General features: G+C 41.8%; 49 protein-coding genes and 1 riboswitch (1 of these 50 running past the window's edge). Of the genes, 21 read left to right on the top strand and 28 right to left on the bottom strand.

Annotated elements, in window-relative coordinates; all coding sequences use genetic code 11:
* Nucleotides 1–929, bottom strand: partial view of an APC family permease gene (locus LKE01_RS06350; RefSeq protein WP_056981318.1) — the 5' portion only. The gene continues 472 nt to the left of window position 1, outside the view; the window shows 929 of its 1401 coding nt (coding positions 1–929); it begins with the start codon at nt 927–929; its stop codon lies off the left edge, out of view.
* 205 nt (nt 930–1134) lie between these two features.
* Here LKE01_RS06350 and LKE01_RS06345 point away from each other — a divergent pair, with 205 nt between their 5' ends.
* Nucleotides 1135–1713: a TMEM175 family protein gene (locus tag LKE01_RS06345; RefSeq protein WP_054769142.1), complete on the top strand. Its 579-nt coding sequence runs from the start codon at nt 1135–1137 to the stop codon at nt 1711–1713.
* Nucleotides 1714–1762: 49 nt separating this feature from the next.
* On the opposite strand, the gene LKE01_RS06340 is transcribed toward LKE01_RS06345, so the two are convergent.
* Entirely contained in the window at nt 1763–2116 is a 354-nt protein-coding gene (locus tag LKE01_RS06340; protein WP_054769143.1) for an iron-sulfur cluster biosynthesis family protein, read from the bottom strand.
* A gap of 122 nt (nt 2117–2238) precedes the next feature.
* Here LKE01_RS06340 and LKE01_RS06335 point away from each other — a divergent pair, with 122 nt between their 5' ends.
* On the top strand, nt 2239–3189 hold the full coding sequence (locus LKE01_RS06335; protein WP_054769144.1) for an NADP-dependent oxidoreductase: 951 nt from the start codon (nt 2239–2241) through the stop codon (nt 3187–3189).
* Nucleotides 3190–3461: 272 nt separating this feature from the next.
* Here LKE01_RS06335 and LKE01_RS06330 read toward each other — a convergent pair whose 3' ends face one another.
* The 3 genes from LKE01_RS06330 to lplA form a co-directional block, all read right to left on the bottom strand.
* Nucleotides 3462–3932, bottom strand: coding sequence for a hypothetical protein (locus LKE01_RS06330; protein ID WP_054769145.1), 471 nt, complete (start codon nt 3930–3932; stop codon nt 3462–3464).
* A gap of 10 nt (nt 3933–3942) precedes the next feature.
* Nucleotides 3943–4380: a hypothetical protein gene (locus tag LKE01_RS06325; RefSeq protein WP_056981316.1), complete on the bottom strand. Its 438-nt coding sequence runs from the start codon at nt 4378–4380 to the stop codon at nt 3943–3945.
* A gap of 98 nt (nt 4381–4478) precedes the next feature.
* The gene (gene lplA, locus LKE01_RS06320) at nt 4479–5489 is read right to left on the bottom strand and encodes a lipoate--protein ligase (RefSeq protein ID WP_056981314.1); all 1011 of its coding nucleotides are present in this window, start codon (nt 5487–5489) and stop codon (nt 4479–4481) included.
* A gap of 175 nt (nt 5490–5664) precedes the next feature.
* Between lplA and LKE01_RS06315 the strand changes: the two genes are divergently transcribed.
* From LKE01_RS06315 to LKE01_RS06300, 4 genes are all read left to right on the top strand, one after another.
* Entirely contained in the window at nt 5665–6138 is a 474-nt protein-coding gene (locus LKE01_RS06315) for a universal stress protein (RefSeq protein WP_054769146.1), read from the top strand.
* 73 nt (nt 6139–6211) lie between these two features.
* Nucleotides 6212–7129 (top strand): RluA family pseudouridine synthase, encoded by a 918-nt coding sequence (locus LKE01_RS06310; protein ID WP_179286801.1) that lies wholly within the window; start codon nt 6212–6214, stop codon nt 7127–7129.
* Between the two features lie 35 nt (nt 7130–7164).
* On the top strand, nt 7165–8631 hold the full coding sequence (locus LKE01_RS06305) for an amidase (RefSeq protein ID WP_095344860.1): 1467 nt from the start codon (nt 7165–7167) through the stop codon (nt 8629–8631).
* 24 nt (nt 8632–8655) lie between these two features.
* Complete coding sequence (locus LKE01_RS06300) at nt 8656–11955, top strand: S8 family serine peptidase (protein WP_225364694.1); 3300 nt, start codon at nt 8656–8658, stop codon at nt 11953–11955.
* Nucleotides 11956–12040: 85 nt separating this feature from the next.
* Here the strand turns inward: LKE01_RS06300 and LKE01_RS06295 are convergent, their stop codons facing one another.
* The 3 genes from LKE01_RS06295 to LKE01_RS06285 all read right to left on the bottom strand — a co-directional run bounded on the left by LKE01_RS06295 (nt 12041) and on the right by LKE01_RS06285 (nt 15880).
* Nucleotides 12041–14428 (bottom strand): phosphoketolase family protein, encoded by a 2388-nt coding sequence (locus LKE01_RS06295; RefSeq protein ID WP_054769149.1) that lies wholly within the window; start codon nt 14426–14428, stop codon nt 12041–12043.
* 420 nt (nt 14429–14848) lie between these two features.
* A complete protein-coding gene (locus tag LKE01_RS06290; RefSeq protein ID WP_056981311.1) occupies nt 14849–15049 on the bottom strand; it encodes a hypothetical protein in 201 nt (66 codons plus the stop codon).
* Between the two features lie 99 nt (nt 15050–15148).
* Nucleotides 15149–15880 (bottom strand): GntR family transcriptional regulator, encoded by a 732-nt coding sequence (locus tag LKE01_RS06285; RefSeq protein WP_056981309.1) that lies wholly within the window; start codon nt 15878–15880, stop codon nt 15149–15151.
* Nucleotides 15881–15999: 119 nt separating this feature from the next.
* Between LKE01_RS06285 and ybaK the strand changes: the two genes are divergently transcribed.
* On the top strand, nt 16000–16500 hold the full coding sequence (gene ybaK, locus LKE01_RS06280) for a Cys-tRNA(Pro) deacylase (RefSeq protein ID WP_056981307.1): 501 nt from the start codon (nt 16000–16002) through the stop codon (nt 16498–16500).
* Nucleotides 16501–16504: 4 nt separating this feature from the next.
* Nucleotides 16505–17239: a hypothetical protein gene (locus LKE01_RS06275; RefSeq protein WP_056981305.1), complete on the top strand. Its 735-nt coding sequence runs from the start codon at nt 16505–16507 to the stop codon at nt 17237–17239.
* Here LKE01_RS06275 and LKE01_RS06270 read toward each other — a convergent pair.
* The 5 genes from LKE01_RS06270 to LKE01_RS06250 all read right to left on the bottom strand — a co-directional run bounded on the left by LKE01_RS06270 (nt 17232) and on the right by LKE01_RS06250 (nt 25306).
* Complete coding sequence (locus LKE01_RS06270) at nt 17232–17873, bottom strand: HD domain-containing protein (protein ID WP_054769151.1); 642 nt, start codon at nt 17871–17873, stop codon at nt 17232–17234. The two genes, LKE01_RS06275 and LKE01_RS06270, sit on opposite strands and share 8 nt — an antisense overlap.
* 187 nt (nt 17874–18060) lie before the next feature.
* The gene (locus tag LKE01_RS06265) at nt 18061–19107 is read right to left on the bottom strand and encodes a prenyltransferase/squalene oxidase repeat-containing protein (protein ID WP_056981303.1); all 1047 of its coding nucleotides are present in this window, start codon (nt 19105–19107) and stop codon (nt 18061–18063) included.
* A 31-nt stretch (nt 19108–19138) separates the two neighbouring features.
* The gene (locus LKE01_RS06260) at nt 19139–21451 is read right to left on the bottom strand and encodes a DUF5776 domain-containing protein (protein WP_056981302.1); all 2313 of its coding nucleotides are present in this window, start codon (nt 21449–21451) and stop codon (nt 19139–19141) included.
* 196 nt (nt 21452–21647) lie between these two features.
* Nucleotides 21648–21844: riboswitch (cobalamin riboswitch) on the bottom strand.
* A gap of 103 nt (nt 21845–21947) precedes the next feature.
* Nucleotides 21948–23936 carry a glycoside hydrolase family 127 protein gene (locus LKE01_RS06255; RefSeq protein WP_056981300.1) on the bottom strand — a complete coding sequence of 663 codons (1989 nt, stop codon included), beginning with the start codon at nt 23934–23936 and terminating at the stop codon, nt 21948–21950.
* A 182-nt stretch (nt 23937–24118) separates the two neighbouring features.
* Complete coding sequence (locus LKE01_RS06250) at nt 24119–25306, bottom strand: MFS transporter (protein ID WP_056981298.1); 1188 nt, start codon at nt 25304–25306, stop codon at nt 24119–24121.
* Nucleotides 25307–25480: 174 nt separating this feature from the next.
* Here LKE01_RS06250 and LKE01_RS06245 point away from each other — a divergent pair, with 174 nt between their 5' ends.
* The gene (locus tag LKE01_RS06245) at nt 25481–26380 is read left to right on the top strand and encodes an AraC family transcriptional regulator (RefSeq protein WP_054769156.1); all 900 of its coding nucleotides are present in this window, start codon (nt 25481–25483) and stop codon (nt 26378–26380) included.
* A gap of 308 nt (nt 26381–26688) precedes the next feature.
* Here LKE01_RS06245 and adhE read toward each other — a convergent pair whose 3' ends face one another.
* From adhE to LKE01_RS06230, 3 genes are all read right to left on the bottom strand, one after another.
* The gene (gene adhE / locus LKE01_RS06240) at nt 26689–29298 is read right to left on the bottom strand and encodes a bifunctional acetaldehyde-CoA/alcohol dehydrogenase (RefSeq protein ID WP_056981296.1); all 2610 of its coding nucleotides are present in this window, start codon (nt 29296–29298) and stop codon (nt 26689–26691) included.
* Nucleotides 29299–29538: 240 nt separating this feature from the next.
* The gene (locus LKE01_RS06235; protein ID WP_056981292.1) at nt 29539–30066 is read right to left on the bottom strand and encodes a DUF1836 domain-containing protein; all 528 of its coding nucleotides are present in this window, start codon (nt 30064–30066) and stop codon (nt 29539–29541) included.
* A 107-nt stretch (nt 30067–30173) separates the two neighbouring features.
* A complete protein-coding gene (locus LKE01_RS06230; protein ID WP_056981289.1) occupies nt 30174–32552 on the bottom strand; it encodes a cation-translocating P-type ATPase in 2379 nt (792 codons plus the stop codon).
* Between the two features lie 175 nt (nt 32553–32727).
* On the opposite strand from LKE01_RS06230, the gene LKE01_RS06225 reads away from it, so the two are divergent.
* Nucleotides 32728–33567, top strand: coding sequence for an aldo/keto reductase (locus tag LKE01_RS06225; protein WP_054769157.1), 840 nt, complete (start codon nt 32728–32730; stop codon nt 33565–33567).
* Between the two features lie 83 nt (nt 33568–33650).
* Nucleotides 33651–34583 (top strand): AEC family transporter, encoded by a 933-nt coding sequence (locus tag LKE01_RS06220; RefSeq protein WP_054769158.1) that lies wholly within the window; start codon nt 33651–33653, stop codon nt 34581–34583.
* A gap of 145 nt (nt 34584–34728) precedes the next feature.
* Here the strand turns inward: LKE01_RS06220 and LKE01_RS06215 are convergent, their stop codons facing one another.
* The gene (locus tag LKE01_RS06215; protein ID WP_056981287.1) at nt 34729–35094 is read right to left on the bottom strand and encodes a hypothetical protein; all 366 of its coding nucleotides are present in this window, start codon (nt 35092–35094) and stop codon (nt 34729–34731) included.
* A 186-nt stretch (nt 35095–35280) separates the two neighbouring features.
* Between LKE01_RS06215 and LKE01_RS06210 the strand changes: the two genes are divergently transcribed.
* From LKE01_RS06210 to nrdI, 3 genes are all read left to right on the top strand, one after another.
* Entirely contained in the window at nt 35281–36681 is a 1401-nt protein-coding gene (locus LKE01_RS06210) for a hemolysin family protein (protein ID WP_054769160.1), read from the top strand.
* 124 nt (nt 36682–36805) lie between these two features.
* Nucleotides 36806–39922: a YfhO family protein gene (locus LKE01_RS06205; protein WP_082619696.1), complete on the top strand. Its 3117-nt coding sequence runs from the start codon at nt 36806–36808 to the stop codon at nt 39920–39922.
* 80 nt (nt 39923–40002) lie between these two features.
* The gene (gene nrdI, locus LKE01_RS06200; protein WP_056981285.1) at nt 40003–40452 is read left to right on the top strand and encodes a class Ib ribonucleoside-diphosphate reductase assembly flavoprotein NrdI; all 450 of its coding nucleotides are present in this window, start codon (nt 40003–40005) and stop codon (nt 40450–40452) included.
* A 77-nt stretch (nt 40453–40529) separates the two neighbouring features.
* On the opposite strand, the gene LKE01_RS06195 is transcribed toward nrdI, so the two are convergent.
* The 3 genes from LKE01_RS06195 to LKE01_RS06185 all read right to left on the bottom strand — a co-directional run bounded on the left by LKE01_RS06195 (nt 40530) and on the right by LKE01_RS06185 (nt 43287).
* Complete coding sequence (locus tag LKE01_RS06195) at nt 40530–41708, bottom strand: MDR family MFS transporter (RefSeq protein WP_056981283.1); 1179 nt, start codon at nt 41706–41708, stop codon at nt 40530–40532.
* A gap of 103 nt (nt 41709–41811) precedes the next feature.
* Nucleotides 41812–42423 (bottom strand): sugar O-acetyltransferase, encoded by a 612-nt coding sequence (locus LKE01_RS06190; protein WP_054769161.1) that lies wholly within the window; start codon nt 42421–42423, stop codon nt 41812–41814.
* A 138-nt stretch (nt 42424–42561) separates the two neighbouring features.
* Nucleotides 42562–43287: an Ig-like domain-containing protein gene (locus LKE01_RS06185; protein WP_054769162.1), complete on the bottom strand. Its 726-nt coding sequence runs from the start codon at nt 43285–43287 to the stop codon at nt 42562–42564.
* A 279-nt stretch (nt 43288–43566) separates the two neighbouring features.
* Here LKE01_RS06185 and zwf point away from each other — a divergent pair, with 279 nt between their 5' ends.
* The gene (gene zwf, locus LKE01_RS06180; protein ID WP_054769163.1) at nt 43567–45045 is read left to right on the top strand and encodes a glucose-6-phosphate dehydrogenase; all 1479 of its coding nucleotides are present in this window, start codon (nt 43567–43569) and stop codon (nt 45043–45045) included.
* A 324-nt stretch (nt 45046–45369) separates the two neighbouring features.
* Nucleotides 45370–46803 (top strand): NADP-dependent phosphogluconate dehydrogenase, encoded by a 1434-nt coding sequence (gnd, locus tag LKE01_RS06175; protein WP_056981281.1) that lies wholly within the window; start codon nt 45370–45372, stop codon nt 46801–46803.
* 671 nt (nt 46804–47474) lie between these two features.
* Here gnd and LKE01_RS06170 read toward each other — a convergent pair.
* The 3 genes from LKE01_RS06170 to LKE01_RS06160 are packed head-to-tail and all read right to left on the bottom strand — an operon-like array spanning nt 47475 to nt 49575.
* Nucleotides 47475–47924, bottom strand: a complete 450-nt coding sequence (locus LKE01_RS06170) for an HIT family protein (RefSeq protein ID WP_054769164.1) — start codon at nt 47922–47924, stop codon at nt 47475–47477.
* Nucleotides 47925–47983: 59 nt separating this feature from the next.
* Nucleotides 47984–48880 (bottom strand): sensor histidine kinase, encoded by an 897-nt coding sequence (locus tag LKE01_RS06165; protein ID WP_056981280.1) that lies wholly within the window; start codon nt 48878–48880, stop codon nt 47984–47986.
* A 14-nt stretch (nt 48881–48894) separates the two neighbouring features.
* Complete coding sequence (locus LKE01_RS06160) at nt 48895–49575, bottom strand: response regulator transcription factor (RefSeq protein WP_056981278.1); 681 nt, start codon at nt 49573–49575, stop codon at nt 48895–48897.
* A 148-nt stretch (nt 49576–49723) separates the two neighbouring features.
* Between LKE01_RS06160 and LKE01_RS06155 the strand changes: the two genes are divergently transcribed.
* The 3 genes from LKE01_RS06155 to LKE01_RS06145 all read left to right on the top strand — a co-directional run bounded on the left by LKE01_RS06155 (nt 49724) and on the right by LKE01_RS06145 (nt 52251).
* Nucleotides 49724–50647 carry an ABC transporter ATP-binding protein gene (locus LKE01_RS06155; protein WP_056981276.1) on the top strand — a complete coding sequence of 308 codons (924 nt, stop codon included), beginning with the start codon at nt 49724–49726 and terminating at the stop codon, nt 50645–50647.
* Nucleotides 50647–51417 carry an ABC transporter permease gene (locus tag LKE01_RS06150; RefSeq protein WP_082619694.1) on the top strand — a complete coding sequence of 257 codons (771 nt, stop codon included), beginning with the start codon at nt 50647–50649 and terminating at the stop codon, nt 51415–51417. Before LKE01_RS06155 ends, LKE01_RS06150 begins: the two co-directional genes overlap by 1 nt.
* Nucleotides 51418–51480: 63 nt before the next feature.
* Nucleotides 51481–52251 (top strand): DUF2705 family protein, encoded by a 771-nt coding sequence (locus LKE01_RS06145; RefSeq protein WP_082619692.1) that lies wholly within the window; start codon nt 51481–51483, stop codon nt 52249–52251.
* An 88-nt stretch (nt 52252–52339) separates the two neighbouring features.
* Here LKE01_RS06145 and LKE01_RS06140 read toward each other — a convergent pair whose 3' ends face one another.
* The 4 genes from LKE01_RS06140 to LKE01_RS06125 form a co-directional block, all read right to left on the bottom strand.
* A complete protein-coding gene (locus LKE01_RS06140) occupies nt 52340–52645 on the bottom strand; it encodes a hypothetical protein (protein WP_054769167.1) in 306 nt (101 codons plus the stop codon).
* A 441-nt stretch (nt 52646–53086) separates the two neighbouring features.
* Nucleotides 53087–54325: an MFS transporter gene (locus LKE01_RS06135; RefSeq protein WP_056981273.1), complete on the bottom strand. Its 1239-nt coding sequence runs from the start codon at nt 54323–54325 to the stop codon at nt 53087–53089.
* 258 nt (nt 54326–54583) lie between these two features.
* A complete protein-coding gene (locus LKE01_RS06130) occupies nt 54584–55264 on the bottom strand; it encodes an NADPH-dependent F420 reductase (protein WP_054769169.1) in 681 nt (226 codons plus the stop codon).
* Nucleotides 55265–55266: 2 nt separating this feature from the next.
* The gene (locus LKE01_RS06125; protein ID WP_056981322.1) at nt 55267–56313 is read right to left on the bottom strand and encodes an LLM class flavin-dependent oxidoreductase; all 1047 of its coding nucleotides are present in this window, start codon (nt 56311–56313) and stop codon (nt 55267–55269) included.
* Nucleotides 56314–56483: 170 nt separating this feature from the next.
* Between LKE01_RS06125 and LKE01_RS06120 the strand changes: the two genes are divergently transcribed.
* Nucleotides 56484–56750 carry a type II toxin-antitoxin system prevent-host-death family antitoxin gene (locus LKE01_RS06120; protein WP_054769170.1) on the top strand — a complete coding sequence of 89 codons (267 nt, stop codon included), beginning with the start codon at nt 56484–56486 and terminating at the stop codon, nt 56748–56750.
* Nucleotides 56747–57094 (top strand): type II toxin-antitoxin system RelE/ParE family toxin, encoded by a 348-nt coding sequence (locus LKE01_RS12385; RefSeq protein WP_056981272.1) that lies wholly within the window; start codon nt 56747–56749, stop codon nt 57092–57094. The genes LKE01_RS06120 and LKE01_RS12385 overlap by 4 nt, the downstream gene beginning before the upstream one ends.
* Before the next feature lie 187 nt (nt 57095–57281).
* On the opposite strand, the gene LKE01_RS06110 is transcribed toward LKE01_RS12385, so the two are convergent.
* Nucleotides 57282–57584 (bottom strand): helix-turn-helix domain-containing protein, encoded by a 303-nt coding sequence (locus tag LKE01_RS06110; RefSeq protein ID WP_054769171.1) that lies wholly within the window; start codon nt 57582–57584, stop codon nt 57282–57284.
* Between the last annotated feature and the right edge of the window lie 87 nt (nt 57585–57671).

Genomic DNA, 57671 nt, shown 5'->3' with positions numbered 1-57671 from the left:
ATAATTCCGGCAACCCAGTTCAAATGAACGAATTGTAATGCAAAGGCAACTGGGTCGGAAACGTTTAATTTGGTATAAGAAACCATTCCTGTCAGCACAATTGAAACCCCAACATAGAGGATTGTCGCAACAATCAAAGTTCCGATAATTCCGATTGGCATGTTTCTCTTTGGGTTTTTAACTTCGGCAGCGGAACTGGAAACTGCATCAAATCCCAAGTAGGCAAAGAAGACGGCAGCTGCACCACCAAGAACACCACCATGAGAACTGTGCCAGCCAAACGGTAGGAATGGATGCCAGTTGGAAGGCTTGATGTAGAAGAGTCCGACAATGATAAATAAGAGGATAATGGCAATTTTAACAACCACGATAATGTTGTTTAGTCGAACGGATGAACGCATTCCCTGATTCAACATCCAAGAAATTAAGACCACAATAATAATTGCGATCAGATTTCCATACGTCCCCTGACTAGGCATAAACGGACCGGAGATCGCCTTTGGAAAGCCGATGTGGAATCCTGCCAGGAACGACTGGAAGTAGGCGCCCAACGCACTTGAAACCGCAGCGACGGCTAACACGTACTCAAGGATTAAGGCCCAGCCAAGAATCCAGCCGATAATTTCACCGAAGACCAAGTTTCCATATGAATACGCACTTCCGGCAACGGGTAATGCAGAAGCAAATTCGGCATAACACATTGCCGAAGTCGAACACACAATTGCGGCAACAATAAACGAAATGATGATACCAGGGCCGGCTTTGGTTGCAGCGACGGTCCCAGGGAGAATAAAAATACCAGTACCGATAACGGCACCAATACCGAGGGCAATTAAATCAAAAGCTGACATTGTTTTGATGAACTTCTTATCAGTTTCCAGATAACGGTCTAATTGCTCGCGGCGAAAAATTCTTGCTAATAATGACATATACGAGCCTCCACAAGTAAAATGAATGATTGATTAAAATACTTATTCTATTTTAACTTTCAAGACTGCATAAAGTCAATTTCAATCCGTTGATGTAACCGGTTTATTGAAAAATAGTTGTATATTTAGTCAAAGTCGCAAAAGAACCATTCATCCCCAAAGTATTGTATCCTTGTATAGAAGAAACTTTGAAGGGGTGAAGAATTTGAAAAAGAATCGGTTGGAGGCATTTACTGACGCCATTGTTCCTATCATCATGACCGTTTTGGTCTTGGAACTTAAACATCCCGAAGAATTAAGCTGGCACGGCCTTTGGGGGATTCATGAAGAATTAATGTCATACGCCATTTCATTTTTCCTGTTGGCAATTGTTTGGGGTAATCATCACCACATGTTTTTACTGGTTAAAACAATCGACGGCTTTGTCATTTGGTCCAACACGCTACTGCTATTTTTCCTATCATTTGTCCCATTTGCAACCGGCATTGTCGATTCGGATCCACACAGCCTATTTGGTTCGCAGCTTTATACCCTCTTGTTTATCGGCATCAATCTTTCGTGGAACCTTCTGCGGATCAGCTTGGTGCGGGCAAACAAATCGGTTAAAGCCGTTGTGGAATCACTGCACCGGGATCCCAAAAGTATTTATACGTTGGTAGCGTTCATTGCCGTCTTCTTCATATCATTTTACTGGCATGAATTTGGCATGATTGGCACATTCATCGTCATGCTGTTATGGGTAATGCCCTACCGAAAAATTGAGCATGCCGCAAAGAGAATTTAAGTTAAATAAAAATGTGTCCGGTCAAATGACCGGACACATTTTTTAGATTTTAAACGTTTTGTTTAGTAAGATCCTTCAGTTCAATATTACTATCCATAATACCGCTCTCACTGCTCAAAATAATCTGGTTGTTCTTGTAATCCAGCTTCATATCCTGATCAAGGTAAATCTTACTGTAGCCTTTGAAATACCAATCACCAAAATTTGAATCCAAGCTGGTATCATAATCAGGTGTTTGAGCGTCCTTGTCGACCGCGATGATATCATAACTGGTATCAAGTGAACAAACTCCAACTTTGGAGAATGGACCAACACCGTCGTCAAAGCTTAAAAGAAGCCGGCTGTTAACGGGGAAGTTTTTCTTGAGCTGTTTAACAGCTGCGTCTGTTATTGTTAGTTTCATATTCTCACCTCTTCTTGTCATATTAAACCTTTGACCAAAGATGTCAATTAAATTGTGTGCAATCTTTTATCTTCATTTTTAATAATGCCCATTTACAAGTATAATATGAACGAGGTGATCAAATGACAAAGTCCATGAAAGCCATCGTCATTAATGACTACGGTGATCGAAACGAATTAACTGAAACAGAAATGCCCATTCCTAAAATTAATGAAAATCAACTGCTTGTAAAAGTTGTCAGTATTGGTGTCAACCCAATTGACTGGAAAACCCGGAAAGGTTTGCGAAAAGAACGCTATCCGTTCAAATTCCCAATCATTTTAGGTCAAGAAATGGCCGGGGTGGTCTCACAAGTTGGTAACAATGTCGCCGGATTTAAAGTTGGTGACGCGGTTATCGGTTATGGAACCCCAAGTAATCGGGGAACCTATGCGGAATTTTACGCAATTGACGCCAGTCAGGTAGCCCACAAACCAATCACGGTCTCGTTTCAAGAAGCTGCGGGGCTTGGCTTAGCGGGAACAACCGCATGGGAGGCCCTATTTGACGCCGGTCACTTAAAGGTTGGCCAAACCGTTCTTATATTAGCTGGATCCGGTGGCGTTGGCTCAATGGCAATTCAACTTGCCAAACACATTGGTGCCCACGTCATCACAACAACCAGCGCAACGAATGACCCATATGTCAGAAAACTGGGTGCAGATAAAGTCATCGACTATAAAACCCAGGAGTTTGCCAAAGTCTCTCCCGAGGTTGATCTGGTCTTTGATACCCTGGGTGGTCAAAATCAACTGGATGCCTTTAAAGTTGTGAAGCCGGGTGGTCGCATTATCTCGATTGTCGAAACAACCGACCAAGCTGAGGGACTGAGCAAGAAATACAATGTCTTCTTTAAGAAGATCAATGCTCATCCAAACAGAGACGTGATCACAACTTTGAGCAATCAATTGGGCGCAGGTAAATTAAAGGTCCAAGTGGCCACTCAATTGAAATTCAACGCCGAAAATGTCCAGGAATTGCATAAGTTAAGTGAAACTGGTCATATTGTCGGTAAACTCATCTTAAATATCTAGTAATTCTCTAAATCACATCATAAAAAAAGAAGGTCAACTGAATTAATTCAGTTGACCTTCTTTATTACGGCACCTACTAAAAGTAGATGGACTTCTTGGATTCCACAATCCGCTAAAGTCAAACACCAGCAAATCTGTGCCTTAAATTGTGTCCCGCTCGAATTCACATTAATCGCTTGCGCGACAGCATAAATGCTGTGTGATTTCTCGACTCATCGCATAGCAGTATTATGCCATAGATTGACGTAAACATCAAGAGTTCTTTTATTAAGCTACTTGTCTTCCGGCTGTTTCTCGAGATTTTCTTTCACCATATCCAAATGCTCTGAAACCCAATTGTTCATTTTGTCCAGGTATTTGGATACATTGCCGATGTAGTCATCCGCACTGGCAACCTCATCAATTCGTAATCCAGATTTATTAACCCAGGGTGACACAATGACGATGTAGACGTTGACGGGTAGAGTTCCCTGATCCTGCATCATTTTGCTAATAATATTGGCATCTTTAAATGGTAAGTTGATTAAGTTGGTTTCCAATCTCAAAGCAACCTCTTCATCGGAAGCCTTGACCTCACCGTATGCCAATTTACCTAAATTCAATTGTTCTTCCACATAGTCATAGACTGGCTGCATAACTTTTGCGGGATCGGCTTCAATCTCACTCAATTTTTTGCTGAAGGACTTGCCTTCAATCTTTTCATTGACTACATCGTCAACAAAGCTCGCTGCATCTTTTTCCAAATTATTTCACCTATCTTCTTAATCCTTTTTGTTTGTTAATTCGTCGTTGAAATGTATCATGCTGCAAGGCTGCCCGCAATCGAAACGCCAGGATATACCAGTAAACATTTACCAGAATCCCAAATGCCGCCACTGCAGAGACAAACAGCTTAACCAGAATTTCGGCATCACTGTTCAAAAACATGGTCGAAATCATCCCCACAAAGCCAACCGTATAAACGGCAATCACGACCGCCAGCAGGTAATAGCTGCTCTTGACCCTTAGAAGTGCCAATATCAACGTTGCCGCGTAAAATGCAATTGCAATCCAGGTGACTTGCATTGCTTCACCGACTTTAGCCGGCGCATCAAGCTGCATGATCTTTAAAGTCATCAGCCAAGTGACTGCCAGAAAAACCAGCAGTGACATGACCGCCCAGAAAATTGTCTGCTTTTCTTCTTTTTTCATTTAACGTTTTACCCTCCAGAATTCCAACAAAAAAAGATAAATTCGATAATGGAATTTATCTTTTTATTCACAGTTTCAGTTTAACGTATTTAGCCGTTTTAGAAAAGCATATCAAAGAAATCGTCACGAGAAATTCCGGTGAAGTAATTGTTCAGATCAACGTCTTTCAAAGCATCCTCGAAGTCTTTGCGTTCAAATCGGACACCCTTCAATTTATCGGCAACTTCATTGGAATCCTTAGGGCCAAAGTAGTCACCAAAGAATTTAACGTTGGAAACCTTACCGTCATCGACTTGGAGACGGGCATCGATCGTACCGTTGGTGAAGTGTTGACGCTTCTTAACGGTGAATTCTGGTGAATTACCATATACCCAATCCCAGTTATTATAGTAGTCGTCAAAAATCTTGTCGATTCCCTTTTGATCGTCATCTGTTAAGTGATATTCTTTATCTTTAATGAGTGAAAGATCATCAACGTGGAATAATTCTTTCAACAAACGGTCACGGAATTCTGGAGTGGTTAAATTTTGATACTTAGGTGCCAAGTATGGCTTCAAGTTGGTAACCCGTGAGCTGACAGACTTGATTCCCTTTGACTTAATCTTGTCTTCAGGAACATCCAAAGCCTTTGGAATAACGGATAAATCAACATCCAACATCAAAGTTCCGTGTGAGAAGGTCTTTCCGCCTTTGGAGTACATGGCGTTTCCTGAGAACTTCTTGCCATCAACCAAAATATCATTTCGGCCACTGACTTCTGCAGTTTTGGCACCCATATCATGAAGTGCGTCAACAATTGGTTGAACAAATGACTTAAAGTCACCAAACTCTTCACTGTCACTATCCACCACAAAGCTGAAGCATAAGTTGCCCAGGTCTTGGTAAACAGCGCCACCACCGGAGAGCCGACGGGTGACAACAATTCCGTGCTCATCAACATACTTTTTGTTGATCTCTTCAAGGGTGTTTTGATTACCGCCAACAATGATACATGGTCCTTCAATATAGAATAACAACAGTGGTTCATCAAATTTAATTTCATTCATCAAATACTGTTCGGTAGCCAGATTACGTCTGATATCATTGGATTTCATGACATAATAATACATATATAAAAGCCCCTTTTCAGATTATAGTTAATATACTTGAACAATTTGATATTAGCACCATACGAAAGCGATTACAATCACAAGCAATCTTTTGTGAAAGTTTTATTTGATTACATCTAATGCCTCAAAATGGTATAGTTTAGGTATGGTAAAAAACGATTACGGGGTGATTGTAATGGAACAAAAATATCAAAACGTGTTAGTACCAGTTGATGGTTCAGGCGTTACCAATAAGGTATTGGAGCGGGCAATTGACGTTGCCAAAGTAAACGATGCGCATTTGGACATTTTAAATATTTTAGAAGTTAACCAATTTAACCAAACATACGGAAGTGCTGTAAGCGGCGACGTTGTGTTCAAGCTGACTGAAAACACTGAAAAGAAACTTGAAGGATTAAAACAAGAAGCACTTGATGCCGGTGTCAAAGACGTCAATATTCATATTCGTTTTGGAAATCCAAAGCCAATTATTGCTAGAGAATTTCCCAAGGATCACCACAGCGATGTGATTGTCATTGGTGCCACTGGTTTAAGCGCCGTTGAACGATTAATCATCGGTTCCGTTACGAGTTATGTAACCAGAACCGCATCGTGTGATGTGTTGATTGTCCGACCAGATAAAAAAGCTGGAAAGAATCAAACCAAATAATACTTAATGATTGAGCCGTGGCAATAAACATTCTGTCACGGCTCTTTTTTATCTCGAATATGAGGAATTGAACATGATGAATAAATATTGGATATTCAACGAAACCGTTCCTGAATCCATGAACGGCGAATCATTAAAAACGCTGTTAAGTCAATATTGGGAACTTCCAAAACACCTGGTATACAGCATCCGCCATGGCGAAAGAGTATTGGTTGATGGAAAATACCGACCGGTCAACTTCCCGGTTAAAACTGGTGAAAAAGTTCAGCTGACTTTCTTACCAAGCGATTTTGTTTCGCCATTCCCAGATGTCGCAGCGGATTCAGCTGCAACTGTCAACATATTGTATGAGGATTCGAATTTGGCCGTTATCAATAAACGGCGTGGCGACAAGACCCACCCTAATCAACCGGGTGAAGTTGGCGCAACAATCAACCATTTGGCAGCTTATCTGGAAACTGAAAACACCCTTCCCTATATGATTCACCGGCTGGATCAGGAAACAAGCGGGGCAATGATCTTTGCCAAGAATCCGGCGGTGGTGCCCATCCTGGTTCACGACATTGCCAGCAAACAGATTACCCGCAGATATTTAGCATGGGTTCAAGGAACCGGCCTTTCTCAAACCGGCACAATCAATCTGCCAATTGGCAGGGACCCGGAAGATAAACGGAAGCGCAAGGTTAACGGAATGGGCGCCGTTCCTGCAATTACCTATTATGAGGTCATTAAAGAAGTCGGAAACGCCTCACTTCTTTCCATTAAATTAGGGAGCGGACGAACCCATCAAATTCGGGTTCACTTTGCAGCCGTCGGCCACCCTTTAATTGGAGACCCGTTGTATAATTCTAGTAATGAGAGCGATTACTTGCTGCTTCACTCATGGAAGGTCGGCTTGGCTTTGCCCTTTTCAAGGAAGCAAAAGATTGTTACCGCGCCAATTCCAGCCCACTTTATTGAATTTCAGAAAAGACTGGAAAAACGCCATTAGAATTTGCATGCAAGCCATGCACTAAGGAGTTTGCAATGTCAGAAAAGTTATTAGCATCACATTCTGCAACGGAATTATCGAAAATGATCCGTGAAAATCAAATTGATCGAGTGGATTTGGTCCATGAACTGATTGATACCGTCAACGCAAACAATGATCAATTGAATGCTGTTACAAGTTTATGGCCGGAACGCGCTCTAAAAATGGCAAAGGAATTTCATGATACCGGTCAGGCATTCGCTGGAATTCCAATCCTATTAAAAGGGTTGGGCCAATCCTTTAGAGGTCAGCTTGATACTGGCAGCTCGGAGTTGCTGAAAGATAACGTTGCCCCTACTACCAACAACTTCGTGCAGGGATTACTTGCTGCCGGGCTGATTCCAGTCGGCGAAACCAATGCCCCTGAATTTGGCTTCAAAAACATTACCGATTCCAAGCTTTATGGGAATGCTCACAATCCGTGGAATACTGATTTTCAACCTGGTGGATCTTCAGGAGGGTCAGCTGCAGCGGTTGGGGCCGACTGGCTGCCAATTGCGGCTGGAAATGACGGTGGCGGTTCAATTCGAATCCCTTCATCATTTTCAGGCACTATCGGCTTAAAGCCCACTCGTGGACGAGTCCCAACCGGCCCGGGTGAATGGCGAGGTTGGCAGGGTGCCTCCATCAACTTTGCCATTACCCGCTCAATTACTGATACCGCAAATCTGTTAGATGCCCTGACAACCGTTCAAATGGCCGCCCCATTTCAAGTACCGTTACCTGATCAGCCATTTGCAGAGGCTCTTAACCAGCTGCCCAAGGATATTCACATTGCCTATTCAACCACTTCACCAGTTGGGACCCCGGTTTCCGATGAGGCAGTCGAAGCCGTGGAAAATGCCGTCCGGTTTCTCAAGGATGCCGGATATGACGTTATCCCAGCTGATGCCCCCATCGACGGAGTTGGCTTGATGCAGACGTACTATGTCATGAACGCCGGTGAAACCGCCACGATGTTTTCCAACATGCATTTAGATGACAAGATCATCAAGGAACATGTTGAACCGTTAACCTGGGCGTTAAATGTGACGGGTCGTTCGGTTTCAGCAGTTCAGTACAGCAAAGCCCTGACTTTCTGGGACAATATCAGTAGCGATATGGATGATTTCCAGCAGGAATTTGATTTGTATTTGACTCCAACGACTGCTCATCAAGCACCTAGAATTGATCGAGATTTGGTTTCTGAAGCCAACATGAAAAAAATGCAAAATATCGAACAATACGATTCTCAAGAGCAGCTTCAAATCATTTGGGATCAGTGGCTTCCTGCATTGACCCTTTCACCATTTACACAACTCGCAAACATTAGCGGCCAACCGGCAATCAGTCTGCCGACATATGTTGGTAAGAACGGGCTGCCTTTGGGAATCCAGTTTATCGCCCGGAAAGGCCGGGAAAACTTGCTGCTTCAAATTGGGAAATTGTTTGAAGATCAGCAACAGTTCAAATTGTTAAATTAGTTTTGATTTAAGGGGAGGACGATCATGAAGTTACGAAAGAATAATCCAACTTTTAAAAAGTTCACAGTGACGATGGCTGTGCTCACGCTGTCAACACTGGCAGGCTTGAGTACCTTGAATGGCGGCCAACCAACCACCATTCAAGCTGCTCAGACAAAGATATCTGCTTCCAAAGATACCAACGAACAGATTAAACCCAGCAAAGATCCTGCCGATGAGCCTTCACTCGTCAAAGGAAACGTTAAGGGTCTTTGGTCCCAAGGCTATTCTGGCCAGGGAATGGTTATTGCAATTATTGATACTGGAATTGTGAGTCATCGTGACTTTCGATTGTCAGATAACAGTACCGCCAAAATTTCAAAAAGTGACGCAGAGAAATTCATTTCTCAAAGAGGCTACGGAAAGTACGTCAGTCCTAAAATTCCGTTTGCGTACAATTACGTAAACAATTACGACACTGACGTCATGTCAAACGACATGGCCGGATATCATGGCTTATCAACTGCAGGATACACAGCTGCCAATGGTTCAAAAAATAATAAAGATAAGAAGTACGTTTTGGGAATGGCGCCTCAAGCTCAGCTGCTGAATATGAAAGTCTTTGGTGGCTTTTCAGACGAATTTCCAAACGACGTTTCCCGGGCAATTTATGACGCTGTTGCATTAGGCGCCAACGTTATCAACATGTCATTCGGCCAGGGAGTTCCCGCTCAATCCCTGACCAACCAGGAGCAGGCTGCTGTTAAGTATGCCACTGATCATGGTGTGTTTGTTTCAATTGCAAGCGGTAATTATGCTCATTCCGGTTCATTAAACACAGACATCAACGCCGCTTCAGATTCACGGACGACCGTCTTTGATCCTGCCAACTCCGGGACGGTTTCCAATCCAGCAGCTGCCCCAAGCGGCATGGCAGTTGGATCAGAAAATACGCTGTTAGGTGACAAGTTAGCAATGGAAACCATGTCAGCATGGGGGCCAACGCCTGAATACTTTATGAAGCCCGACATTACAGCACCCGGCAATTTGGTTGCATCCACTGCCCCACATAATGGGTATGCAATTGAATCTGGGACATCGATGGCTTCACCATTTATCGCCGGATCAGCGGCAATTGTCATGCAGAAGATAATGAAAGATCAACCCAATCTGAAAGGCTCGGATTTGGTCAATGCCGTCAAAATTGCTTTAATGAATTCGGCTCAGCCAATGCAGGATACATTATTCAAAGGCCACGTTGTTTCACCAAGAGTTCAAGGCGCCGGCCAAGTAAATGTTACCAACGCAGGTAATTTGAAATCATCCGTTACGGATGCTGCCACGGGAACTGCATCGGCTGCTCTCCATCAGATTGGTCAATCAAGCAAATTTGCGTTAAACGTCACCAATCATAGCAACACCCAGGAAACCTATACCCTGAACACTTCCAACGGTCCATGGACGGAATCCCGAAAGATGGATAAAAAGTATGGAACCGGAACGGTATATGATACCCGGATACCTGGTGCAACACTCACGCCAGATCAATCGCAGATAACCGTTGATCCAGGTAAAACCGTCAAAGTTGGCTTCACACTGGACCTCGGTAACCAGGCAAAACAAAATAGTATCGCTGAAGGCTATATCAGCCTAACAAATTCAGACGCCACTCAAAACTTGTCTGTTCCATACATGGGCTACTACGGTGACCCAACTGACGAACAAGTTCTCGATAAACCTGCCAACCAAAAGGGCAGCATCTTTGGTGGTGGATACTTGCTGGATCGTCAAAACACCATGTTGGGAATTAGCGATCGAACTTCCCTGTCCGGATATGTCAATAAAAAAGGAACCTATGGTGATTCCCAGATAGCTTGGGGAAATTTGCCACCTAAAATCCAAAATGATAAGGTTGCGTTCTCACCAAATGGTGATGGCAGCCAAGATGCTGTTTATCCATTGGCGTACACCAAGCAGAGCCTTGCAAACGCCCAAATCAGAATTTTAAATTCAGCTGGCAAAGTCGTTCGAGTGGTTGATTCTGAAACCAACATTGATAAATCATTCTCCGAAATTTATGGTGCCCAAATTGATGATATGACCATGGCTGTTTCCATGAGACTTCACCCATTTGCATTTACGTGGGACGGAAAGCTTTACGATCAGTCCACTGGGAAGATGAAAGCAGCACCAGATGGCCAATATCAATACCAGATTGTTGCGACAAATTACAATGACGGCAACAAGAAAGTCCAGACGATGAACTTGCCGGTTAGAGTCGATAATGCCGCTCCAACAATCAATCATGCAACGTATAAGAATGGTAAGTTGGCTGTCAGCTACAACGATGTTGGTGCCGGGTTTACCAAGATGTCTGCCATGGCTACCAAAGTAGGTAAAAAGGCATTTGGTGTCAGTCTCGGAAACGATGGCAATAATAACAAAGGTAACATTAAATACAACTTTACCAAAGCCCAACAAAAGTTGGCGCTGAAGTCAAAGAAAATCAAGCTCACGATTTGGGATGTGGCCGGTAATAAAGTTACCAAGACAATTAAACTCAACAAAGCCAAGGTTCATAGTCTTCCAAGCAACGCCAGCCAAATCAAGTGGAAGCTTCAAACCACACAGCTGCCAAAGCTGGATAACCATGTCATGAACACAGTTACAACCCGTTTTTACCCATCAAAGGGAATTTCCTTCTCAGGCTTAAATGACAATAATATCACGTTGATTAACGCGAACAGTAAGGTCTACAATGCCAATACGCATACGTTAACGATCCAAGGGAAAGTCAAGAATCCTAAAGATAAATTGATTATTCTGAAGAGCGTGAATAAGAACAGCAAGGATAACAAAGTCAAGATCGATAAGTCCGGTAACTTTAAATACACCATCCAAGTAGCACCGGTTGGTCAACGGGGAATCGGATACTTCTTAACCACTCCTGGCAAGAAGAAGTCCACCACTCAAAGTGGAACCCTCGAAGTTATTACTGATACCGTTGCACCATCGCTTGACCTTTCATCAAGCCTGACTGGAAATCAAACTAGTCACAATCAGTATTCAGTCAGCACAAACGATGATACGATTCACATTAAAGGCAGTGTAAATGATAATGTTAGTGGTGTTCGTTTAACCATTAATGGTAACAACATTTACCATCAACAAAATGATGCCGGTTTTACGAACTTAACCAACCCTGGTGAAGATCCAAATCCTTATCCAATTCACCAATTTGATGAAACATATCAATTGAACAATGGCGAAAATATCTTCACAATTTCAGCAGTTGATCAAGTTGGTAATACGGTTACTAAAGTCATTCATGTAACTCGCAACTAATTGAATATAAACAAAAAAAGAACCTCGAAATCTAAATTAGATTTCGAGGTTCTTTAGTTTTAGTAATTAATTATTAGCAATTAAATTACTTCTTGAGGCCTTCCCACTTCCAGTTAACAACTTCTGGAAGATCAGTACCTTCTGAACGAATGTAAGCATTGTGCTTATCAATCGTATCATTCATACGTTGGATGAAGTAACTACCCTTAACTGAGTAAGCTGGAATATCTTGAACAGCTTCCTTAGCAAGATCGAAACGATCCAATTGGTTCAAGACACGCATGTCGAATGGTGTAGTGATATCACCATTTTCACGGTAGCCATGAACATGAAGGTTGTGGTTGTGACGGTCGAAGAAGATATCCTTGATAAGTCCTTCGAAGCCGTGGAATGCGAAGATAACAGGCTTGTCAGTAGTGAACAAGTTGTCAAAGTCTTCATCACTCAATCCACGAGGGTCAACCTTAGGTGAACGAAGCTTCAATAAATCAACAACGTTGATGTAACGAATCTTCATTTCTGGGAATTCCTTGTTCAAGATTGAGATAGCAGCCAATGCTTCCAAGTTAGGTTCTGAACCTGCGGCAGCAAAGACAACATCTGGTTCTTGACCTTGGTCAGTTGATGCCCAGTCGATGTAGCCAAGACCATTCTTAACGAGGTTTTGTGCTTCATCCATTGTGTACCATTGACGACGTGGGTGCTTTGAAGTAACGATCAAGTTGATCTTTTCGTAAGTTCTGAATGCAACATCACCAACAGCTAACAATTCGTTAGCATCAGCTGGAAGATACTCACGGATGAATTCAGGCTTCTTCTCAGCTAAGTGAGTTAACATACCTGGATCTTGGTGGGTATAACCATTGTGATCTTGCTGGAATACTGTTGAAGTATCAACAAAGTTCAATGAAGGATATTGCTTTCTCCAGTATTGTTCTGAAGCTTTACGCAACCACTTCATGTGTTGAGTCAACATTGAATCAACAACACGTCCGAATGCTTCGTAAGTAGCGAAGAATCCATGACGACCAGTCAATACATAACCTTCAAGCCAACCTTCTGCTTGGTGTTCTGAAAGTTGTGAGTCGATAACACGACCATGGTTTGAAAGATCTTCATCATATGGTTCGTGAATGTCTTCCATCCATTGACGCTTTGAATCGTCAAGTAAGCTGTAAAGACGGTTTGACTTAGTTTCATCAGGACCGAATCCACGGAAGTTAGTTGGGTTAAGTTCTGCAACTTTTTCCAACCAGTTTGACCATTCAATCATATCTTGCTTCTGAGTAATACCACGATCGAATTTAACTTCGAAGTCGCGAACATCAGGGAGCTTCAATGGTTCTGGCTTGATACCACCGTTAGTGATTGGGTTAACTGACATACGCTTGTCACCCTTAGGAGCAACGGCGCGAATTTCTGGTTTAATAGTACCATTTTCATCAAATAATTCTTCTGGCTTGTATGACTTCAACCAGTTAATAAGCAAGTCTTTGTGTTCCATTGAACCTGCAGCAACAGGAATTGGAACTTGGTGAGCACGGAATGAACCTTCGATTGGGTTACCATCAAGATCCTTCTTAGGACCAGTCCAGCCTTTAGGTGAACGAAGAATAATCATAGGCCAGTGTGGTAACTTAACGTTATCAGGTGTTTCGTTTTCACGAGCATTCTTTTGAATTGATTTAATTTCTTCAATAACATGGTCAAGAGTCTTGGCAAAGTCTGCTTCAACCTTGGCATGGTCTGTATCAGCGGTTGCTTCAACAAAGTATGGATCCCAGCCCATTCCTTTGAAGTAACTAGTTAAGTCTTCGTCACTCATACGTGAAAGGATAGTAGGGTTAGAAATCTTGAAACCATTCATGTTAATGATAGGAAGAACAGCACCATCAGTAATTGGGTTGATGAACTTGTCAGAGAACCATGAAGCAGCCAATGGGCCGGTTTCTGATTCACCATCACCAATTTCAACAGCAGCGATTACATCTGGGTTGTCTAAGATAGCACCGGTACCATGTGAAAGTGAGTATCCAAGTTCTCCACCTTCATGGATTGAACCTGGGGTTTCTGGTGCGGCATGAGAAGCAACTCCACCTGGGAATGAGAATTGCTTGAACAACTTAGCCATACCTTTTTCGTCTTGGCTGATATTTGGATAAATATCTGAATAACTGCCATCAAGGTATGAGTTGGAAACCATAACTTGGCCACCATGACCTGAACCTTCGATGTAGAACATGTTCAAATCGTATTTGTTAATAACACGGTTCAATTCTGCATAGATAAGGTTTTGAGAAACGATAGTTCCCCAGTGACCAATAGGCTTAACCTTTACATCTTTAGCTTCTAAAGGTCTCTTAAGCAATGGGTTGTCGCGCAAGAACAATTGACCTACTGAAAGGTAATTAGCGGCACGCCAGTACTTATCAACTAGTTCCAAATATTCTTTGGAATCGTAATCTACTGTCATTAATTAACACTCCTTCTTCGATTTAGCAACAAACTTCTGTATAGAATGTTCGTAAAAATTCACCAATATGAATTGATCAATTTACATCACTAATACTAAACGAAATTCTCAAAAAGTCAACCTTTTAAAAAATTGATACGGTCCAATATTTTGTGACTCAAAATCCTATACTTATAAGCTATTATGGACGATATCAAATCGTTAGTCCACCATTATCGTTGTTTTGTAACAAAATTTTCAGAAAATTTACACGGTTTCATTTTGAACAAATCCAAATGCAATTGTAATCGGTTTTTTTTAACTAACATCGTAAGCATGTACCCATTAAAAATCATCGGTGAAACAGCCGTTTACAAGGCTTTTCAGTCCACAAAAAATCGGAAATCGATTGTTAAAATCAATTTCCGATTTACATTTATTTTAATTTTTAGGTTTAAACCAATTCAAATGACTAATTAATTCGGTTCCCTGTGGGGTTGCAACCCAAATGGCAAACAAAATGAGAACTAATCCAATTGCTGCCAAAATCCATTTAACTGCTGCACGGTCTTTTTGCCGGAATCCATAAACAATCAATTCCAATCCTATAAAAGCCGTAATTATTGTGATCCAAAGACCCATCGTTTTTCTTCCCTTCATCAGGTTAGTTGATATTTCGCTGTTTCATTTATACACTGCTCACGTAAACACTGTCAACGTGTTCGTACCGCAACGCCGTGGCTATTTATCTTCGTCCAAGTTAACAAACGTGTTGTAGTTCAAATATTTATAATGAATCCGCATATTTGAGACTTCGAATGGGGTTCCGTCATCCAGGAAGAAGATACCTTCCATCACGCCGACCGGTTCCACCGGCTTCAAGCCAAGCAGTTCCTGATCCTCTTTGGTTGACGGATCGGCGGTGATTGTCATAAACGATTTGGTAACGGAAGTTCCGGTTGCATCCTCAAAGTAGTTGAAGATTGAGCCTTCCACCCGTTCACTGTTGAGTTCCGGTGCAACCCGGATTGGGATATAGCCTAATTCGATCATGAACGGCTTGTCGTCAAAAGAACGAAGTCTTTTAATTTCGTACACAAATTCACCCGGGTTTAGGAATAGTTCGGTTTGAAGCTCCTTACTTGCGGGGACAACTTTGAAGTCCAGCAACTTAATTTGGGGTGTTTGGCCATCACTCTTAAAGCTGTCGGTAACCCCCAGGTTGGACCCTTCGTATTGAAAAATTGTTTGATTCTTTTGGTAAAGCGGATTAATAAACGTTCCCGAACCACGTTTTTTGAAAATGATCCCCCGGTTTGCCAAAACATTCAAAGCGCGTTTAATTGAACTGCGGCTAACACCATAAGACTCGCTGAGGCTTCGTTCATCAGGCAGCTTCTTTGATGCAAACTCGTTTGCCTGAATACGATTCTTCAAGTCCTTCATGATATTGCGATATACTAAATCAGCCATTTGTGCTCCTTATTAAATCGTTAAATTGATCTGCTGAAATAAAGTATAACAGATTATCTTCTTTTGTTCAGACGGATTACCCACCCGATTGTGATAAAATATTCCTGAGGTGTTATGAAATGTCAAAGAAAAAGAAGAATAAGGTTCATAAAACTTTAGTTGAACAAATTTTAGATAAACACAAAATTCCGTTTGTCCAAATGGAATTTCCAACCCACAAGGAAGGCGACGTTGAACAAATCAGTGTCGACCATGTAGATACGCCCGAACATCAGATTTTCAAGACTTTGGTGTTCTCTGGTAAGAAGACCGGTCCGGTTGTCGGTGTTGTTCCGGTTGATGAACACTTGGACGAAAAAAAGCTCGCCAAAGTTTCCGGCAACAAAAAGGTCAACCTGGTGCCATTGAAGGATCTACTGAAAACCACTGGCTACCAACACGGTGCCAACACGCCGATTGGGATTTGGGAAAAGTTCCACTACCCAATTTACGTTGACCAGGAAGCCAAAGAAATGGGTGAAATCATCGTTTCATCTGGTCAAATTGGCCGCTCAGTCAAAGTTGACGCCCAACAAATGGTCGATCTCATTGGCGGAAAATTTGCCGACATAAAGGAATGACTTAATGCTTACAAATATTTTGACAAACATTGGATTGGTACTCGGACTCACGATCGGAGTGCCATTTCTTTTTATCTTTTTACTCTCATCAATCAACCATCGCACCAAGCAGCAGATTGCCAACCGTTTTGGAATTGGCGGTCAAATTGGCTTCGGCTTTCTGGGAATTATGATTCATGAAGCCAGTCATCTGCTGATGGCACTTGTGTTTGGCCACCATGTTGATCAATTCAGATTAGTGCGCATCCCCACCGCTGACAACGACACCCTGGGGTACGTTCACCACACCTGGAATAACCGCAACCTTTACCAAAATATGGGCAACCTCTTCATAGGTGTCGCCCCAATTTTTGGTTGCTGCCTGACAACTTTATTATTGGCCAAATTCACCATTCCTGAAGTTTACCAATCATTGATCATGTCCACCCACCAGTCATTTAGCCAAATGACCTTCATAATGCCAACGTTCAGCTGGCCTAAAATGCTGATTTTTCTGGTGGTTGCTGCCAATATTTGCATCGGCGGCTTTGACCTCAGTCAGGCTGATTTTGAAAATTCCAAACAAGGCTTCTGGCAGGCAGTGCTCTTTTTAGTCCTGCTAACGCTGGTTATCTCAGTCACACCATGGCAGGAAAGTCTGTTCAGCCTGCTGTATCACTTCACTGTTATCATCGTGGTTATCTCATTATTTAATTTGCTGATTTCATTGGTCATGAACCTGATATTTCGCTTTATTTAGTGCCATTCCATTCGTCAACAAATTCAGCCACAAAATCACGCATGACCTGTTGACGATGCTCGGCAATTTTCTTGGCAGTAGGCGTATTCATCTGATCCTTTAATTTGAACAGCTTTTCGTAAAAATGGTTGATAACCGTACCGTGTTTGCGATACTCAGCCTTATCCATCCCCGTCCGCGGCATAATCCGTGGATTATACATAATTTCGCCAAAGTGGCCTCCAAAGTAAAATGTGCGGGCAATTCCGATGGCGCCAATGGCATCCAATCGGTCGGCATCCTGAACGATTTGGCCTTCAAGCGACAATTTGTGATGGGTTTTTAGATTGGCGCTGTATGACATATTATCAATAATCTCAAACACTTTTTTAACAAAGTCCTGATCATACCCAACCCCGATTAATTCATCGGCAATGGCTTTTCGCTTAGCTTGCGGATTGGTGGTGACTTTGTCATCACTGACGTCATGAAGATATGCCGCAATAATGACTAAGCCTTCATCAGCATCTTCACCCTTTAAAATTAATTTGGCCAAGCTGACCACCCGCTCAATGTGGGTGTAGTCATGGCCGGTCGTTTCATAGCCGAGTTCTTTTTGAACGAACCCGCGAATTTGTCTCAATCTATTTATCATGTGGAACTCCTTTAACTTACTACAAATATTGTCAGGAAATGAATCCAACTATTAACAGTATATCTGTTCTCATTTGAAAAATCTTTAATCGGCCGTAGATAAAGACTATCAGAATCAAAGCCCCAGCTAAACGGAAAAACGTTTAACCGGGGCTTTAGTAATGCTATATCAAATCTCAATATTTCGTTTACTGGATTGCATACACGGATCGATTCTTCAAAGCAGCTTTATAAGCCGCAACAGCTAAGTTAACCTGGCCAACCCCGTAAAGTTGGCTGGTGGCTTTTTTGATGGATCCGGAATTATTAACATATCTCAGCATCGCATATAGCGGAGTGGCTTTCTGACCTGTCCGCATAGCGGTCGTGTTGACGTATTTTTTGGTGGCAGAATTGTTGGATAACGCAATGATCGCTTCAGCTGTTGAATTAGCGTTGGGCGTAGTCTTACCAGCATAGGTATAACCAAAGGCACCGTTCCCTTGCGCAAGTCTGTAAAGGAACTTTTGGCCCTTTTGAATACTTGATTCAACTGTTGAAGTGTTGGATTTGCCCCGATAAAGCCCCGTCAGCACCATACTGGTGACATCAGCATCTTTGGCACCTTGAGCATTATTGTAAGTCCAACCGTTATTTTTCAATTGCGATTTAACCAACCGGGCACTCAAGCTGGCCTTGCTAAACTTGGCACCGCTTGGTCGCTTAAATCGACTGCTCATGGAAACAGCAATTAAGGTCTCGGCTTGGGAACTGGCCGTCTGCTTTGAGATGCTTGTCCGATAAAGCCGGGAAACAAGATTTGTCCCCTTCTTGTGATGATAAAGTTTGAAATTAGTGGCATTCATCCCCATTGCCTGAACGGCCATGACCGCATTGGCCAAGCTGGCGGCAGGCGTGCTGCTTTTAACAACCAGATTTTTGCGTAACAAATTCTTTTCGTGACTTGTAAATTTGTAGTGGTTGCCTCTTAATCCAAGTAGAAAGTCGGAATAGCCGGATGCTGCTCCGGTGTCCGGATATAATTTACGGCTAAAAATCGCACTGGTTTTGCCGGATAAGCCCGTCTTATTTTCTTTCAACATCTTTTTGGCATAACGATACGTCAGTGCGGTACGCCGGTGGATCGTAGAAGTGGCCGCTTTATGGACGGAAGCGTCAGCCGCGCTTGTTGTAAATGTGACAGTTGCCAGAATTGCTGCAGTCGATAACAGTATGTGTTTTAATAATTTGTTCATCATATATCCTTTCTTGACGAGAATCGAAATGCTACTTGTTATAATTCATCGAAATCTTGTCGCCATCCTTCACGACATATACGCCCATTGAGCTGTTGGGCTCACTGCCGTTAACGGAATACAGCCAACCCGTCATGGTTCCGGCAGGGCCAGCGTTATAGCCATTGATACCTTTAACATAGGCGGAAATTCCTGAGCCACTGATTGTGACTGCCAGATTGTTCTTGGCTGCCAATGCTTTCAATGCATCCAGAGCAGTCGCACCTTTGGTAAGGGTGACACTCCCGCTGGCAAGCACGGATCCATTCGCATTAACACTAACGGTAACCGTTTCGTTGGTGGTATCAGTGTTTGAACCGGAATTGTCATTTGTTCCAGAACCATTTGTGGAATTGTTGGTAGAATTGCTTGTCGATGATCCATTTGTCGGTGTTGTTGGGACTGTTGGCGTTGTTGGAACGGTTGTTGATGTCGACGTCGACGTTGATGATGAGCTTGGTGTGGTTGGAGCTGGCGCCACTGTCGTTGAACTGTCAGTTGTTTGATGACTGGTCTTGGCAATTTTGGTTGCCATCACCAGTTTTTTGTTGCCTGAAACATAACGACCGTTAGTTAACAATAAACGGCTTGTGCGGCCGTAACCAACGACTTTTCGAACGGCCAGTGACCGATTCTTCTTAACATGGTGCTTTTTATTACTGAGATAGCGATTGCTATACTCATTAATCCCTTTGGAACTGATAACTTTGATTCGGGTAACTTTAGCAGAATAATAAGCATTTGCAAAATGCTTACGAGAAGCTAGCGTATAACCGGTCTTGCCGCTGTTAACATTTCTAACCTTATAAACGGGTCTTCCCTGGGTGTTGGTTGTTTGTCTGATTACCAGGAACATTGGGCGTTTAGTTCTGCTTTGCTTATGATAAATCTTGGCTAAATGATGCTTGGTAAAATGAGTGTTTCGATATAATTTAACGGTTGTTAATGCGTATACATATGAACCTTTGGTACTCTTGTGCTTTGTCGGAGTGGTTGGCTTAACAACTGGTTCAGCCGAACTGCTTGAAGCTGCTGACGAACTCGACGAACTTGATGAACTTGGCTGATTGATAATGGTGGTGTAATTGTTATTAATAACGGTGCCACTGGTTGAGCTGCTGTTGTCATTTGTATCAACGATTTTAATATTGTTAATTGAGGCAACTCCAACTGCCCGGTCGGCAATTGCCGCTTCACTGGTCGTGTCGCCGTTGATCTTGGTAATGTACGTTTCAAGCGTTTGGTTGATTGAATTGATTGCCGTTGTCTTGTCGGTTGTTGACGCCTTTGAGTCATTATTAATGGCCTGTCTTTGAGCGGCTGCTGCCGTATTTAACTTTGCCAGTTCACGGGCTCTGAAAGTTGGATTTTGGGCAAATGAGAAGATCCAACCCTGACCGCCATCTTTGGTAAATTTAGCCTGTTCTAAGGTGTAAGTAGCTTGTTGCAGCAGCATGGAGTTGCTGTCGGAAGAAACGTCCTTTTGATCCAGTAAGCGCTGAACAGGTGCTGTATAGCCGGACTGCCCGTTTAACGAGGTGTACACATCAACACCAGCTGCAGCTAGACCATTAGTCATGGTGATATTGTTATACTGGTCTTCCTTGTTGGCGGCATCACTGGTACCAAAGCCACCATCTTTCAAATAATAATGATTTTCAACTTCAGTCACCGCTTTTTGAATTGCAGCGGGAACTCCTGGTTGACCCATGTTCATCGAGAGTGCCAGAATAGCCCGGCCAGTAGGATCAACATCACCCCAGCTGGTCTTCCAAACACCTGTCTTGGAATCTTGGGCAGCCAGCAGGCGCTTCGTCAACGTGGCACGGGCAGTTTCACTTGCCTTACCATAATTGCCGGTGCTTAAACCTTCCAAGTCATTGATAATGGTGTACAAATCAACTTTATCGCTCTTAAGTGCGGGATCGTTAATAACTTGAGCGGCCAGATCCTTCTTTTCCACATTTGCTGGATCTTTGCCAAGTGCGCGAAGCCCAATCATGCCGGCAACGTTTGAGACACCAGCAAGGTCTTGATCCTTTCCGCTGATAAATCCGTTTGTGGTAATGATGGTATTGTAAGCATTTTGCGTCTCAGCATCAGTAATGCCATTATCGCTGGTTGCCAAAATTGCGGCATCCCAGGCATCAAGTGACGTCTTTTGGGAAGTCAGCTTAACTCCGGTCGTAATGGCTGAATCTACATCAGCAGCGGTGTCTGCTTTGACAAAATTACCACCGCCAACAAATAGCAGGAACATCCCTACTACCAGTGATATCCAATAAACAAGCTGTTTTTTCTTCATGTGTCTGCTCTCCTCCAAATAAATAGTGATGAAACCCTCAACAAAATAAACAATTGAACACAACAAAAAAGCCCAGCTAGTATTGCTAGCCAGGGCCGTTTCTTTAATCACTAACAACCTATATTCAGACATTGAATTTGAGCATACGAAATATCCGATAGATACGCTATTAATTGACAAAGCCGACCCTAAGAAGCTTTGCAATCGGCATAACAAACGTATCCTGACTTGATCTCGTCCTACAACTGTCCTCTTTCCAGGGTAACCCAGTGAGTTCTGACAGCTTCGTCAATCTTACAGTAGCGAAGGGGCTGTAAAGGATTTTCACCTTTTTCCGTTTTATTATGCTTCTTTACACTGAAAAGTATAGCATATCATCACCCATAGTTTATGGGCTTTTGGAAATTTGACTAAAATATCTCAACACAAAAATAACGGCGTGATTCCAAGGAGAACTCGGAATCACGCCGTTAAAGAAACGAGATTAAAGTTTTAGTTATTTGTGAAGCCAAACACTCATCTGGCCTTCGTCCCGGTTAGCCCATGAGTAATAAGGAATCAGGGTTAACTTGGTTGAAGCTCTTCTAGGAGCCTTATTGAACTGGTAAAGGCTGTCAGAGTCGTCTTCTGTTTCAACTTTGGTTGCATCGTTGGTTGTCAGGACACCGACACCATTCAATAAGTCATCTTGATATGCAAAGTCAAAGTGGGGAACCGTGTCGAGTTGGTAGTTCCAAAGATTGCCGGGGTTATCAACCTGTTCTGCACAGTATACGAGTGGGCCGCGTTGAACAGCAACATCATCCGCATTTGCCCGTACTTTAGAATTGGCATAAATCAAATTTGTCTTCATATCCAGGACAACTTCAATAGATGTTTTTTCGTCAGTGATCGGAACAATGACAATGCCATCTTTTCCGTCCGCGTCAATCACCTGATTGTTAACAGTTATCTTAAATGAATCTCTGCTCCAGTTGGGAATTCGAACTGCAAAATTAAAGTGAACATTTTCCGGATTGGTAATCTCAAATGTCGCGGTACCATCCCATGGTAAATTACTTTCTTGATCCACTTTGATTCCATCACTAAAGGTTGTTGAATTAGCAATATACTGATGGGCAAAGATAGTATTGTCCTTAACTTCGTAAAGATAACGATCCATAGAAGCAATCAATCGGGTAATGTTTGATGGGCAGCAAGCTGTTCCAAACCAAGCTTGACGGCGTGGCAGAACATGTTTCTTATCAGGATTCTTAGCAGATTCGCTTGGATTAACTTCCAACGGATTTACATAGAAATAATGGGTTCCATCTAAAGCCATTCCACTTAATGCGCCATTATAGATTTCTTTTTCGATTACATCCCCATACTCACCCTTAAAATCACCGGCAAGCATCTGACGAGCAAAGAAAGTCATCGCAACTGAAGCACAAGTTTCGCCGTAGTCGGTATCGGTTGGCAGGTCATAGTCAAAGGTGAAGGCCTCACCAGTGGATGTTTGGCCGACGTTACCAGTAATATACATTTGTTTTTTGACAATGTCATTCCAAATTCGTTGAGCCGCGTCTTTTAAGTCTTGGTCGCCAGTTACCCGGGCAAGGTGAGCCAAGCCGGTTGCCAAATAAACACAGCGGACAGCGTGACCGTGAGCATTGGTTTGTTCCGTTACAGGCTTATCTGCGTAGTAATATTCATTACCAATCGTATTGAGATCTGGCCAAAAGGCATTGTCCCAACCATCGGCTTCATTTTGCTTATCGAAGAAATCCGGATCCTGACCACGTTGACGAATGAAGTAATTTGTCAGATTCAAATATTCTTTCTTTCCAGTTACTTCGTAAAGTCGCATTAATGCCAATTCGATTTCAGGATGACCACCATAACCGTGGATCTTGTTGTCTTCAAGGCCAAAGTTGTCCTCTAAACAAGCCGCCATCTTTTCAGCGATATCAAGGGCCTTTTGATTGCCAGTTGCTTCAAAATAGGCAACCCCGGCTTCAATATAATGACCCATTGAATATAATTCGTGAGATTGTTGAAGTCGTTTAAACTTTCTTTCAGGAAACTTGATTTGGAAAATTGTTGAAAGATACCCATCCGGCTCTTGGGCCTTGGCGATCAAATCAACAACCGCATCGGTTTCAGCCTGTAAGTCCTTGTCTGGATGATACTGAAGTGTGTAAGCTGCTGCTTCCAGCCATTTATAGACGTCGGTATCTTGGAAGTTCATGCCGACATGTTTACCTTTGCTGATTCCTGCAGCAATCTTCAAGTTTTCAATGGCATGGCTTTGCAGGCCGTCTTGGTAAGCTTCCTTATCAGTAAATGCATCATCACCAATTGTCGTATCATTTTTGTCGCTGATTGTTTCGTATTGATATGGGACCACCACGTTAGCGACCAAATCGCGGTATCTCGTCCAAAAGTCAGACGTAATTTTTACTTTATTAATTGATAATTGAGTTGTTGCAGTTGGCTTTTTCATTTGAATTGTCCTTTCATATCCAAAAAGCAATATCCATAATATAGCTTATATTGTAAGCGAATTCAGATGGCAATTGGGGAACGTTTTCAATAAAAAAGTGACAGTTTTTTAGTCATTCACAATGGGCCCTCAAATTCTGGATAACCCCATGGCATCAACGCCTAGGCTCTAGATTTGTGAGCTTAGGCAACTTTATTTTTAACAGTTTTAATAAAATGATGGGTTATTTTGACCAAGTAAGTTACCAGTCCAAATGAGGCAACCGCAAACACTGCGGCACCGATTCCCAAAGCAGACAATCCACCAGTTGAAAGGATTGCTGATCCAACAGCTGACCCGACCGAAATCCCCAAATTTGAGAAAATCGAATTAAACGAGGACGCCAAGACCATCGACTGGGGATAATCGGACTCTGCAATCTGCATAAAATGAATCTGAATTGGCGCATTTAACAGATACATCGCCATTCCCATGATCAATAGGAGTGGAAATCCCAGGGTTTGAGAATGAATAAAAAACGGCATCATCAAAAACACCACTGACTGGACAATATAGACCCATGGCATCCGAGTCAGACTTCCGTGACTGGCAAGAAAGCCTGAAAATTGATTGCTGAATATTGACGCAACCCCATAAACGGCCAGCAGCAAGCCAAGAGAAGCAACGGAAAATTTCATCATCTCCGTTAAAATAGGTTGTAAGTACGTATAAACAACGTAGGTCCCAGCCAAATTGCACATGACCAGCGCAGAGCCAATGATGACCCGTCTGTCACGCACAATCGCCAACTGACCCATGAGTGAACTTTTTGTTTGCTTGATGTGCTTAGGCAAGAGCCAGACAACGGCCGCCAGGCAAGCAAGTCCAATAATCGTGATTAATAGGAAAGAATATCGCCAGTTCGTTGAATTGGCGATCAATGTTCCAACCGGAACCCCGACAACTGAGGCAATACTAAATCCGGAAAAGATCCAAGATACCAGCATTGGCCGCTTTTGAATTGAGACAATGACCGTTGCAAAAGACATTGCCAGTGAAATAATTGGCCCTGCAGTTAATGCCGTGATTACCCTGGAGGCAATCAACTGATTAAACGATGGTGCCAGGGCGGTGTAGGTATTGCCGGCAATAAAAATTCCCATCAATATGACGAGTACCTTGAACCGGTTAAATTGACTGATAATCGTATTCACAATTGGCGTGGAAAATGCGTATACCAACGCAAACAAGGTCACTAAAAATCCGGCTTGCGATGTTGACACATTAAAGCCACGGCTGACATCTGATAAAATTCCGACAATGATAAATTCATTGCACCCCAGAACAAAACCAATTAAAACTAAAACAATTGATTGCAATTTGGTCTTCATATTCGTTTTCCATCCTTGATTAAATTCATCCGCACCCCATTTATGCAGTCGCCTCGTTGACTGCAATATATCGAAAGAGCGCATAGCTTGACCTATGTATTTTAATCGTTTAATCTAAGTTTGAAAATACACATTTTTTAATAATTAGTCGCATTATTTAAGGGGCGAAGAATCATGAGTTATCTTGCATTGGATATTTCCAAACCAGCCTTTTTATTCTTCATTGGTGAATTTTCGTTTGACGGCCAATGGGAACATCCCGTCAATCAGCATCAAGCGGATTTTGAATTGATATTAGCGGAAAAAGGAACGCTATCCATTCTCGTCAACGACCGGCCGTTTATTCTTAAACCCGGTGACGTTATATTAGTACCACCCTATGCCAAAGTGACTGGCAATGGGAAGATGACCCAGCAGATTAATTTTTACTGGCTTCACTTCTATTGTGATTACAAAGTTGTTGATTCAATTGACGACGAATCAAAAGACCAACTGATTTTTTCAAGCAAGTTTCACGTTAGAGATATCAATGACATTCTGATTTTGCTGAGCGAACTCATGAATATGGAAATGGACAGAAAAACCAACGAGCTGCCATTAAACCTCTTAACAACAACTATCCTTGCACGACTGAACATTGAATGTTCACGCAGGGCAAAGAACACCCACTTATCCGCATTGGTAAGTCAGTCGATAGAATGGATTCGGGCTAATATAAGTACTGATTTGTCGATTAAAGATGTTGCGCAGCACTTTGAGGTCTCAAATGCCTATCTTACGCAACAATTTAAGCACGATTTAAATATCACACCACTCCAACACTTGTTGGGATTAAAGATTCAAGCCGCAAAGGTCTTGTTGGTGAAAACCAACCTGCCAATTTACGAGATTAGTGAGAACAGCTACTTTAGAAACGAGAAGAACTTTATCCGGGTTTTTAAAAAGCACACTGGGATCACACCATCCAATTATCGCAGGCACTTTGCCTATCATCACCAAAACAATCCATTTGTTGATCCCAGCATCCCGATTCCTCGGGAGATGCAGGAGAAATATCATATTCAATATAAGTAGTTGATAAATCGTTTGTGTAGAAAAGCCGTTAGCCACATTGTTTGTGGTTAACGGCTTTTGTCAGTTGATGATTGGATTTTCTGCTAAGATATTGCAGAAATTTGCTACATTAGATTGGATATTTTTGGCTCTTTTCTGGTTTAGTCGGCCTTTGAGGACAGCTCCGACGGCCGGTGGAACACCTGCCTAGTCCTGTGGGCGACGACCCTGGTCCCTACTACATAACTAAAAAAAGCCAGTGATGAGTAAATCACTCATCACTGACTTTTTCTAGTTATGCTCCGGGACCACCCAGGTCTCGTCGCTCACTACTTTTCTACATTCGTTCCTTCATAATCGTCAATCATAATTTGCTTCAGATCGGCAATCAAAGGTTCCTTAGGGTTGGCAGTTGTGCATTGGTCTTCGTATGCCAATACTGACAGACGATCAAGAGCTGCATCGAATTTGGCTTTGTCTACGCCCCAAGCCTTCAAGCTTAAGGTTACGCCTACTTCGTGGGCCAACTTGATGATTCTTTGAACCAATCCTTCGATTAATTCATCGTCGGTCTTGCCTTGGATACCAACGTAACGGGCAATTTCTGCGTAGTCTTTGTTGGCACGGAAGTACTCGTACTTAGGCCATGCGGCGATCTTTTCTGGTAATTTGGCATTGTAACGGATGACATGAGGCATGGTGATTGCAATTGCGATACCATGGGTCAAGCCAAACTCACCGCCAAGTTTATGGGCAACTGAGTGGGTAATTCCAAGGAATGCGTTGGCAAATGCCATTCCGGCAAGAGTTGCGGCGTTATGCATTTCTTCCTTGGCGTGCATGTTTCCATTGTATGAATCTGCCAAGTTGTCAAATACCAACTTGATAGCTTGAAGTGACAATGGACGAGTGTAATCTGATGCCATTGTTGATACGAATGATTCGATACCATGGCATAACGTATCCAAACCTGAAGCAGCAATGTTACCCTTTGGTACAGTTTCAACAAATTGTGGGTCAACGATGGCAACATCTGGTGTCAATGCGTAATCAGCCAATGGGTACTTAACATGAGTCTTTGAATCAGTAATAACAGCGAATGGTGTAACTTCTGAACCAGTACCTGAAGTGGTTGGGATAGCGATCATTTGAGCCTTCTTAGGCTTCTGGAAGCGATAAGCACGCTTTCTGATATCCAAGAACTTCTGCTTTGCACCGAAGAAGCTGGTCTTAGGGTCTTCGTAGAATAACCACATGTTCTTAGCGGCATCCAATGGTGAACCACCACCAAGGGCAATGATTGTGTCAGGCTTAAATGCGTTCATTTGACGAACACCTTTTTCAACGGTGTCAGTTGTTGGATCTGGTTCAACACTTGAGAATAATGAATATTCGATTTCATTTGGACGACGTTTCAATTCATCAAGAACCTTGTCAACGTAGCCAAATTCAACCATTTCTGGACTGGTTACGATAAATACCTTATTGATTCCAGGCATATCCATCAGGTAACGAACTGAAGTCTTTTCAAAGTAAACACGAGGTAACTTAATCCATTGCATATTATTTCGTCTCTTTGCGATAGTTTTGATGTTCAAAAGGTCATAGTCGGTAACGTTATGAGAAATTGAGTTAGCTCCCCATGAACCGGTACCTAATGTTAATGATGGTGTCATTTCGTTATAAAGATTACCAAGACCTCCGAAACCACCTGGTGTGTTAACAAGCACACGGGCTGCCTTCATCTGTTCACCGAACTTGAGGGCCAAGTCGTCATCCAAAGTTTGAATGCCGGCAGTGTGTCCCATTCCACCGAAGTGAAGTAATTCGTCACAGAGCTTAAATCCTTCTTCATGGTTCTTAGCTTTGTAAATTGAAATAACTGGGCTCAACTTTTCAGCTGATAATGGGTATTTAGGACCAACGCCGTTAATTTCAGCAGCTAAAACTTTGGTATTGTCGGGAACTTTGATTCCAGCCAACTTAGCAATAACCTTGGCTGATTTTCCGGCAATCGGGCCTTTAACGGCACAAGTCTTAGGGTTGAACATTGCTTCAGCCAACTTGGCTTGGTCTTTCTTTTCTACAAAGAAGACACCGTTCTTAACTAATTGTTTCTTAACTTCAGCGTAAATATCAGTATCAATAACTGCACTGTTTTCAGTGGCACAAATCATACCATTATCAAAGGTCTTTGAGAGAACCAAATCATTTACGGCACGAAGAATGTTAGCAGTCTTTTCGATATAAACAGGGCCGTTACCAGGTCCAACACCTAAAGCAGGCTTTCCAGTTGAGTAAGCTGCTTTAACCATGCCTGGGCCACCAGTAGCAAGTGTACTTGCAACGCCTGGGTTGTTGATCAACTTATCAGTTGCTTCAATACTTGGCTCTTCAATCCACTGGATACATCCTTCAGGAGCACCAGCAGCAATGGCAGCATCACGAACAACTTTGGCAGCTGCAATTGATGACTTCAAAGCTTGTGGATGGAAACTAAAGATAATTGGGTTTCGAGTCTTCATTGAAATGATGGACTTGAACAATGTTGTTGAAGTTGGGTTGGTAACTGGTGTAATTCCAGCAAGGACACCCAGAGGTTCAGCAACCGTAATCAATTGGCGTTCCTTATCATCTTTGATAACACCAACAGTCTTGTGGTCGCGAATACTGTGCCAAATTTCTTCAGTAGCGTACATATTCTTGATAGCTTTATCTTCAGCAACACCACGGCCAGTTTCTTCATAAGCCATGATTGCAAGATCCATATGTTTGTCTTGGCCGGCCATTACCATTTGGTGAGTAATGTGGTCAACTTTTTCTTGGTCAAATGAATCCATAATTTCAAGAGCTTTTTGTGCTTTTGAAACTAAACCGTTAATGACAGTATCGACATCAGTCTTTGCTGCTTTTGTTTCTTTTGCTTTATTATCAATCATTGATTTTCCTCCAATGAATCGTTTGTAGGTTGTTTGAAATATGTTATCTTTTTCACAAGACTTATAATATCACGTATTGAAAAAATGTAAACACTTTTGTTCAAAAAATCACAATTTATTTTTTGTAAGTGCTTCCAAGCTGATATAACAGCAAACAAAATAAAAAGGACTTGTTAACCAAGTCCTTTTTCTATGAAAGCGGTTCCATTATTTATATGTGAACATATTCACGACTTCTAATTATTTGGTTACTTTCGTCAATGGCTTCTGAATAATCGATAAAAGCTTTTCAGATTGAATTCTGTCAATAATGACATTAACTGCAACCTGCATTAATTTATCATTGAGATTTTTTTCTTCCAGTGCCCGGCTGTTGCGGCTGTCCATGTTCTTAAATGAAAATAGCAGTCGTTTAATGAACGTGTCATATGCCTGTTGTGGGTAAATATTGGCAGTCACCTGATCGATACCGTGCCGAATAGTCTCTAAGGAGAATGCCGGCTTCAACAAACTGATTAGGATGACATCGGCAACCTGCATGGTCTGATACTTTTTCTTAACCGGCGCCATAATTGCCTTGTTTTTAACGTAATTGTTGATCATTGCCGGAGTGACTTTGTCGATTCCGATTGGCCCCAAGGTTTCATTTACCAGTGCGACAAGTTGATCCATATATAATTCAAATTTTGGCAAATCGGCCCAGAGTGGCAGTTCTACCAATTTCAGCTTTTGTTCCCACTGTTCATATTGTTCTTCGTTGTATGACATGATATCACTCCTTCGTGTTTATTATACCACGTTATCTAGTTGTGGACACTAGCTAACGTCGAATATAAAAATAACGGCTTGGAAAGATTCCAGCCGTTGTACAAGCACTATTGATTGTTATTCCGTTTCTGCATCCGCTTCTTCTCCCGCTTATCAAGCACGTTTGCAATCACGCCCTGCATGAACATGTAAAGTGGGTAAGCTGTTGCGATCAATGGGACAGCATACAGCCAAATGTCTTTATTGAAGAAGGAGACAAGTGAAAAGATATTGTTGAAGAAAATGATGATCGACAGGAATGCCACTAATACCAATATATCCAAGCCAATCTTTAGCCGGTTAAGCGGTCTTGAAACCATGACCAATGCCAGCCAACAAATCGCCCCTGTCAAAAGCACACATAGCGTTGACGTAAATTCATATTTCAGGCCAAAGAACAGGCCGATCACTTCAATCAGCATGATATAACCAACGATACAAACGGCCGCAGGGGTTGAAATAATCAAGACCTGCTTCATGAACTGATTGGTGATTTTATTGAAGTTGGGTTCCAGCGCCAGGAAGAACGATGGAATTCCAACCATTAATGAAGTAATCGGTGTTAACTGAATCGGTTCAAACGGATACCCCATGGCAAAGAAGACAAAGATAAACGACAAAGCAACCGAGTACATCGTCTTAATCAAGTACATTGAAGCAACCCGCTCGATGTTGTTGATAACCCGGCGACCTTCTTTTAACACATCAATCATCGCGTCAAAGTTGGAATTGATCAGCACAAAGTCTGCGATACTCTTAGTACTTTCACTGCCGGAAGCCATGGCAATTCCACAGTCGGCTTGACGCAACGCAAGCAGGTCATTGACACCGTCTCCGGTCATGGCAACAGTATGCTTGCGATCTTGAAGTCCGGCAATTAAGCGTTTCTTCTGATCCGGCGTTACCCGGCCAAAAACCGTATTGTCAGCTGCAAGTTTGCCGAAGTCATCGTCATCTTTAACCGTTGTCATATCAACATTGTTTTCTGCATTTTGAATTCCGGCATGCTTGGCAATTGTCGAGACCGTTGTCGGATCATCCCCGGAAATAACCTTAATTGTCACATCTTGATTTCTAAAATATTGAAATGTGTTCTTGGCATTTGGCCTGATCACATCTGAGATCAATACCAGACCAATCAGCTTGGGATCTTTAAGCGGATCACGGGGATCAAGGTTGTCCACTTGGGCAACTGCCAATACCCGATAGCCCTTCTTCGCGTTCTGAGTAATTTTAGCTTGAACCGGCTTTTCGATATGTTTGAAAATAAATTGTGGTGCCCCAAAAACGTAATCGTGGCCGTCACTAAAACCGACCCCACTCCACTTTCTATCAGAAGAGAATGGAATGATCTTTTCGGTTTTAAGTTCGGGATCATCAATCGCATTTTTGATTGCGTTGGCTGTTTCATTGCCATCCCCGGTTCCATAAGTGATACCGGCAACGACTTTTTCAACTTCGGCAGCTGGCACATTTTTCATCATTGGAATTGCTTCAACAAATTTCAAATTGCCGCTGGTAATCGTTCCGGTCTTATCCAGACAAATGACATCAACTCTGGCCAATGTTTCAATTGCCGGCAAATCCCGCACCAGCGTCTGCTTGCGGGCCAAATGCATGGCCGACACTGCCAGTGTCATCGACGTCAGCAAAACCAATCCTTCTGGAATCATCCCGATCATTGCGGCAGAAGAGCCCAAAATTGCCCGATTGATTCCAGTTCCGCCATAGACTTTGGCAGCAAATAAAATAATGCCCAGCGGAATAATGACATAGGTCAGCGACTTGATAATCCGATTGATGGTGTTCAGCAAAATGCTGGATGTATCTTCACCCTGCTTGGCTTCACTGGATAAATGATTAACGAATGTATCCGCGCCGACTTTGGTAACCCGCATTTTACCCGAACCGCCAATAAGATATGTACCTGAAGTGAGCTTGTCACCGATATTTTTCGAGATAGTCTCCGACTCACCGGTAATGGGTGATTCGTCAACTTCAATTCCCCTGGACCTGACAGTGACACCATCGACTGGAATCTGGTCCCCTCGCCCAAGCTGAATAATATCGCCTAAGACAATATCTTCAGAGCGAATCTGCATGTCCTGACCGTTTCGCAGGACATTGATCTTTCCCTCGGCCAGCAGAACCATTTTGTCGACTTGCCGTTTTGAACGGATTTCTTGAATGATTCCGATTGCGGTGTTAAAGATTGCAATTCCTAAAAACAACAGGTTTTTGTAACTGCCGGTATAAAAGATCAGCGCACCCAAAACCACGTTAATCAAGTTAAACAGTGTAAACGTGTTATCCCGGAAAATATCCGAGGTGCTTCGAGTCAGAGACTCTTCTCCGGTATTTTGATTACCATTATGAATTTGCTGCTGAACCTGTGCATCACTTAATCCAACATCTGGATCAGTTTGTGGAATGTTGACGTCTGCCATTCTCTAACACCTCGCTTTAACATAATTGTACAAAATAAACGGAAAAAATCACATTTATTTGAAATCTTTCACCCAAGTTTATAGGATTCTTAGTGATTTTGAATGAAACCATCGTCAATCATTGGCTGGCGGGTATGCTAAAATAAATTTAATTAACTCGCAAGGGGGAACTAATATGTTTCAACCAGATAAAAGTACCTATAAATTAGCCGACGGGCATGAAATGCCTCAGCTCGGATTTGGAACTTACAAAATCGACAATCCCGACTTAATGAATCAGACCATTGCCACAGCATATGACAGTGGTTACCGGATGTTTGATACTGCTCAGCTCTATCGAAACGAAAAAATGCTGGGAGATGCCATTAAGCAGGTCGCCCGAAGAGAAGATGTCTTTATCATCGATAAGGTCACCGAAATGAATCAGGGCCACGACTTAACAATCAACAGCACCGACTTTTCCCTTCAGCAATTGGGAACCGATTACGTTGATTTACTGCTCATTCATTGGCCGGTTGCCGATCACTTCTTTGAAACATGGTCAGCAATGGAAGAGTTAAAAGAACAGGGGAAAGCCAAATCAATTGGTGTCAGCAACTTTACCCGGTCCCAGCTTGAATTACTCAAAACCCAGGCAGACGAAATGCCGGTCGTCAATCAGATTGAAACCCATCCTTATTTGACGCAGCAGCCGATGATCGACTTCGATAAGAAGATGTCGATTGTCACTCAAGCGTGGAGTCCACTTGGCAGAGGGATTGTCTTGGACAACCCAATGCTCGCCAAAATGGCCAAACACCATGGCAAGACGCCCGCCCAAATCATTTTGCGTTGGGACTTGCAAAGAGGCGTCTCCATCATTCCAAAATCCAAGACACCGGAACGAATCAAGGAAAACACCGAACTGGACTTTGAATTAAGCGACGATGAGATGAGCATGATCGACGTCATGAACAAGAACCAGCGAACTGGAAACGAACCGGAACTCGTATATGAATTAGGAAAACAGTATTAGGACAGGACGATGGTTTGCCCAAACACAGGCAAATTATCATGACTCACTAAGCTAAAATCACAAATTGAATTGGAAGTGACAGCATGGCCCTTGGTCAACTAACGAATCAGATTATATTAATGTTTGTCTTAATGTTAATCGGTGTTTTAATCAACAAAGTTGGGTTCATGCACACCCAAACTTCAAATGACTTAACCAATATTCTTCTATATATTGTTTCGCCATGTTTGATTATCGGTGCATTTGAGCAAAACTACTCCGCCAGCCGGATGAAACAACTGATGCTGGTCTGTGTCGGCATCTTTTTGTTCTACATAGTTGAAATGATCATCGCCAAATTTTCGTTTGGCAGAATCAGTAACATCAACCTCCAGCGGATCACCAAATACGGCAGTATCTATTCCAACGCTGGATTCATGGGAATTCCACTAACCAGTGCCCTGTTTGGCAATGCCGGCGTTTTCTTTGCCGTTGCATCCCTTGCCGGCTTTAACATCTTCAGCTGGACCCACGGTGTTTCATTATTTAAAACATCCAATAAGGGAACCGACCACTGGCAGAATTTCCGGGAAATCATCATCAATCCAAACATCATTGCCATTTTTGTCGGCCTGATCATTTTCCTGGCATCCTTTAAAATGCCGGTCCCCGCTGACCGGGTCATTCACTACGTCAGCTCAATCAACACGCCGCTTTCAATGATCGTGATCGGTAACAGCCTGGGAAATATCAAAATTTCCCGACAATTAATTGATTGGCATCTATGGTTGGCAATTTTTCTTAGAAACCTGCTGTTTCCAATTCTGGCAATGTTCATTCTTCAGGCGCTTTCGGTTTCCGGAGTTGCGCTGGCGACAACCGTCTTAATGGCAGCCTGCCCAACCGCCGGACTTGTCGTTTTGTTTACCCTGCAGGCTTATGGCGATGCCAGCCCGGCAGTGGCTTTAATGAGCTTATCGACTATTTTAAGTTTAGCGACAATTCCAATTGTGTTTGCTTTAATGGCCGCATTTTAAATTCAAATTTGTTTGAAATAAAAAAGCAGGACAGGTAACCGGTTCCCAATTAATGGGAACCGTTATCTGTCCTGCCTTTTTGTATGGTAAAGCTCGCAATCTTAACTGGATTGTTAAATTTACCAAGCAAGGTTAATTTAAAAGATTAACGAACGATCTTTTTGTTCAAGACTTCGGCCAACTTCTTCAAAGCATCGTCACGGGTCTTGATAACATCCATGTTCCAAATGATTGTGTCGATTTCTCCACCGGCATAGTCAAACTTTTCGTAATAGATGTATGGATCCTTGTCGCTGTCTTTGAATACGTCATCGATTTTGGCAGCGAATCCCTTTGACCAGTCATCGTCGTCCATTTCAGGAATATCCTTTTTAGTGACATATCCTTTTTCGTTAATCAGATCAACTGCTTTTTTAATTTGATCGTCGGTGTATTTGAGGTCTTTATCATTATCTCGTTCTTCGGCATCGGCTTTCTTTTCAGCAGCACTTTCTCTTACTTTTTCAGCCATGATAACATCCCCTTTATTTTGATCTACCTTAATGCTAGCACTGATTCGGAATAAAAGTTAAGAAAAACATCCATTAATAGTCAATAAAATCTCAAATCACTTAAAAAATACCCGGTTGGAGCGTATAATGAAAAGTAATCTGTATATTGCAGATTACTGTTGTTGTTACTGTACACATTTTGCGAAATGAGGAATCGAATTTTGGACGATAGCCAGATACTGACTAATCTAATTATTGTCATAGTTACATTTTTCTTTGCTGCCTTCTTTGTGGCAAGTGAGTTTGCTTTGGTGCAGACCCGTCCGAGTGCATTGGACGAGCGCAAAAAGAAGCTTATTGAGACAAAAGGCAAGCAGGCAAAGGGCATTAAAAAGCTTAATCGCCAGCTTCACATGGTTACCAATCTAAATGAATATCTTTCAACAACCCAAGTTGGTGTCAGCTTGGCAGGTATCATCTTAGGTTATTTGGGTGAATCATTTGTTGTTACAATTCTGGTTGACATTATGGAAATCCATAACTCACCAATCGATCCAACGGCTGCTCATGCCGTTGGTGCTGTTGTCGGTATTATCCTATTGACTTATTTGGAAGTGGTTTTAACAGAAATCGTTCCAAAGAACATCAGTATCGATATGCCAATGCAGGTACTTTCCTTTATCAGTACACCGTTGCATTACTTCCACGTCATCTTTTACCCATTCGTTTGGCTGCTCAATATTTCTGCCAATGGAATCGTCAAGATGATGGGCTTGAAGGTTGCCAATGAAAACGATGAGTCATTCTCTCAAGCGGAAATCTTGAGTCTTTCCAGAAACGCCGTTAAGAGCGGTGCTTTGGAACAGAATGATTATTTGTACATGCAGCGTGCCTTCCAGCTTAACGATAAAGTTGCCAAAGATATCATGATTGACCGAACTCAGTTGATTGTGATCGATATCAAGACAACCGTTAAGCAAGCCGTTCAGGTTTATTTGCAAAAGAAGTTCAGCCGGATTCCGGTTGTTGCCAACGGTGATAAAGATAAGATCCTGGGTTATGTATATAACTACGATTTGATTCGCCAATCCCAAGTTGATCCAACTATTAAGATCGACCGTTTACTCAGAGATATTTCAACAACCCCTGAGATGACGCCGATTACCGATGTTCTCCACCAGATGATCAAGAAACGAACACCAATTGTTGTGGTTGTCGATGAATATGGTGGAACGTCAGGAATCATTACTGATAAAGATATTTACGAAGAGTTGTTCGGAACTGTTCGAGATGAAATCGATCCATCCATTACCGACTACATTTTCAAGCAGCCTAATGGTAGTTACCAGGTTAACGGAAAGTTGACCACGCATGACTTTGAGCGTTACTTCGATGCTGACTTCCCTGAATTTACTAATTCAGATGCCGTAACTTTGGCAGGGTATTTCTTGGATAATTACCCTGATATTAAAGCCGGCGATGTCATTGCGTTTGAGAACTTCGACTTCAAGATTATTGATTATGAAAACTCATTTATCAATTGGTTCGAAGTTACCAAGCACAAGCCAAGAACCGATGGCGACACCGATGATAACGAAAAAGATTAATTTTTGAAACTTCAATAAGACTGTGACAAGACATTTGTTTTGCGAGCAGTCTTTTTACATATAGCAACGATTTAAGAAAGTGTCGCGTTTTGACACAAACAATTTCCTAAGGGGGAGCTAATAAGTGAAAAAGCTATGGCAAAAAACACCAGCTTGGATCACATACACGGTACTGTTTACCGCTTTGATCTGTGTTTTAGTCGGCTGCTTGTACTTAACAGGTAGATCAATGATTTGGGAACTGGATGGGATGGCACAACATTATCCGATCCTGCTTCAGCTCCGGCACATGATTATTTCATTCCTGCACAACCCTAGTGGTGGCTTCACTCACTGGGCATGGAATATCAGTTTGGGCTCGGATCAACTGACCAACCTTTCATATTACGTCATTGGTGATGCCTTTAATTACCTGATCGTCTTATTTCCAAAGAATCAAATGGAGAATGCCTTCGCTTTTCTTGTATTCCTGCGAATGTACGTCTCTGGTCTAAGCTTCATGCTGTATTCTTCATCATATAAATTTAAAAAGAGCAGCCGGATTATCGGTTCGTTGGCATATGCTTTTAATGGCTATGCTTTAGCAACCGCTTTGCATCACCCATTCTTCATCCTGCCGTTAATTTTCTTTCCACTTCTGTGCTACGGAATTGACCGGGTTCTCCACAACAAGTCTTGGCTGCCGCTCATGTTTGCCGTATTTCTGGTATTTTTAAGCAACTTCTACTTTGCCTGGATTCTTGGATTCGGCTCAATTGCCTATGTCATTATCAGAATGCTCAGTTTGAGAAAATGGCGTGACTTTAAGCCTCTAAAATCTTTTGGCAAATTAGGTCTTTCAGCGGTGATTGGTCTTGGAATGGCAGCGGTTGTCTTCATTCCAACCATCATTCTAGCAATGGGATCAACCCGGCTGAATGATAACTTTGCCAATGGCATGCTTTTCTTCCCACCGCAATATTACCTGGATATTCCAAGTGCCATTCTGCCAACCGGCCGGGCAATGAACTTCTGGCTGGTGATCGGAATCTCCGGCTTGTCCTACCTTGGCATGGTCTACATGTTGAGGCACTTTAAACATTACCTATGGGAGAACGTGGCACTCATTACCATGTTCATTGGAATCATGATTCCGGCTGTTGGCGCCATCATGAACGCCATCACAACACCTTCAAACCGTTGGGTGTTCCTCGTTAACATCTTATTTGCATTTGGCACAATGGTCTTTGTCGATCATATTGGTACCTTTACCAAAAAAGATATTGCCTGGTTTAGTGGTGCTTCAATTGGACTAATCGTGCTTGTTTGGGCCCTGGGCGGCTTCTGGATGAATCTCCAGCCCCATGACTTTGTGGTTTATGGCTTCTTGCTGCTGACGGTCATCGTGATCCTGTGCAGCTTGATTTTCAACTGGAAACAGTCGACCAAAGTTGTTTTGATTTCCACCGTCTTTCTGTTGAATATATCCGCAAATATCATTGGGATTTATAGTCCCCATTCCAGTAAATTAGGGCTCCAGCAGTTGAACCGCGGCTTGGCTACCCGCTTTAGCAACGACTACTTCAGCGGTGCCCAAAAGTATTTGGAAAAGATGCCCGGATTCTTCAGAGTATCGATGAATCCGCATTACCACTACAATACGCACATTCAAAATTTAGCCAACTATTCAAATACCAATACCGACTTTCCAATCAACAGTGGTCTTAACGACACAGCTGTTTACCTAACCCTTCAAAACGGTTATCTTGGCAAGTTCTCTCAATCCGTCGGCAACAGCCAGTTCTCAATGAACACGCCAATTGCTCAGGGTGACTATCGAACTTCCTTCAATAACCTGTTGGGTGTCAAATACGTATTTGCCAAGGCCAACACCAAGAAGGCGCCGGTTGTTCCTTATGGATATAAGCCGGTACGCGACAAGAATGGCCAAGTCAAAGTATTCCCTGCCAAAGCCAGGACAAACGCTGTCCAGGCCATTGAGAACATGCATGGAACAACCATTTACAAGTCAAACAACGCCCTGCCGCTTATTTATACCCAATTCAAGACCGTTTCACCGTCTGCATATAACAAGATGAGTGAGGTCGATCGTGAACGGGTCATGACTCAAGGAGCAGTCGTTGACAACTCTAAAGACAATACCCATCCGCTTAAATATCATTCACCTAAGAAGAACATCGACTACACCGTTAAAATGGACACTTCAAAGATTGTCTATAATGGCCGTCAATTAACCAAATATCGACTGGGAATCATCAACAAAGCCAACTCTGACAAGTTGGTCGACCAGCCGCATGAACAAGTCAGCCTCGGTGCCAATTTGGAGAAGACCAAAGACCTTCTGGCAACCAATCGATCCATCATTGAATCAAACCATTATCAAAACATCAATGGTCTTAAAGAAATGACTTCAGACGTTGTCGGCAATCCGATTAATTACCTTCTGAAAGTTAAAAAGCCGAAGACCACCAAGAATGCGGAATTATTCCTGGTACTCAAAGGCATCAAGCAGACCGACGGCACACCAGCCGAGCACAGACAATGGATGGCTAACAAATTCCTGCTTGATAATAAGCTGTATTCCAAGATGGGTAAAATGGATGAATATCGTCACAGCATATTGAAGCCAACGTTTGGCGGTTATCTGTTCAACGCGACTGCCAAAGGCTTCAAAAATGGCTACAATCAATACGATAACAATAACCTTTCCAATTACCGTCAAATCAGCAACATCGTGTTGAATTTGGGTTATTCAACCCACCAGCGAAAGAACATTTTGCTGAAGTTCAACCAGGTTAAAAACATCAAATTCAAATCAGCTAAGCTGGTCGCGGTACCGTTTAACAAGTCATATGGCAAGCAAATGCAAAAGCTCAAGCAAACCAAGCCTGCCAACTTGAAAGTCCATGAGAATCACGTAAGCGGCACAACCAACAATTCGAAGTCAGGCACAATGGTGACATCAATTCCTTACTCAACCGGATGGAAGTTGACCATCGACGGTAAGCCTGTGAAGACCTTTGTCGTCAACAAGGGATTTGTTGGAGCCAATCTTCCAGCAGGTACTCATCGAATTAAGCTGGACTACACAACACCGGGAATTAAAGTCGGTAAGCTGTTGTCAGGCATCAGCTGGTTGGCATTTATCATCTTATTGATAGTTGGAATTGTTGGGAGATTCATCCCTAAGAAATCACCAAGAAAACATGCCCCAAAGCACACTAAGAATTCATCGGATTAAGCTTGCCAACGCCAATCGCAATCGGTAAGATAATGAGTAACAGATTCAAAATCATTATGAAATTTATGAGGAGGCCCACCTTGAGTCCAATAAAAATACTGTTCATTTCCATTGAAGGTAACACCCGTGCGTTTGTTAAAAACCTGGCCAGTTACGCTGCCGGAATGCATGATCAGGATGCTGACAATCCACTTGTTGAATCCAAAGAGATCAGCGAACAAACCGATTTCGCAGATGAAACCGACCCCTACTTTGCCTTTGTGCCAACCTACTTGGATGGTGGCAATGGGATCGATAATGGTGTCAAAGAATTGATGACTAACGCGCTTGGTGAATACATCGCCTACAATGACAATTCCAAGTTGTGCCACGGAATTGTTGGCAGCGGTAATAAGAATTTCAACGAGCAGTATTGCTTGACTGCAAAACGTTATGCATCCCAATTCAACGTTCCCTTTCTTGCCGATTATGAACTCAGAGGAACCGGCCGAGACGTTGAACGAATTTACAAACTGTTAGCAAAAAGTTAAGCCGTTAAATGACAAAGAGCAACTGACCAAATAATCTGGTCAGTTGCTCTTTTTGTTTTATTTATTTAATTCGTCAATCAGGAAGCCAAACTATTCCTGACCCTCAAGCGGTTGATGATCCACAAAGCAATCACACAAGCCAGAATCAGTCCCGCCGCAAATGAGAACAGCTCCCGGTATGATGCGTAATCAAGCACCATCCCACCGATCAGTGGTCCTAAAGCCCGGCCACAGGACATAAACAGGTTGTACAGCCCTTGAAATTTACCCCGCTGCTTGGGTGTCGACAAGCTGTCGATCCAAGCAGGAATTCCAGGAAAACCAATCATTTCGCCAATGGTTGTCATGATCATGACCAACACGAATGCGGTATAGTCACGGGCAAATATCAACCAAATGAATGAAGCAGCAAAAATAGCCACCCCGGTGTAGGTTTGCGTACTCAGCTTAAAGTGACTGCCAATCCGGTTAACAAACGGCTGGCCAATGACAATCATCAAGCCATTTAATGTCCACAGTAAACTGTAGTTTTCAAATGGAATATGGAGATTGGTCATATGAACCGGAATGACACTTTCCCATAATGCGTATGCCAGATAAACCGACAGCACAACACTACAGATTGCCAGGATAATGCCGCCAACCTTGGTTTCAACAGGTGCGCCCGGCTCAACCGGCTTGGTCGAAACTCGACGGTCCACATGAACGTTGAACTCTAAAATGGTGAGGAGTACCAAAGCCGCGTAGAAGGCCGAAGTCACGGTAAACACCAGTGTAATACCGTGCTTTAATAGGAATCCGACCATCAATGTTCCAATCACAATTCCAAGGTTCTGGCCAATATAGAGGATATTAAAGATCGCTCTGGTTGACCGGGTCTTGATACTTGCCGCGTATGAATTTAGCAGCGTCATACAGGCCCCGTCGCCGAACCCCACGGACAGCAGCATAATTCCAAACATCGGCCAGCCATGGAAAAAGACTAATGTAAAGATTGCCGAAGTGGAGATTAAAGAACTGATAATCGTTGCTTTATAAGGCGACCAGCGATCAAACAAATAGCCACCAAGGTAATTCCCCAACATCATAAAGCAGGACATGGCAAGTAAAACCAGTCCAGCCAGGGTCAATGATTTATGGAGGTAATTATGCAAATACACAGTTACCAATGGCCACATAAAAGAAGCCCCTGCGTTTAAAATCAAAGAATAAACAATAACAGAATTAAATCTAATTTCACTTCGCTGCTTTATCAATTAATCAGTCCCCTCAGCACTTTATTGTTGTTACTAAATCATGAATCATTTATCTCTATTTTCGCATATTACGGGCATAAACCATACGAAAACAAGATGATTATTAAAATAATTCTTTGTGTAATCGAATGTCGTCCCTATCGGTAATTTGCCGTAGGACGCGGCAGGGATTGCCGACAGCCAATGAATTTGCGGGAATGTCACGCGTCACAACGCTGCCAGCACCAATAACCGACCCATTGCCGATTGTTACCCCACCAATGACAGTCACGTTGCTGGCAAGCCAACAATTGTTTTCAATGGTGATTGGTTTGGTATATTCCTTACCCGGCAACGAATTATCCGCAACAAAGTTACGATCCTGGTAGCGAAGCGGATGCATGGGAGTGACCAAGGTAACGTTGGGTCCAAATAAGACGTTGTCACCAATCGTAATTTGGCCGCTGTCTAAAAAGGTAATGTTGGTATTGCCATAAAAGTGATCACCAATTTTAATATGAGTTCCATAATCAATAAAAATAGGACCCTGAAAATAAAGTTTATCAGAAGAATTGGGCAGCAACTGCTTTAACAGCCGTGCCCGCTTTTCTGTTTCATCATCAAAAGTGTCGTTGTAAAGCTTCGTTAAACGGTGAGCCAATCGCTGTCGTTCAACCAGCTTTGGGTCTCTTGGGTTAGTCAATTTACCAGAGAGCATTCTTTCTTCTTCGCTCATATAATTGCCTCCAGTTTCCGTGAACTTTATCGATACAGCCATCATATCATAAAAGCAGCGGGTGCTTCTCGACATTTGACCAACAAAAAAGGCTTGGAGATTAAATGACCTCCAAGCCTTTTTGAAATCTGATTTGAATTATTTTACCAAAGCAAACTTGTAGTAATGAAGTGGTGTATTAGCATACTGCACTTTAATCGCATGGTTGGCTTTGTTTACAATAATGAAGTGGGTGTTATCAGTAAATCTTAAGTAGAACTTGTGGTAAGTCTTGCTTCCACGTTCACGATAAGTGATTCCCCAGAACGTCTTTGAATAAGTTGTAACTTTGTAATTGGCGAAGTTGATCAACTTCTTCTGGAACTTACCATTCTTGTACAAGCCTTGATTCAAACCACCCTTTTGGCTGAAGTTGGTCACAACGCTGTAACCGTTGTTGTTACCTGATTGCCAACGGCCGGTAGGTTCAGAAATCTTGATCTTGCTGCTTGATGATTTTGAACTTGAGTTGGTTGTCGTATTAGTAGAACTCTTAGGTGTCTTAACAGTCATAATTCTGTAGAAATATGAAGTTGATGACTTACGGGCATAAACGTAAAGCTTTTGATTGGCTTTAACGTTGGTATGCAGTTCGGCACTGAATTTACCAGTTGTGCTGCTGGCAGTGGAGCGGGCAATTGTCGTCTTTTTAGTATTTCGAACGATAATTGAAACCCCTTTGGTAGCAGTTCCGGTAACAGCCTTTGAGGTACTGTAAATATTATTGACTTTGAGTGACGGAGAACTTGCAGAAGCGTTGACACTGAACCCAATTAAGAATGATGCAAGGACAGCGAAGAACGCGATAAATTTAAATTTCTTCATTTGATATTGCTCCCTAATCTTTATTTTGCAAGACTCATTATAAATGATAAGCGCCCAAAAGCCGTCAAAACAGTCTCCATTTATCCTTTTCTTAAGAAAGCCGTCACGAAATAGTCATATATTTTGACGTTATAATCATGAAAATGGTATGCTTGTAAATTTTATTCATTTACATCATGAATTCGCTTTCGTTGGGTTAATATGTGTTATATAATGTTGGGGAACTGGTATAGACATGTACCATATTACTTAGTTAATATTTTGATAGGAGTGAATATTTTGCCAACTGAAAGACGTTCTTTGATTATGCTCTTTGGAGCAACTGGTGACCTTGCCACTCGTAAACTTTATCCTGCAATGTTAAAGCTTTTCGAGAAAGGAAACATTCGTGATCACTTTGCTGTGATCGGGACTTCCCGTTACAAATTTGATGATGAAAAATATCGTGAGATGGTTGTAAAATCTGTTTCTAAAGAATCAACCAACAAAAAACAAATTGAGGACTTTGCAAGTCATTTCTACTTTGTTACCCATGATGTGACTAATTTACAACACTATTCTGCATTAAGAGATAAAGCAAATGAACTTGATAAGAAGTATCAATTAAATGGCAACCGTGTGTTCTACATTTCAATGGCACCTAATTTCTTTGGAACAGTTGCTAAAAACCTTAAGGCTCAACACCTTCTATCAGAAGGCAGTGGCTTTAACCGCTTGGTTATTGAAAAACCATTCGGCCGTGATTATGAATCCGCAAAACAATTAAACGATGACCTGAGTCATGCATTTGAAGAAAACCAAATCTTCAGAATTGACCACTACTTAGGTAAGGAAATGATCCAAAACATTGAAGCAATTCGTTTTGGAAACACCATTTTCGAAGCTCTTTGGAACAACCGTTACATCGACAACATTCAAGTTACCCTTGCCGAAAAGCTGGGTGTTGAAGAGCGTGCCGGATACTATGACAACTCAGGTGCCCTTCGTGACATGGTTCAAAACCATATCATGCAAATCGTCAGCTTGCTTGCCATGGAACAACCAGTTGCCTTCAAGGATACTGATATCCGTGCTGAAAAAGTTAAGGCACTGCGTAGTCTCCGTGTCTACAACGTTGCCGAAGCTTCAAGCAACTTCGTCCGTGGCCAATACGCAGCTGTTGGCAATGGCAAAGAATACCGTGAAGAAGACGGTGTTCCAAAGGATTCAAATACTGAAACCTTTGTTGCCGGTAAATTATTATTTGATAACTACCGTTGGTCAGGCACCCCGTTCTACATCAGAACCGGTAAGAAGCTTGCCGATAAGTTCACTCGTGTCGATGTTGTCTTCAAGAAGCCGTTGGTTGATATCTTCGCCTTCCCACAAAGTGGAAGCGCACCACTTAACGCCAACGTTTTGACCATCTTCATCGAGCCTAACCAAGGCTTCTCATTGATGGTTAACGCTAAGAACAGTGAACAAGGATTCCATACAGAACCCGTTCAACTGCAATACCTTGAAGATTCAAAGAGAACCAAGGAAACACCACAACCTTATGAACGTTTAATCCACGATGTTTTGAAGGGCGATGGGACAAACTTCGCCAGCTGGCCAGAAGTTGCCAATGCTTGGAAGTTTGTTGATCAAATCCGTCGTGTTTGGGATATTCAACAACCTATGTTCCCTAACTACATTCCAGGATCAATGGGTCCAGTTTCAGCCGATGAATTGCTTGCCCGTGACCACCGTGAATGGGTTTACAAATTAAACAAGTAATCTTAAATAATTGGGCAGGTAGAAAACAGCATTCGTTTTCTACCTGCTTTTTATTTTGAAATCATTTCGATGAAAATTTTTACCATTTATTTGAAAATGCAGGTATAAAATTTGATTTTGGAAAAATGATTTAATCCCTTTACTTGTTAAGGTGGTGTCATTTTGAATTCTGAAAGCGTTCACACGAAAATGACTTTTCATTTTCACAATCTTTCATTCAACAAATTCCCCTTGCTGTTCTAACAGGTTTTTGTTTCACTTTTAATTTGTGAGATGGTAAACTTAGTGTGTAGTAATTCTTATATAGAAAAGGATGGTTTTGAAATGGCTGAACAAAAGGCAAACATTGGTGTTGTTGGTATGGCTGTTATGGGTAAGAACTTAGCCCTTAACATCGAAAGCCGCGGTTACACTGTTGGAATCTTCAACAGAACCGGCTCCAAGACTGAAAAAGTTATGAAGGATCATGGAGACAAGAAACTTGTTCCAAGTTACAAGATCGAAGATTTTGTTAAATCACTTGAAACACCTCGTCGAATTATTTTGATGGTTAAGGCTGGAAAACCAACCGATGCCGTCATTGATGAATTACTTCCACTTCTCGATAAGGGCGATGTCCTTATTGATGGTGGTAACACAAACTTCCACGATACAATGGCTCGGAATGCCCGTCTTGATAAATCAGGAATCAACTTTATCGGAATGGGTGTTTCCGGTGGTGAACTTGGTGCCTTACAAGGTCCATCATTGATGCCAGGTGGCCAAAAAGAAGCATATGATTTAGTAGAACCAATTCTTAAGAAGATTGCCGCAAAGGCTCCTGCAGATGGCGAACCATGTGTTACCTACATTGGGCCTAATGGTGCCGGCCACTATGTCAAGATGGTTCACAACGGTATCGAATATGGTGATGAAGAGTTAATTGACGAAAGTTATAACATTTTAAGAAACCTTGCCGGTTACTCAGTTGATGAATTAGCTGACATCTTTAAAGACTGGAACAAAGGTGAACTTGACAGTTACCTGATTGAAATTACCGCTGACATTTTGACTCATAAAGATGATATTGGTGCTGACAAGAGCAAGCCAATCGTTGATATGATCCTCGACCGTGGTGCCAACAAAGGTACTGGTAAGTGGAGCTCACAAGATGCCCTTGAAGTTGGTATCGATCAATCAGTTATTACTGAAGCTGTTTACGCACGATTCATTTCAATGTTCAAGAAAGATCGTGTTGCAGCATCAAAGGTTCTTCCTAAGCCAGAAGGCAAAGTTGACTTTGATAAGAAAGAAATTGTTGAAAAGGTTCGTGAAGCCCTCTACTTTGGTAAAGTTATGAGTTACGCTCAAGGCTTTGACCAATTGAAAGCTGCTTCACAACAATACAAGTGGAACATCAAGTTAGGCGAAATGGCCAAGATTTGGAGAGCCGGATGCATTATTCGTGCCCGCTTCCTTCAAAACATTACCGACGCCTACGACAAGAACCCAGATTTGCAAAACCTGCTTCTTGACCCATACTTCACTGATATTGCAAAGAAGTATCAAGAATCAGCACGTGATGTCGTAGCATTGGCAACAAAGGCCGGTGTACCAGTACCATCATTGGCAGCCGCCGTATCATACTACGATTCATATCGTTCAGAAGTTGTTCCTGCAAACTTGTTGCAAGCACAACGTGACTACTTCGGTGCCCACACATACGAACGTGTCGACCGTCCAGGCAGCTTCCATTATACTTGGTATAAAGAACAGTAGTGAGCGACGAGGGCTGGGTGACGCGGTTTCTAAGGCAGAACTGATTAAAATCCCGGGTTTGGATTTAAATCAGTTTTGACTTAGAAGTTAGCGTCAGGCCCGTCGGAGCTGTCCTCAAAAGCAGCATGTTCCGGAATATAACTAAAAATGCCAATCAATTTTTTGAGCATTAATTGATAAAAGACCATAATCGCTGGTTTTGTGGTTATGGTCTTTTATCGGTTAAGCGGAGAAAGCTGGCTTAAATGGCACATTTCGGCTAGGAAATGGTCAAGCGACAAACTTATAATCCATATGTTTTGAGAATGAGGAACAGTAGTGAGCGACGAAACCCGGGGACAGGGTTGTCGCCAAGTAGGCTAGGCAGGCGTTCCGCCGGCCGTCGGAGCTGTCCTCAAAAGCAACATGTTCCGGAATATAATTAAAAATGCCAATCAATTTTTGAGCATTAATTGATAAAAGACCATAATCGCTGATTTTGCGGTTATGGTCTTTTATCGGTTAAGCGGAAGAATCAGATGGGTTGGAGCTGTCCTCAAAAGCAGCCGAATTTTTCAAAACCATAGAATATTTTAAAGAGGCTGACCAAAAGTCTAAACTTTTGTTTCAGCTTTTTTGCGTTTCCACATTATTTATGTGTGAACCTGCAACAATCGGCTCATCCCGGCTATTTATTTGTTGCTTAAAATGTCGGTTATCTTATTTCGCAATTCATCATCTCGCTGAGGATCGTACGCGTATGTATCATCATACCAATAATCCGGACTATACAACCAAACGGGCTTTTTCAGTCGTTCAGGTGCTTCTGTCTGATATCTCGGAAAAACATGGGCATGCAAAAAGTTGTCAGTATTGCCTAAAATATCGTAGTTAACTCGCAGAGCACCAGTGGCCTTAAGCACGGCATCCCCCAAAATACTCATGTCACGGAGAAAGACCGTTCTTTGCTCAATTGATAAATCATTTAAAGATGCCACTTGCCTTTTGGGCAACAATACTGAATATCCAGGTAAAAACTGGGTATCACCAAAAACTGCAAATCCGCCAGGAAGTTCGGCCATTACCATGGGATTAGTTCCGTTGATTGCTGATGCAATTCGATTTTCCCGCCAATTGTGCATATTTTATCTCCTGTCTGCTATAGCCGATCACTGCCAAATCTTGTACTTTCTTATCTTCATTAACTTTGCAACTCTTTATATCTGAATGTGAGCACAGCAACATATTGATCATCTTCAGAATTAACACTGAACTTGCCACCCAATGTCGTAACTAAAGATCGAACAATATCTAATCCTAACCCAACACTCTGATTAGTCCGGCTGGCATCAGCAGTTACAAACCGGTCCGTTAATTTACTATCCAATTTAAATACGGCTGGTGTTTGATTCTTAAAAACAATTTCAAAATGATTCTCATCCTTCTCCTGGAGTGAAATAGTCACCTGTTTATCAGCATATTTTAAGATGTTACTGATCAGGTTCTGAAAGACTCGTTCCAGCAAGGTTTTATCTGTTCGAATCGTGACGTTCGGTCGGATATCAATTGCCACCTGAAGCCCCTTGGCAGTGAGGTCATCATAGTAATCAAATAATTCTTTCTCCAAGGTTTCAGAAATATTCACTTCTGAAATGGATAACTGTGAATTCTTCTCTTGAAGCAAATTAAAATCCATTAGATAATGCAGATAATAATTAACTTCCATGAGATTGTTCTCAATTCGTTGATATTCCTTTTTGTTTTGATCGTCATGTCGTTGTTTATCCAGCAACTGTATATAGCCAATTGCCACAGTTAATGGCGTTCTGATATCATGAGTGAGGTTGGTCAGCATTTGCTTAATTTGCTTTTCCTGGTCAATCTGCTTGATACGCGCAGTTCTGGTCTTATTAAGGCTATAGTTAACGGCTTGGGCCAGTTTACTGAAAAGTGGCCAACCGGTATTGGTTGTCACCTCTGCATTGGTATCATGGGAATTAATATACCTCAGTTCCCGATTAATTCGCCGAATTTCCACAACCATCAGACCGATGATGCCGATCAGGATTATACATATTATCATCAAAAATAGCGTCATCTCATCACTCCTGACTAAACAAAGCGCACACCAATTCCCCAAATTGAAATAATATATTTGTTACCGGTTCCCGCCAAATCATTAACCTTGTTCCGCAGGTTGCTGATATGAACGTTTAAAGTATTCTCCGCGTTCATATAAGGCTCACCCCACACGGTTTCGTACAAATTCTCTTTGGTAAAGACCTGCTTAGGGTGACCCAAGAATAATTGAAGGATTGCAAATTCTTTTTTGGGTAAACTTAATTCCTGACCGTTCACATAAACACGATGAATTGTTGTGTCCAAGGAAATATTGTCATAGGTCAAATTGGTCTGCTTAGGCTGTTCAGTAGCCCGTTGGCGCAATTGAACCTGAACTCTGGCAATTAATTCATCGATATCAAATGGTTTGGTGAGATAGTCATTGGCACCCTCCTTTAAGAGGGAAACGACTTTTTGCTTGTCCTGGATTGCAGTTAATACTAATACAGGTACATTTGAAGTCTTGCGAATCGTTTTTAAGACACTCTCACCGGTAACCTGTGGCAACATTAAGTCCAAAATAACTAGATCGGGATTTTCAGTATTAAATTTTGCCAAAGCACTAACGCCATCAACTGCCTTGACTATCTGATAGTCTGCAGCTAAGACATCACTTAACAAGTCACGGACATCTTGATGGTCTTCCACAACCAGAATTTTTGCATTCGCCATATTTTCGCACCCCTTTATTCAGTATTAATTTTAACCTTAAAAGCTGGGCACCACAATTAAGGATTAATTAAGGATTTGTTATGTCCGGAATTAATATATGCAGTTTATGATTAAATCATAAGTTAAGTCAACCAAGGAGGAACAACCCATGACCGAAACAGTTCTGGATTTTAATCATGTGAGTAAAAAATTTGGCCGATTCCAAGCTCTAGACTCAGTGTCTTTTCAAATTAAGAGAGGAGATATCTATGGGCTCATTGGAGAAAATGGTGCCGGTAAAACGACCATCATGAAATTAATCACCAAAATATCGCCACTGCGAACAGGATCAATTTCATTATTTGGTGAATCAACTTCCAACTATCAACAAGCCCTTAAACGAACTGGGGCAATGATTGAATCACCTGCAGCATTCAACAGCTTAACAGTGATTCAAAACCTAAAGGTAATTGCCAAACAAAATGGCATTCAGTCAAAAACTGCTATCGACGACACAATCGAGTTTGTCGGATTAAGTAAGAAGCGGAAAACAAAAGCAAAACACTTATCATTAGGTCAGAAACAACGGCTTGGATTAGCATTTGCAATTTTACCCCATCCCGACTTTTTGATTTTGGACGAACCAATTAATGGCTTGGATCCATCAGGAATTATCGAGATCCGGAAGTTACTATATAAATTGAACCACGAACAGCAAACCACCATTTTAATTTCTAGCCATATCCTGACCGAATTATACCAAGTATCCACAAAGTTTGGCTTCATTCATCATGGCAAGTTTATCAAAGAAGTCACCAAAGAAGAACTGGATAAGGAAAAGGAATCGGGAATTCTTCTGGATGTTGACGACGTAGCAAAGGCTTCAGAAGTTCTGGACTCCTCAAACGTCAAACCTTTCTCAATTCAAAACGACCACAGTATTTTCGTAAAGGATAACCATCTCAATACAGGAAACCTGAGTCAATTGTTGATCATGAATGGTGTCGCATTAAACGGAATGACCAAGCAAGAAGGCTCATTAGAACAATATTATACTCAACTAATGAAGAAAACAGATGAAGGTGAAAAATAATGATCAATCAATTAAGAGCAGACACATACCGCATAACCCACTCAATTGGCTTTTATATCACATTGCTCCTGGTGATTAGCTACAGTGTCTTGATCACCGAATCCAAATCCATTGGTGGTATTATGGTGAATGCTGACCAGAGTCTACTGGCCCATCTAGCCAATTCAAATTGGACCATTCTGGACAGCATCCGGGGATTAACAATGTCATCAAGTGCCCTAATGTATGTCATTATGAGCCTATTTGTGATCATCATCGGGTATGAATTCAGTCAGAAAACTTATAAAAATACCTTGGTATCTGGGATTTCTCGATTTAAGTTCATCATGGCAAAATATGTCATGCTTCTCTTTACCATTTTTATTAATATCTTTATGTACTTTCTCACGGTGTTGGCTACCAGCATGATTCTCGGTCGAAAGCTTGGAGCCTCATGGCCTCATTTAATCAACATTTCTTTGGTCACCACTCTGGCAGTATCGTTTTTTATCAGTATTGTTTTCAGTATTGCCATTTTGGTTTTAATGCTGACAAATTCCATCGTCATCAGTTCAGTCTTCATTGTTCTTTTTCCATTAGCTGTTTCAATGCTGCATGTTTTTGTAAAATGGAACTGGTTAAAATATATTGATTTCTTCGGTGCCAGTAATAAAGTCGCCGTTGGTACTTTGACAGCCTCTCATTTTGGCCCTTACATCTTGACCTGTGGGATCATCTTGGTGGTCTGCATTGGATTGTCATTGGTGACAATTAAAGAAAAGGAATTATAGCCTTATTATCAGAACACAAATTTTCAAAATAAAGTACTCCAATATATGAATGAAGATGTAAATATGATCAATCAATTAAGGGCAGATACTTATCGCCTGATCCACTCAGTTGGTTTCTATGTAACCTTAGGTTTAGTCATTGTATATAGTGCACTCATCACCAAAACAAAAACTGTCGGTGGTATTATGGCTAACGGCAATGAAGAATCTCTTGATCGTCTAGCTCGATCGAATTGGACGATTCTGGATGGCATACGAGGATTAACAATTTCTGCCAGCCTTCTTATGTATATGGTCATCGGACTATTTATCATTACTATCGGTTATGAGTTTAGCCAGCAAACATATAAGAACACATTAATATCCGGAATTTCAAGATCAAGCTTTATCCTATCAAAATATATTACGCTATTAATTACGATCTTTATTTCCATTACCGCATACTTTCTTACTACTATCATTATGAGCTTAATTCTTGGCAGGTCTCTCGGTGCATCATTGCCAAACTTATTGAGCACTTCTGTGTTAACAGATATTACCATCACTTTCTTCATTAGCATTGTTTTTAGTATGGGGATTCTAATACTAGTGGTCACAAATTCAATCGTTATTAGTTCAATATTCATTGTGGTATTTCCGATAGGTGTCACAACGGTTCGAATGCTGGCAAATTGGAAATGGTTAAAATATATTGATTTCTTTGGTGCCAGCAACGAAGTAAGTCTTGGAAACTTGTCAATCTCAGAGTTTGAACCATATATCGCAACTTGCGGGGTTCTCTTAGGTGTTTGCATTGTCTTGTCATTGGTATCAATGAGAGAGAAAGAGCTTTAATATTGATGAAAGGCAGTGACCGCAAAGTCAGCGGTTACTGCCTTTTAAGTTATGAAAGAAAATGGCGTGTATGCCTGTCATCCCTCAACTAATTACCCGTAAGCAATCCTAACGCAAAATAAACCAACACACCCACCAAAACCAAGAAAATGGCCGACAACAAAACACTTATGTAGACATTCCAACCCCTTCTGGTAAGGACAATCGCTACCAAATCAGCCCATCCAAACAATGAAATATCCAAAATAATTGATGCAACATGTTGGAGAGAATCAACAAAATACAGACCGAGAGAAAGTAAAGTAACAAAGCCAAGTAGAAGTGGCAATCTTGCCAAAGTTTTACCACCAAATTGGTTTGTGATGTTATCGGTGAACTTTTGCGTGATTTTCAAGTTATTATCTCCTTTGCAAATTATACCAACCAGAAGAATGTTCAATTTGTATATCTAATATGTAATCAGAAAATTTGAAACGTTATTTGTGCTTATTAATAACTACCAGCACATAAATGATTATGATCAACAATCCAAATAGCTCCAACCATCTGTGCTCAATAAAATATGATCCAAGTAGCCACAGCCCCATCACAATAACAAAGATATTTACTAATGTTTTCTTGTTCACCAACTTCAACTCCTAATATGTCAACTTGTTTCGTTTAGTGCCAGTCACCACCAATCGTCGTATTTTACAGACAAATGTCGGTATCCAACAAAGTCGGCCCCCCTTTCGGCAATATAGTCCGAAAAGCGGCTGGCTCCTTTGTGTATAAACAATTTTATCAGGTTCAAAGTAATCAGTAAACTCAGGTAAAAAACCAAGTGATTTTAAAACTAACCATCATCAGCAGCCGTTGCCGCCATCTTTTGCTTAAATATACGAGAAATGATTAAGTATCCCATCGTGGTCAGCAAAAGGCCAAGGATTGCTGTAATTGTCCAGGCAACCCCAATAGAATAAACGTCCGACAACCAACCATTGATGCCAAGTACAAGCAACGTTGCTGCGGCATTCAAAGTGTTGTTAAGTGAAATTAGCGTTGTTCTTTTGGATCCACTAATTTGTTGGTGTAATATTGTATATCTCACAACTTCGTCAGAGGATGTAAATAATACATGAATCAAGAACAACATAATTGCTAATATTTTGAGCCCAACAGTTGCGGCAAATATAATTGTTCCGGCATTGACAATAGTCAACCACGTTAACAGAACAATCTGTCTTTTAATTTTTAAAAGATAGCCCGCAATATACGCACCAAATATCCCCAACAGGTTAACACCCACTAATATCCATCCAGTTTGGACAGTTTTAAGGCCTTGCTGAAAGAATAACTGCCATTGATTATATGGGCCGGTGGAAATTAACGTTATTGGCAAAAAGGCGAGACTATAGCAGAAAAAGGTTTTATTGTTTCTGACGATATCCTTGATTGATTTTAGATTAGGTAGTTTAGCTTTAAAGGCATGCCTAAAGTTTTGAGATTTTAGTTGAGCTGGATGTTCGAATTTTCTTTCTCCCCAAGCAAACGGGATTGGGCATAGAAGTAAAATTGCCCCAGCTAATATTGGGTATCCTAAATTAATATTTGCAAGAAATTGCGCCCCAACAAATCCGGTAAGCAAGGATACTGCCGTCGAAAGTGATGTTGTTAGTGAAAACGCATGATCAATTTGGTAATTTGGATTAATAACCTTCGCTTTGTCAACAAACCATGAGTCAAGTGTGCCTGAATACAAAGAATCTCCCAATGCCGTCAAAATTCCACTTATGCAAAGAAACCAGCCATTTCCAGTATCAAAGAAAAGAAAGAACAATCCAATACTTCTGGTTACGCAGCTCGAAATGAACACATTGATTCTGCCAAATTTATCTGCCAAAATTCCAGATGGTAACTCAGCAAAAAAAGTCACAACCCCAAAAATAGCCAAAAAAATATTAATATCCGCATATGTATAGTGAATGTGTTTCATAAATAAGTAGATTGTGCCACCCCAAACTCCTAATGCCGCATTGTATAACGATGTGAGCAAGATGAATTTAATTAGGAGTTTCATTATCTTTTCTTTCATCCCTTACCTCCTTCCTTGAAGCTCCATAATTACAGCTTCATCATCTAATCCTTTAGCTTTTAGTTCCATCGGAGTTATTCACTAACTCGTTTACGTTTTTGGAACCAACATTGAGAATATTTTACCAAAATCTGCCATCTATAACCATCCCAGTCGAACATTATTGTCCAAGAAAGGAAAACCTCCCAAAGTTAAAGTACTCGCTTTAACTTTGGGAGGTTATTTTAATTTCTAGTATTATTTGTAAATCTCATCAATCTATTTTTCTTCCGCCTGAATCTTCTTCCCAAAATCAGTCTCATCAAAATGATTAATCACATTCTGCAGATCAGCTTTGGTCAAACTGGCACCAAACAATTCACTGCCAGGCTCAGTCATAATGCCATCAGCGATATCATAGTGAACCACGGTGTCAAAGCCCATGGTATCCACAAATTTAGCCACTTGATCAACGGCTGCTTTGTCATCACCAGTCACAAATAGTGCCTTACGATTCTCGGCACCGGCCGGCTTGGCCTCTTCTTGAAGGTTATGGTAGCCCATGTGGTTAAAAGTTTTGACCACTGTGCTCTTATTGAAATACTTTTGAACCTGCTCACTAGAGGTTGACGATGGATCCAAGACTTCTTCTCGAATGCCGTCAGTTTCCCACCAGTAGTTCATGGCGTCGATAACCAATTTGCCTTTAAGCAGCTTCGACTTGATGTTCTTGTATCGACTCAGTGGAATTGCCAAAATAATCAAATCACTCTTGGCGACCACGCCTTGGTTAGTAGCTGGAGTTGCACCCGGCACCAGAGTCTCAATGGTCATGGCAATCTTTTCAACCGATCCCGATCCGGAAATCCGGACGTGATAACCGGCCTTTAATGCCAACTGGGCTAACACAATGCCTACTTTTCCGGCACCCAGAATGCCGACATTTTTAATTTCTGTCATGATTAGTCCTCCTCGGACAAGATTTCTTTAACACGAGGAATCACTTTGGTTCCGTATAATTCGATCATGCGTTCACGTTGAGCGGCAGTTTGGTTTCCTGCACCATACACAAGGTCAAAGCGGCCCAAGTTCATCAAATTGATAGTCCGAGCCATTCTTTGAGCAACGTGTTCCGGATTACCAACGTAGAAGGAACCCACCTTAGTTTCACCATCGAACTGCTCACGGCTCATCGGTGCCCAGCCTCGAGTTAACCCGATGCGGTCAAAATTGGCCTTGATGTTCTTCCAAGCAACTTCAACAGCTTCGTCCTCATCATCGGCGATAAAACCATGGGAGTGAACGGCAACGGGTTGAACCGGCATATTATATTTTTCGGCTGCTTTTTTGTATAAGTTCAAGTACGGTACGAAGCGGTCAGCCTGCCCACCGATGATTGCCAAGATGACCTTGTAGCCATATCTGGCAGTTCGGATAATCGATTCTGGTGATCCGCCAATTCCGATATAAGTTTCGATGCCGTTATAATCCGTCTTTGGATAAACATCTTGATCTTTAAGGGATTGGGTAAATTTACCATGCCAAGTGATCGGCTTTTCTTTGATCAGTTGACTGTACATCTCTAATTTTTCATTGAATAAATCATCATAGTCGGTTAAATCATAGCCAAACAACGGGAAGGATTCCGTGAACGAGCCACGACCAAGCATCACTTGTGCACGGCCTTCGGATAACCCCTCAAGAGTGGCAAACCGTTCGTATACCCGAACCGGATCATCGGAACTCAACACAGTAACAGCTGTGGCCAGCTTGATGTGTTCAGTCACCGATGCGATCGAGCCCAGAACAATTTCCGGACTTGAAACACTGTAATCAGGACGGTGATGTTCGCCGACACCGAAGACATCAACGCCCAACTTGTCGGCTAATTGGCCTTCTTTAACGATTTGGCGAATTGATTGGCCGGCGGTTAAAAGCTCACCGTCTTCAGCGGAAACAATATCACCAAACGTTTCCAGTCCAAATTGTAATTTATCTACGTCAACCATGCTCATGCTTTTTCCTCCTGTCGCTTACCTTTTGTAAGTATGATAACAGACTATAGTAATTGACGGTAAAAAGCAACTAAAATGGCTGATGATTTTGCTTCAAGAGGCTCGATCATCTCCCGTTGCAAATTTGCAGCACTGCCGGTATACTTGCATCTGGAGGTGGAAATATGAAAACCCCAAATTTTGGCATTAAAAATATTAAGCCCATTTCTGAGCTGCGTTCATATAATAAACTTTTAGAGGAAGTAACGCCCGACAATCCTGTCATTCTAACTAAAAATGGCTATGGTAAGTATGCAATTGTTGATATTGATGAATTCGAAAAGTTTGAACAAGAACAAGTAGCTAATGAGTTAATCCAGATTGTTGACCACGCACGCAAGGGCTCCTTGCATTCACTAAAAGATGTTGAAAAGGAAATCATGGACCGATGACGTATTCTTTAAATCTTTATGATGATGCCCTAAATGATCTAAAATCAATAACGACGTATCTGGATAATCAATTTGACAGATCTGTCAGTGACAAAATATTATCAAACATTTTTAATCAACTTGATAATTTGAAAAAAATTTCGAAGGCTGGTAAACCAATAGAAAGGATCATAGGAGAAATTAGTTTAGCTGGGGTTTACTGTCTTAGGACTCCCAGAAACTCAATTTTATATGAAATTGACGATAAAAAATCATCAATTAATATCCTCCGCATTTTGGATAACCGCCAAGATGTTACTGTTCGATTGACTAAATATCTGGTTGATTATAAATCGAAAAAATGATGCATTTACAAAAATCTCCCAGCAACTGCTGAGAGATTTTTGTGTGACTCTTAACTTACATGATTGATTGCGTTTAACCTGAATATACTTGTTTTCCGACGGCCTTTTGCCAATTTTCAGATTTGACCAGAAAAGTTACCCGATCGCTTCTTTAATCGCGTCCTGCAGCTCCCGAGCAGCCATTTTATCAATTTACATAAATTGCATTTATGAGATCAGGATTCTTCCCCAACAACTGAATCAGTCGGCGTGCAGATCCGTTTGGCTTACTTTTACCAATCTCCCATCCCTGAACTGTCCGGACTGAAACTCCCAGGAAAGCAGCCAGTGACTGTTGGGTAAGATTTTCTCTTTTCCTGAGCTCTTTAATATCACTCGGCCGAGTCCTCGGAACTTCCAAGGAAACTTTCTGAACTTCAACGTCAGAATCATCCCCATGATCAAATTTATTAAGCGCTTCAATACTTTCAAGTAGTTCTTTATCAACCATTACTTCCCCTCCTCATCTTTTTAATGTATTTATGGATCAGGTTCCGATCCTCATCAGATAAATTTGCTTCATCTTTTTTTGCATGGC

Origin of the sequence: Lentilactobacillus kefiri, assembly GCF_007989105.1 — a bacterium.
Taxonomy (GTDB): domain Bacteria; phylum Bacillota; class Bacilli; order Lactobacillales; family Lactobacillaceae; genus Lentilactobacillus; species Lentilactobacillus kefiri.
The sequence above is the reverse complement of the archived record's forward strand: the minus strand, read 5'-3'. Positions and strand labels throughout refer to the sequence as shown.

What these genes read in the sequence shown, in the direction of transcription:
- LKE01_RS06340 (WP_054769143.1), bottom strand. Translation starts at nt 2,116, where the DNA reads ATGAAACTAACAATAACAGACGCAGCTGTTAAACAGCTCAAGAAAAAC.
- LKE01_RS06335 (WP_054769144.1), top strand. Translation starts at nt 2,239, where the DNA reads ATGACAAAGTCCATGAAAGCCATCGTCATTAATGACTACGGTGATCGA.
- LKE01_RS06325 (WP_056981316.1), bottom strand. Translation starts at nt 4,380, where the DNA reads ATGAAAAAAGAAGAAAAGCAGACAATTTTCTGGGCGGTCATGTCACTG.
- lplA (WP_056981314.1), bottom strand. Translation starts at nt 5,489, where the DNA reads ATGTATTATTATGTCATGAAATCCAATGATATCAGACGTAATCTGGCT.
- LKE01_RS06315 (WP_054769146.1), top strand. Translation starts at nt 5,665, where the DNA reads ATGGAACAAAAATATCAAAACGTGTTAGTACCAGTTGATGGTTCAGGC.
- LKE01_RS06310 (WP_179286801.1), top strand. Translation starts at nt 6,212, where the DNA reads ATGATGAATAAATATTGGATATTCAACGAAACCGTTCCTGAATCCATG.
- LKE01_RS06305 (WP_095344860.1), top strand. Translation starts at nt 7,165, where the DNA reads ATGTCAGAAAAGTTATTAGCATCACATTCTGCAACGGAATTATCGAAA.
- LKE01_RS06300 (WP_225364694.1), top strand. Translation starts at nt 8,656, where the DNA reads ATGAAGTTACGAAAGAATAATCCAACTTTTAAAAAGTTCACAGTGACG.
- LKE01_RS06295 (WP_054769149.1), bottom strand. Translation starts at nt 14,428, where the DNA reads ATGACAGTAGATTACGATTCCAAAGAATATTTGGAACTAGTTGATAAG.
- LKE01_RS06290 (WP_056981311.1), bottom strand. Translation starts at nt 15,049, where the DNA reads ATGGGTCTTTGGATCACAATAATTACGGCTTTTATAGGATTGGAATTG.
- LKE01_RS06285 (WP_056981309.1), bottom strand. Translation starts at nt 15,880, where the DNA reads ATGGCTGATTTAGTATATCGCAATATCATGAAGGACTTGAAGAATCGT.
- ybaK (WP_056981307.1), top strand. Translation starts at nt 16,000, where the DNA reads ATGTCAAAGAAAAAGAAGAATAAGGTTCATAAAACTTTAGTTGAACAA.
- LKE01_RS06275 (WP_056981305.1), top strand. Translation starts at nt 16,505, where the DNA reads ATGCTTACAAATATTTTGACAAACATTGGATTGGTACTCGGACTCACG.
- LKE01_RS06270 (WP_054769151.1), bottom strand. Translation starts at nt 17,873, where the DNA reads ATGATAAATAGATTGAGACAAATTCGCGGGTTCGTTCAAAAAGAACTC.
- LKE01_RS06265 (WP_056981303.1), bottom strand. Translation starts at nt 19,107, where the DNA reads ATGAACAAATTATTAAAACACATACTGTTATCGACTGCAGCAATTCTG.
- LKE01_RS06260 (WP_056981302.1), bottom strand. Translation starts at nt 21,451, where the DNA reads ATGAAGAAAAAACAGCTTGTTTATTGGATATCACTGGTAGTAGGGATG.
- LKE01_RS06255 (WP_056981300.1), bottom strand. Translation starts at nt 23,936, where the DNA reads ATGAAAAAGCCAACTGCAACAACTCAATTATCAATTAATAAAGTAAAA.
- LKE01_RS06250 (WP_056981298.1), bottom strand. Translation starts at nt 25,306, where the DNA reads ATGAAGACCAAATTGCAATCAATTGTTTTAGTTTTAATTGGTTTTGTT.
- LKE01_RS06245 (WP_054769156.1), top strand. Translation starts at nt 25,481, where the DNA reads ATGAGTTATCTTGCATTGGATATTTCCAAACCAGCCTTTTTATTCTTC.
- adhE (WP_056981296.1), bottom strand. Translation starts at nt 29,298, where the DNA reads ATGATTGATAATAAAGCAAAAGAAACAAAAGCAGCAAAGACTGATGTC.
- LKE01_RS06235 (WP_056981292.1), bottom strand. Translation starts at nt 30,066, where the DNA reads ATGTCATACAACGAAGAACAATATGAACAGTGGGAACAAAAGCTGAAA.
- LKE01_RS06230 (WP_056981289.1), bottom strand. Translation starts at nt 32,552, where the DNA reads ATGGCAGACGTCAACATTCCACAAACTGATCCAGATGTTGGATTAAGT.
- LKE01_RS06225 (WP_054769157.1), top strand. Translation starts at nt 32,728, where the DNA reads ATGTTTCAACCAGATAAAAGTACCTATAAATTAGCCGACGGGCATGAA.
- LKE01_RS06220 (WP_054769158.1), top strand. Translation starts at nt 33,651, where the DNA reads ATGGCCCTTGGTCAACTAACGAATCAGATTATATTAATGTTTGTCTTA.
- LKE01_RS06215 (WP_056981287.1), bottom strand. Translation starts at nt 35,094, where the DNA reads ATGGCTGAAAAAGTAAGAGAAAGTGCTGCTGAAAAGAAAGCCGATGCC.
- LKE01_RS06210 (WP_054769160.1), top strand. Translation starts at nt 35,281, where the DNA reads ATGAGGAATCGAATTTTGGACGATAGCCAGATACTGACTAATCTAATT.
- LKE01_RS06190 (WP_054769161.1), bottom strand. Translation starts at nt 42,423, where the DNA reads ATGAGCGAAGAAGAAAGAATGCTCTCTGGTAAATTGACTAACCCAAGA.
- LKE01_RS06185 (WP_054769162.1), bottom strand. Translation starts at nt 43,287, where the DNA reads ATGAAGAAATTTAAATTTATCGCGTTCTTCGCTGTCCTTGCATCATTC.
- gnd (WP_056981281.1), top strand. Translation starts at nt 45,370, where the DNA reads ATGGCTGAACAAAAGGCAAACATTGGTGTTGTTGGTATGGCTGTTATG.
- LKE01_RS06170 (WP_054769164.1), bottom strand. Translation starts at nt 47,924, where the DNA reads ATGCACAATTGGCGGGAAAATCGAATTGCATCAGCAATCAACGGAACT.
- LKE01_RS06165 (WP_056981280.1), bottom strand. Translation starts at nt 48,880, where the DNA reads ATGACGCTATTTTTGATGATAATATGTATAATCCTGATCGGCATCATC.
- LKE01_RS06160 (WP_056981278.1), bottom strand. Translation starts at nt 49,575, where the DNA reads ATGGCGAATGCAAAAATTCTGGTTGTGGAAGACCATCAAGATGTCCGT.
- LKE01_RS06155 (WP_056981276.1), top strand. Translation starts at nt 49,724, where the DNA reads ATGACCGAAACAGTTCTGGATTTTAATCATGTGAGTAAAAAATTTGGC.
- LKE01_RS06150 (WP_082619694.1), top strand. Translation starts at nt 50,647, where the DNA reads ATGATCAATCAATTAAGAGCAGACACATACCGCATAACCCACTCAATT.
- LKE01_RS06145 (WP_082619692.1), top strand. Translation starts at nt 51,481, where the DNA reads ATGATCAATCAATTAAGGGCAGATACTTATCGCCTGATCCACTCAGTT.
- LKE01_RS06135 (WP_056981273.1), bottom strand. Translation starts at nt 54,325, where the DNA reads ATGAAAGAAAAGATAATGAAACTCCTAATTAAATTCATCTTGCTCACA.
- LKE01_RS06130 (WP_054769169.1), bottom strand. Translation starts at nt 55,264, where the DNA reads ATGACAGAAATTAAAAATGTCGGCATTCTGGGTGCCGGAAAAGTAGGC.
- LKE01_RS06125 (WP_056981322.1), bottom strand. Translation starts at nt 56,313, where the DNA reads ATGGTTGACGTAGATAAATTACAATTTGGACTGGAAACGTTTGGTGAT.
- LKE01_RS06120 (WP_054769170.1), top strand. Translation starts at nt 56,484, where the DNA reads ATGAAAACCCCAAATTTTGGCATTAAAAATATTAAGCCCATTTCTGAG.
- LKE01_RS12385 (WP_056981272.1), top strand. Translation starts at nt 56,747, where the DNA reads ATGACGTATTCTTTAAATCTTTATGATGATGCCCTAAATGATCTAAAA.
- LKE01_RS06110 (WP_054769171.1), bottom strand. Translation starts at nt 57,584, where the DNA reads ATGGTTGATAAAGAACTACTTGAAAGTATTGAAGCGCTTAATAAATTT.